47 protein-coding genes and 3 pseudogenes (1 of these 50 running past the window's edge) are annotated in these 57,671 nt (G+C 43.5%); 46 read left to right on the top strand and 4 right to left on the bottom strand.

Translation table 11 applies throughout. The features are described 5' to 3' along the window. The 9 genes and pseudogenes from GC098_RS17125 to GC098_RS17085 all read left to right on the top strand — a co-directional run. Positions 1–93, top strand: the 3' end of a protein-coding gene (locus GC098_RS17125; protein ID WP_171644333.1) for a carbohydrate ABC transporter permease. The gene continues 786 nt to the left of window position 1, outside the view; only the last 93 of its 879 coding nucleotides appear in the window; its start codon lies off the left edge, out of view; its stop codon occupies positions 91–93. A 38-nt stretch (positions 94–131) separates the two neighbouring features. Beyond that, positions 132–1,658, top strand: coding sequence for an extracellular solute-binding protein (locus GC098_RS17120; protein ID WP_171644332.1), 1,527 nt, complete (start codon positions 132–134; stop codon positions 1,656–1,658). Positions 1,659–1,663: 5 nt separating this feature from the next. Continuing rightward, positions 1,664–3,094, top strand: a complete 1,431-nt coding sequence (locus GC098_RS17115) for a sulfatase family protein (protein ID WP_171644331.1) — start codon at positions 1,664–1,666, stop codon at positions 3,092–3,094. Beyond that, positions 3,091–4,356, top strand: a complete 1,266-nt coding sequence (locus tag GC098_RS17110) for a TolB family protein (RefSeq protein ID WP_171644330.1) — start codon at positions 3,091–3,093, stop codon at positions 4,354–4,356. The genes GC098_RS17115 and GC098_RS17110 overlap by 4 nt, the downstream gene beginning before the upstream one ends. A 63-nt stretch (positions 4,357–4,419) precedes the next feature. Continuing rightward, entirely contained in the window at positions 4,420–5,865 is a 1,446-nt protein-coding gene (locus tag GC098_RS17105; RefSeq protein WP_171644329.1) for a sulfatase family protein, read from the top strand. A gap of 45 nt (positions 5,866–5,910) precedes the next feature. Beyond that, on the top strand, positions 5,911–6,120 hold the full coding sequence (locus GC098_RS17100) for a hypothetical protein (protein ID WP_171644328.1): 210 nt from the start codon (positions 5,911–5,913) through the stop codon (positions 6,118–6,120). Between the two features lie 20 nt (positions 6,121–6,140). Then, positions 6,141–7,292 (top strand): GNAT family N-acetyltransferase, encoded by a 1,152-nt coding sequence (locus GC098_RS17095; RefSeq protein WP_171644327.1) that lies wholly within the window; start codon positions 6,141–6,143, stop codon positions 7,290–7,292. Between the two features lie 439 nt (positions 7,293–7,731). Next, a pseudogene (locus tag GC098_RS17090) lies at positions 7,732–7,860 on the top strand (carbohydrate ABC transporter permease); the annotation flags it as partial. Positions 7,861–7,971: 111 nt separating this feature from the next. Further along, positions 7,972–10,053: a heparinase II/III family protein gene (locus GC098_RS17085; protein WP_171644326.1), complete on the top strand. Its 2,082-nt coding sequence runs from the start codon at positions 7,972–7,974 to the stop codon at positions 10,051–10,053. 421 nt (positions 10,054–10,474) lie between these two features. On the opposite strand, the gene GC098_RS40840 is transcribed toward GC098_RS17085, so the two are convergent. Then, complete coding sequence (locus GC098_RS40840) at positions 10,475–10,600, bottom strand: hypothetical protein (protein WP_281367083.1); 126 nt, start codon at positions 10,598–10,600, stop codon at positions 10,475–10,477. Between the two features lie 77 nt (positions 10,601–10,677). Between GC098_RS40840 and GC098_RS17080 the strand changes: the two genes are divergently transcribed. The 6 genes from GC098_RS17080 to GC098_RS17055 all read left to right on the top strand — a co-directional run bounded on the left by GC098_RS17080 (position 10,678) and on the right by GC098_RS17055 (position 18,388). Continuing rightward, entirely contained in the window at positions 10,678–12,462 is a 1,785-nt protein-coding gene (locus tag GC098_RS17080) for a sensor histidine kinase (RefSeq protein WP_171644325.1), read from the top strand. Next, a complete protein-coding gene (locus GC098_RS17075; protein WP_171644324.1) occupies positions 12,459–13,508 on the top strand; it encodes a response regulator transcription factor in 1,050 nt (349 codons plus the stop codon). The genes GC098_RS17080 and GC098_RS17075 overlap by 4 nt, the downstream gene beginning before the upstream one ends. 108 nt (positions 13,509–13,616) lie before the next feature. After that, a complete protein-coding gene (locus GC098_RS17070) occupies positions 13,617–14,570 on the top strand; it encodes an ABC transporter permease (protein ID WP_246358660.1) in 954 nt (317 codons plus the stop codon). Between the two features lie 14 nt (positions 14,571–14,584). Then, the gene (locus GC098_RS17065) at positions 14,585–15,436 is read left to right on the top strand and encodes a carbohydrate ABC transporter permease (protein ID WP_246358659.1); all 852 of its coding nucleotides are present in this window, start codon (positions 14,585–14,587) and stop codon (positions 15,434–15,436) included. 30 nt (positions 15,437–15,466) lie between these two features. After that, positions 15,467–17,023 carry an extracellular solute-binding protein gene (locus tag GC098_RS17060; RefSeq protein WP_171644323.1) on the top strand — a complete coding sequence of 519 codons (1,557 nt, stop codon included), beginning with the start codon at positions 15,467–15,469 and terminating at the stop codon, positions 17,021–17,023. A 39-nt stretch (positions 17,024–17,062) separates the two neighbouring features. Beyond that, positions 17,063–18,388, top strand: coding sequence for a Gfo/Idh/MocA family protein (locus GC098_RS17055; protein ID WP_171644322.1), 1,326 nt, complete (start codon positions 17,063–17,065; stop codon positions 18,386–18,388). A gap of 57 nt (positions 18,389–18,445) precedes the next feature. On the opposite strand, the gene GC098_RS41640 is transcribed toward GC098_RS17055, so the two are convergent. Continuing rightward, positions 18,446–18,619, bottom strand: a complete 174-nt coding sequence (locus tag GC098_RS41640; RefSeq protein ID WP_171644321.1) for a helix-turn-helix domain-containing protein — start codon at positions 18,617–18,619, stop codon at positions 18,446–18,448. Beyond that, positions 18,579–18,833 (bottom strand): hypothetical protein, encoded by a 255-nt coding sequence (locus GC098_RS17045; protein ID WP_171644292.1) that lies wholly within the window; start codon positions 18,831–18,833, stop codon positions 18,579–18,581. Before GC098_RS17045 ends, GC098_RS41640 begins: the two co-directional genes overlap by 41 nt. Before the next feature lie 48 nt (positions 18,834–18,881). On the opposite strand from GC098_RS17045, the pseudogene GC098_RS17040 reads away from it, so the two are divergent. From GC098_RS17040 to GC098_RS16965, 17 genes and pseudogenes are all read left to right on the top strand, one after another. Then, positions 18,882–19,151 (top strand): annotated as a pseudogene (locus tag GC098_RS17040) (glycosyl hydrolase family 95 catalytic domain-containing protein); the annotation flags it as partial. 22 nt (positions 19,152–19,173) lie between these two features. Then, a complete protein-coding gene (locus GC098_RS41635; RefSeq protein WP_376773895.1) occupies positions 19,174–19,269 on the top strand; it encodes a glycoside hydrolase family 95-like protein in 96 nt (31 codons plus the stop codon). Then, positions 19,245–19,442: a hypothetical protein gene (locus GC098_RS17035; protein WP_171644319.1), complete on the top strand. Its 198-nt coding sequence runs from the start codon at positions 19,245–19,247 to the stop codon at positions 19,440–19,442. Before GC098_RS41635 ends, GC098_RS17035 begins: the two co-directional genes overlap by 25 nt. A 715-nt stretch (positions 19,443–20,157) precedes the next feature. Then, entirely contained in the window at positions 20,158–25,425 is a 5,268-nt protein-coding gene (locus tag GC098_RS17030) for a cadherin-like beta sandwich domain-containing protein (RefSeq protein ID WP_171644318.1), read from the top strand. 88 nt (positions 25,426–25,513) lie between these two features. Continuing rightward, on the top strand, positions 25,514–26,182 hold the full coding sequence (locus tag GC098_RS17025) for a hypothetical protein (RefSeq protein ID WP_171644317.1): 669 nt from the start codon (positions 25,514–25,516) through the stop codon (positions 26,180–26,182). Then, on the top strand, positions 26,182–26,745 hold the full coding sequence (locus GC098_RS17020) for a HupE/UreJ family protein (protein WP_171644316.1): 564 nt from the start codon (positions 26,182–26,184) through the stop codon (positions 26,743–26,745). Before GC098_RS17025 ends, GC098_RS17020 begins: the two co-directional genes overlap by 1 nt. Positions 26,746–26,771: 26 nt before the next feature. After that, a complete protein-coding gene (locus GC098_RS17015) occupies positions 26,772–27,716 on the top strand; it encodes a permease (RefSeq protein WP_171644315.1) in 945 nt (314 codons plus the stop codon). An 18-nt stretch (positions 27,717–27,734) separates the two neighbouring features. Then, positions 27,735–28,640, top strand: a complete 906-nt coding sequence (locus tag GC098_RS17010; RefSeq protein WP_171644314.1) for a TIGR03943 family putative permease subunit — start codon at positions 27,735–27,737, stop codon at positions 28,638–28,640. A 194-nt stretch (positions 28,641–28,834) separates the two neighbouring features. Then, complete coding sequence (locus tag GC098_RS17005; protein ID WP_171644313.1) at positions 28,835–29,611, top strand: DeoR/GlpR family DNA-binding transcription regulator; 777 nt, start codon at positions 28,835–28,837, stop codon at positions 29,609–29,611. A 155-nt stretch (positions 29,612–29,766) separates the two neighbouring features. Continuing rightward, on the top strand, positions 29,767–30,579 hold the full coding sequence (phnX, locus tag GC098_RS17000) for a phosphonoacetaldehyde hydrolase (RefSeq protein WP_171644312.1): 813 nt from the start codon (positions 29,767–29,769) through the stop codon (positions 30,577–30,579). Further along, complete coding sequence (locus GC098_RS16995; RefSeq protein ID WP_171644311.1) at positions 30,576–31,715, top strand: phosphonoacetaldehyde reductase; 1,140 nt, start codon at positions 30,576–30,578, stop codon at positions 31,713–31,715. Before phnX ends, GC098_RS16995 begins: the two co-directional genes overlap by 4 nt. A 40-nt stretch (positions 31,716–31,755) precedes the next feature. Continuing rightward, positions 31,756–32,814, top strand: coding sequence for a phosphate/phosphite/phosphonate ABC transporter substrate-binding protein (locus tag GC098_RS16990; protein ID WP_171644310.1), 1,059 nt, complete (start codon positions 31,756–31,758; stop codon positions 32,812–32,814). A 38-nt stretch (positions 32,815–32,852) separates the two neighbouring features. Beyond that, on the top strand, positions 32,853–33,653 hold the full coding sequence (phnC, locus tag GC098_RS16985; RefSeq protein ID WP_171644309.1) for a phosphonate ABC transporter ATP-binding protein: 801 nt from the start codon (positions 32,853–32,855) through the stop codon (positions 33,651–33,653). Next, positions 33,640–34,428, top strand: coding sequence for a PhnE/PtxC family ABC transporter permease (locus GC098_RS16980; protein WP_171644308.1), 789 nt, complete (start codon positions 33,640–33,642; stop codon positions 34,426–34,428). The genes phnC and GC098_RS16980 overlap by 14 nt, the downstream gene beginning before the upstream one ends. A gap of 55 nt (positions 34,429–34,483) precedes the next feature. Further along, entirely contained in the window at positions 34,484–35,302 is an 819-nt protein-coding gene (locus GC098_RS16975; protein WP_171644358.1) for a PhnE/PtxC family ABC transporter permease, read from the top strand. 287 nt (positions 35,303–35,589) lie between these two features. Further along, positions 35,590–35,931: pseudogene (locus GC098_RS16970) on the top strand (sigma-70 family RNA polymerase sigma factor); the annotation flags it as partial. A gap of 55 nt (positions 35,932–35,986) precedes the next feature. After that, a complete protein-coding gene (locus GC098_RS16965) occupies positions 35,987–36,667 on the top strand; it encodes an ABC transporter ATP-binding protein (protein ID WP_171644307.1) in 681 nt (226 codons plus the stop codon). Between the two features lie 330 nt (positions 36,668–36,997). On the opposite strand, the gene GC098_RS16960 is transcribed toward GC098_RS16965, so the two are convergent. Continuing rightward, on the bottom strand, positions 36,998–39,352 hold the full coding sequence (locus GC098_RS16960; protein ID WP_171644306.1) for a helix-turn-helix domain-containing protein: 2,355 nt from the start codon (positions 39,350–39,352) through the stop codon (positions 36,998–37,000). A 436-nt stretch (positions 39,353–39,788) separates the two neighbouring features. Here GC098_RS16960 and GC098_RS16955 point away from each other — a divergent pair, with 436 nt between their 5' ends. The 14 genes from GC098_RS16955 to GC098_RS16890 form a co-directional block, all read left to right on the top strand. Continuing rightward, positions 39,789–40,169: a DUF3502 domain-containing protein gene (locus GC098_RS16955; protein ID WP_171644305.1), complete on the top strand. Its 381-nt coding sequence runs from the start codon at positions 39,789–39,791 to the stop codon at positions 40,167–40,169. A 1,006-nt stretch (positions 40,170–41,175) separates the two neighbouring features. Next, positions 41,176–41,340: a type 2 periplasmic-binding domain-containing protein gene (locus GC098_RS16950; protein ID WP_171644304.1), complete on the top strand. Its 165-nt coding sequence runs from the start codon at positions 41,176–41,178 to the stop codon at positions 41,338–41,340. A 520-nt stretch (positions 41,341–41,860) separates the two neighbouring features. Continuing rightward, on the top strand, positions 41,861–43,594 hold the full coding sequence (locus GC098_RS16945) for an alkaline phosphatase (RefSeq protein WP_171644303.1): 1,734 nt from the start codon (positions 41,861–41,863) through the stop codon (positions 43,592–43,594). Between the two features lie 84 nt (positions 43,595–43,678). Further along, the gene (locus tag GC098_RS16940) at positions 43,679–44,356 is read left to right on the top strand and encodes an ABC transporter ATP-binding protein (RefSeq protein WP_171644302.1); all 678 of its coding nucleotides are present in this window, start codon (positions 43,679–43,681) and stop codon (positions 44,354–44,356) included. Further along, positions 44,353–45,564, top strand: a complete 1,212-nt coding sequence (locus GC098_RS16935; protein ID WP_171644301.1) for an ABC transporter permease — start codon at positions 44,353–44,355, stop codon at positions 45,562–45,564. The genes GC098_RS16940 and GC098_RS16935 overlap by 4 nt, the downstream gene beginning before the upstream one ends. A gap of 10 nt (positions 45,565–45,574) precedes the next feature. After that, the gene (locus tag GC098_RS16930) at positions 45,575–46,357 is read left to right on the top strand and encodes a hypothetical protein (RefSeq protein WP_171644300.1); all 783 of its coding nucleotides are present in this window, start codon (positions 45,575–45,577) and stop codon (positions 46,355–46,357) included. A 259-nt stretch (positions 46,358–46,616) separates the two neighbouring features. Further along, positions 46,617–47,525, top strand: a complete 909-nt coding sequence (locus GC098_RS16925) for an ABC transporter permease (protein ID WP_171644299.1) — start codon at positions 46,617–46,619, stop codon at positions 47,523–47,525. 13 nt (positions 47,526–47,538) lie between these two features. Next, the gene (locus tag GC098_RS16920) at positions 47,539–48,408 is read left to right on the top strand and encodes a carbohydrate ABC transporter permease (RefSeq protein WP_171644298.1); all 870 of its coding nucleotides are present in this window, start codon (positions 47,539–47,541) and stop codon (positions 48,406–48,408) included. Between the two features lie 67 nt (positions 48,409–48,475). Beyond that, a complete protein-coding gene (locus GC098_RS16915) occupies positions 48,476–50,029 on the top strand; it encodes an extracellular solute-binding protein (protein ID WP_171644297.1) in 1,554 nt (517 codons plus the stop codon). A gap of 134 nt (positions 50,030–50,163) precedes the next feature. Next, complete coding sequence (locus tag GC098_RS41945; RefSeq protein WP_171644296.1) at positions 50,164–52,422, top strand: AraC family transcriptional regulator; 2,259 nt, start codon at positions 50,164–50,166, stop codon at positions 52,420–52,422. 268 nt (positions 52,423–52,690) lie between these two features. Continuing rightward, a complete protein-coding gene (locus GC098_RS16905) occupies positions 52,691–53,518 on the top strand; it encodes a response regulator transcription factor (protein ID WP_171644295.1) in 828 nt (275 codons plus the stop codon). Positions 53,519–53,925: 407 nt separating this feature from the next. After that, on the top strand, positions 53,926–54,945 hold the full coding sequence (locus GC098_RS16900) for an S-layer homology domain-containing protein (RefSeq protein WP_171644294.1): 1,020 nt from the start codon (positions 53,926–53,928) through the stop codon (positions 54,943–54,945). 356 nt (positions 54,946–55,301) lie between these two features. Further along, positions 55,302–55,547, top strand: a complete 246-nt coding sequence (locus GC098_RS39570; protein WP_246358657.1) for an ABC transporter permease subunit — start codon at positions 55,302–55,304, stop codon at positions 55,545–55,547. A 607-nt stretch (positions 55,548–56,154) separates the two neighbouring features. Next, the coding region (locus GC098_RS16890; RefSeq protein WP_171644293.1) for a metallophosphoesterase at positions 56,155–57,671 on the top strand (1,517 nt) is incomplete at its 3' end.

Raw genomic sequence — 57,671 nt, 5'->3', positions numbered from 1 at the left:
ATCGTTCTGGTCTTATTGCCAATCATCACGGTATATCCTTTTTTGCAAAAATTTTTCGTGAATGGCATCATGATGGGTTCTCTGAAAGGCTAGTTCTTCAAAACTTAGATCTCAAGAAAGGGTGTTTATGTATGATGTTAAGAAAAATGACCGCTTTAACCCTAATCCCCGTACTGGCTGTTTCCATTCTCGGGTGTTCGAATAATGCCGGAAACAGCTTGGATACGACCAGTACCAAGAGCCAAGATCCCGCTGCAGGGCACGGTACAATAAGTTTGGCGAAAAAGTATGATATTAAGTGGTTTCAATGGGGGCCCCGCGATATTCAACCCGATGATGCCATTATCAAATATTTGAACGACAAATTTAATGTAAATATTAAAGTAGAACGGATCTTAGCCAAAGAATACCAAAAAAATCTGGAATTGAAAATTGCGGCGGGGGATATGCCCGATGTGTTCCGTTATTCGCTTGGCACTGGAGCGCATATCTACAACCAGCTGCATGAAGACGGATTCTTAATGAATTTCGCCGAGTATGCCGAAAAGTATGATTTAAAAGGATTGCAGGCCTATATAAATCGACCCGGAACCGAGGAGTTCCGTGAGGAGAATGGGGTATTTCAGCTACCATCGCGCAAAGCGGGTGTCATTCCAAATGTAATGGTTGTTCGTCAAGACTGGTTGGATCAACTCGGATTGAAGAAACCAGCGACTATGGATGAATTCAAAGCCATGCTAAAAGCTTTTAAAGACAATAAAATGGGTGGGCCCAATACAGTTCCTGTCACGTTTGCACTCGGATACGGCGCATTCCTAGGTTTATCAACTGGTTTTACAGGAGCCAACAACTGGGGGAAAGTAGACGGCAAATGGTCCTATGAAGCAGTCATGCCGCAATATAAATCATTCCTGCAATTTGCCCGTGAGCTATATGGGGAAGGTTTAATTGACCGGGAAGTGTTTACATCCAATGAGGCTCAAGCTAAGTCCAAGTTTATCAGCGGAAATACCGGAGTAATCGTGGCTCCTACGGAAAGATATGTGGCAATCGAAAAGGATTTGGCTGAATCCAATAAAAATGCCAAACTGTCGCTGCTCATTCCGATGCCTAAAGGGCCAGCAGGAGATACGGGTAGAGTAGACTCGAGCAATACGGAGCCTATTGTTGTGATTAAGAAAGACAGGGATGAAGATTTTCTAGCAAGAGTCGCTGCTATCATTGACTATACCCATACGGAAGAAGGGATCAAGATACTCAACTACGGCATAGAAGGGGTCCATTATAAAATGGAAAACGGCAAGATGGTTAAAACGCCTCTCTATGAGCGAGATATCATTCCGTCATTGGGACACTTAACCGCTATGACCACAGATTACTCGTTAGCGGCACAGGACGTAGAAGGCGCATTGAAGGATAACGTTGAATATTCCTTAAAATCAGGTATTGCACCACCGTTTACAGCGTTGACTTACGGATCCTCGAAAGATTTGATACCGTCTATTGATAAAAAATACAACGAATGGATGATCAATTTTGTGACGGGCGCTAAGGATATTAACGCAAACTGGGATCAATATGTGAAAGAGATGAACGATGTTGGGGTAAGCAAACTTACTGCAACCGTCGAACAAAATACGAAGAAATGGGGCAAATAGATCTTATGACGAATCAAAATCAAAAGCCTAACGTGATTATCATTATGGCAGATCAGTTGAGATATGATGCGATAGGACAATTTACTCCCAACTTAAATGAATTGAAAAAAGAATCCGTTGTTTTCAACCGAGCCTACTGCGCTTCTCCGATATGCGTCCCCGCCCGGGGGGCGTTCTTCACTGGGAGATATCCCAATGAAACCGGGTGCTTGATCAACCCTTGGGCGGAGCAGGATCAGATGAACGGGATGGTGAAGGAAGGGACCCCTCATCTGTATCAGCTGATGGAACAGCATTGGGACAGCTGGCATACCGGGAAACAGCATTTATTTTATAACTGTAAGCCCGAACATCAATCAGATTCGCAAACCCATTGGAATACCGAAGCCAACTATAAGGACTACCTGGTAGAACACGGCAAACAAGCTCCAGGAGGTCCGAGGTTCACGGGACTAGTCCCTGAAATGGTAACGGGTCGACATACCACGGTCAAAAGTTACTCCATTCCTGTCATGGACCGCTATACAGAAGGCTTGGACTATTTTTTTGACGGATATATTACCAATCGTTCATTAGACGCTCTAACTTCTAGAAACAAGGAGAAGCCTTTGTTTTTAAGTACCATGTATCTGGCTCCTCACCCACCATATCACCTTCCAGAGCCTTGGTATTCCATGATCGGTGAGGAAGAATTCGAGCTGCCCGACAATGTCGGGGTCTGGTATCCAGATCAATCGCCCTTGCAAATGTATAATTTGACAGGTGTGCTCGGGACCCGCTATTCCCGCGAAGAATGGCGGTCCATCTGGGCGAAATATCTTGGTTTGGTCAACTTGCTGGATGATGGAGTCGGCCGCATAATCGAAGAGTTGAAAAGGCAGGACCTCTACGATAATTCGCTCATCATCTTCACCAGCGATCATGGGGAAATGTTGGGATCGCATCGTTTATGGCAAAAATTCTGTATGTATGAGGAGTCGGTGCGAACACCACTGTGGATGAAATTTCCGACTGGATTTGTTCCTTCGGTTAATGAAGTCAACGAGACGGTCAGCTCGATGGATGTATTACCGACATTATGCGAATTTCTCGGTTTGGATACGCCTGAGTCACTGTCAGGTAAGTCTTTAATGCCGTTGATTCTTGGAGGGAAGCAAGACAGAGAAGCTGTATATATTCAATATGACGGAAACGGCTCTTTAGGAAATTTTCAGAGGTGTATCATCAAAGGGAGATATAAGCTGATCGTGGATCTGTTCAAGGACGAGACTTTTCTGGAGCTGTACGACGTAGTAGCCGATCCGCAGGAAACGATAAATTTGGCAGTTTGCGGTTCTCATGATGATGAATTAAACCAACTTCTGGCTTTGTTGAAGAAGCATATGGAACTGACAGGAGATCATATTGCACTGAATGAAAGGAGTGGGTTCAATTGAAAATTTCTGAGCATTTTCCCCGATACAACGATTTTAGTCCGCTTGTCCCTGTAAGGTGTATAACTCCACGAACAGGGGGCTGTTTTCACCGATTTTTTGATACATCGCCGGTCAGCCCGTCCGGACGTTATGTCGCCTTGCTGCAGCTGCCGCAGGAACATCGTCTTCCTGAGCCAGGAGAAGTGGCCAACATTATACTCGTAGATCTGCATACAGCGGAAGAGCGGGTTGTCGCGCAAACATGCGGCTGGGAACCGCAGCTGGGCGCTAATATCAACTGGGGAGCAGATGATAATTCCATTTTTTACAACGATGTGAATACGGCAACGTGGGAAGCACTTTGCGTACGTTTAAATCCGCATACCGGCGAAAAGCGGTTAATGCCTGGAAGTATATACCGAATCTCTTCGGACGGCAGAACGATTATTTCCGCTTGTCCCAAAAGGATGCGGCGAACGCAGCTAGGATATGGCATTATCGTTCCTGATGAGCATATTCCGCGCAACTATGGATTTCGAGAAGACGATGGTCTCTATGCACTGGATACGGAAACCGGGGAGAGCAAGCTGCTAGTATCGATTAAGGATGTATTTGACCGTGCTGAGCCGTCTATCGATAAGGCTCTGTATGAACATGGCGAATGCTATGGATTTCATTGCAAATTTAACCCGCAAGGCGATCGGATCCTGTTTACCATGAGATGGTTTCATACGGAACAGGAACAGCCGTGGAATATGATTACTAAGGGATTGAAGTATTGGGTTGTCACTATGAAGGCGGACGGCAGCGATATCCGTGTTGCAGTAGGTCCAGAACAATGGGATAAAGGAGGCCACCATATTAACTGGTACCCCGACGGCCAACGGCTTTCGATGAATTTGTGTCTCGATGGCGACAAACAGCTGTATTTGGTTCAAGTCAATATGGACGGTACGAATATTGGCAAAATCATCGACTCGATTCCAGGGTCCGGGCACCCGACTGTCCATCCTAACGGAAGACATATCGTTACCGATTCCTACGAGCACGAGAAAGTAGCTTTCGGTGACGGTACAGTTCCGCTACGTCTTATCGATCTTCAGGAAAGAAGCGAAGCGACAATCGTACGAATCAATATTGGCAATCCTGGAACGAAAGTATCAGGCGTGCTTCGCGTTGATCCTCACCCTGCTTGGGCGCCGGACAACAAGCATCTGGTCTTTAATGGATATGTGGACGGTACACGCCTCGTATTCATCGCAGACTTGTCCGGTTTGGTGTAAGAAATCGTAGAGCTCAAACGAATGTAATCCATTATAAAAACTGCTTGGATGGAGGTTACGTAGATGAGAAATGAAAAACCGAATGTCATCCTTATTATGGCGGATCAATTGAGGCTGGATGCCATCGGTGCCCATACTCCAAACATCAATCGGTTAAAGGAAAACAGCATCGTATTCGAAAGAGCGTATTGCGCTTCTCCCATTTGTGTCCCTGCACGCGGAGCGTTCTTTACCGGCATGTACCCTAACGAAACAGGTTGTTTAATTAATCGGGGTGAGGACATGCACGCCCTTGTAAGGCCGGACATTGACCATCTATACGGGCTTATGGATCACACCTGGGACAGCTGGCATACAGGGAAACAACATCTTCGGATGAAGCCTAGTGTGGATGAATCCCCTGACAGCAAAACGAACTGGAGAAGACTCGAGGGCCGATACGAAGCCTTTTTGAAGGAGAATCATAAACGAATGCCTGGAGGACCGAATTATCGGGGGATCGTGCCGGAAATGACTCATGGAATGATAACGCGTCCAAAATCGTATTCAATACCTGCCGTTGGGCTATACGAAGAAGGTCAGGAGTTCTTCATTGACGAGTTTATAGCCAGAGACTCTGTGGAAGCGATTAGGGAGCGAGATCGCAGCAAACCGTTTCTGCTCAATGCGATGTTCCACGCTCCCCACCCTCCCCTTGAAATTCCCGCCCCTTGGTTTAATTTTGTCGAAACGGTTGATTTACCTGAGAATGTCGGGGAGTGGTGCCGGAGTCAGTCGCCGCTTCAGTTATATAATTTGACCGGCGCCATAGGAACTCGATACACGAGGGAAGATTGGAGACAAATATGGAAGGTCTATCTGGGATTGGTCTCGTTACTTGATCAATGCGTCGGCCGGATTATCGAGGAATTAAAGAGAGAAGATCTTTACGATAATAGTCTGATTATTTTTACGAGTGATCACGGTGAAATGCTCGGTTCTCACGGATTGTGGCAAAAAATGTGTATGTATGAAGAATCCGTTCATACACCGCTATTTATGAAATTTCCGGCTGATTTCAAACCTGCTGTAACTTCTTGCTGCTCGTTAGTCAGCAGTATCGATGTACTGCCGACGATATGCGATTATACACAGATCCAGCCGAAGTCTCCTATGTCCGGCCGATCACTCATGCCATTAATTGCTGGTAGTACAATAGGACGCGAGAGAATCTTTATTCAATACGATGGCAATGGAGGAAGAGGCAACTTTGGCCGTTGTATCGTCGAGGGCGATTACAAGCTGATCGTCGATATATTTAAGAATGAGACGTATATAGAGCTGTACAACGTAATCAAAGACCCTCAGGAGAGAGATAATCTTGCATTTCAAAAGTTGATTTATCGCGCGCGCATTGAACAGATGCTGCAGCATTTGCGTGAGCATATGCAAGCTACGAAAGATCTGCTGGAATTACCAAATCAAATCTACGACCGGTTTCTACAGGACTACACGGCGTTTATGTCTTAAACGAGTAAAAAGGCTTAATAAGCGCCTCCCAAGACAAAAGAAAACTTGGTTTTTCCTGCAACGCTTCTGTTCGGTCATGGTGATCAGGAAATGGTTATGCGCATTCTTGAGGAGGAGGTGGAAGTCGTAAGAGGTTCCGGTGATTATATCTATGCGGTTGGCGTACCTTCATGGTCATCTTCCTCCGGTTATCTGAATAGCTTCGATCTGGGAGCCGGACATCCGGGAGTCCAATCTATAGAAACGATTATTTGAGAAAATGAGGTGTATGTGACATGGAGGAAGTCCGTCTACTGCGTACAAACGAATTTAAGGCAGCCGTTCGCCTGTCCGATGCTGTCTTCCGCGATGCGGAGCAAGTTTCGATGGGCAGGGCGTATCCGAGTGTGTTTTCCCCTGGCTTAGGCCAGTCGTTTGGCTATTTTATTGGTGGCCGATTAGTGTCCTTTGCCGGTCTTGTTCCTTCACAGATCCACATCGGGCCAGCCACCTTAAGCGTATATTCTATTGGCTCCGTATGTACCGATCCCGATTACACGGGGCGGGGGTATGCCGGAGAAGTTTTGCGAGCAATCAAGGAGCATAGCCTGCAGGCAGGAGCTGCGCTTATTGTTGTCTCTGGGGCCGGTGGGATCTATGAGAGGGTTGGCTGTCGTCCTTTTGGCCAAGTGGCATCCTTTTGCATCGAAGCAACGAGCAAAGACTCCATACGGAAAATTGCTTCTGCGGAACTCTTGCATATCCGTGAGATGGCGCCGATCGATTGGTTCGAGATCGCCCGGCTTGCAGGAGAACGTTCGGTTCGTTACGGGCAGAGTTTGTGGGATTTGGCCGCTTTGATCCATGCAGAACCATTGGCGAGTAACCGCAAGCTTCATCATAAAGTATGGGTAGCCACGGGGCAGGGTCGACTCCACGGGTATGCCGTCGCTTGTGTACCATCGGCGTCCTATACGCAACCGCGAGGCCGTCCGACTGTTATCGAGTGGGGAGGAAGGCCCGACATCGTGGCGGCGATCATTGCAAATGGGTACGAAAGGGAACAGTTGGAGGAGATGGAAATCGCCATACCGTGGCATGAAAAGGAGCTTACTTTCATGTTCGAGAGTTCTGCCTGTGCGTGTAAGCGTTCCCGGATGAAAGGAACGGCGATGGTCGTTCATGCTGAAATATTAATCCGCCAGCTTGCTCCTTATTTGCAGCAGAAAAACGACGAGGCTTTCCGACAGCTTCAGGTAGCGACCTTGTCCGATGGAAGCAACCGGTTGTCCTGGAAGGGGCAGACTTTCACTTGCAGCGATCAGGAAATTTTGTCGCTACTATTCGATCATGAGCCGAAGCTTAGTATGTCGGACAAAATGAAGTCGGGGATTCTTAAGCTTTTCCCCGTTCCGTTTCCAAGCACCTCCGGATTGAATTACATATGATTTTCGGTGAGTAAATTAGAACAAGAATGTGGAAACCAGAGGAGGAGAACCGATGTCAAAGCAATTGAAAACTGCAATCATTGGCTGCGGAGTGACGCGAAACATAAACATTTTCGCTCACTCAGCTTGCACATGACGCGCTTGCCGCCCTGGAGGCCGGCAAGCGCGTCATGTGCGAGAACTATAGTCATTCAACTCAGGGAAAGAATTTTTATGGGATAAGGGAAGAAAAGACGATGAGGAAGTTCAAGAGCCGTGGTTACACTTTATTATCTTGTAAGCCATTGGAATAAAAGTATTAATGGCAGTGGGAAGAATGATGGCAAGAAATGTATTATTGATACCCAAACCCTTGACCGTAAAGTAAAATGGAATCAGTCCACCCTGGAAATACATGGTGAATATAAGTTCTATGTCGGCCTATGCTGAGGTTGGGCAACAGGAGTCAATCGGTGAAACCATTAAATATGCAACCATTATCATCGTTACCCTGCCTATTCTATGTGTGTATCCGTTTGTACAGAAGTACTTAGAGAAGGGTGTCATGATTGGGGCAGTGAAACAATAGCATAATGGTTCTTAGGGATTTCAATGCACAGGGAATCCTTCGTGTATTGAATTTTCTTTTAGCTGGAAAATGAGAAGGAAGAAATAATGCAGGAAGGAACGGTGAAATTAAATGACGCATGAAATCACACTGTTGGATAGAGAGACAGATATTACGGATAAGCATGTGTTTGAAGCCTTGAATCTTAACTATCCAGGGCTTCAAAAGGTCAAGAAGGCACTTGAGCAAGGTAATGAAAAGCTTGCAAAGCATGAGGTGGTAGAGTATTTTCATAACCGGAAAAACCGAACCTTTTTGTTTGATTACCGGGGAATGCCACTGCGACCCATAGATCCGGATGCTTCCCCCCTTTCGTATCAGTCTTCCAATGGCTTAGAAGGAAGTCTCAAGGAGCTTTGTTTAAAGGTGGCAGAGAAGATGATGAACAACATTTATCTGTTGCCGACCGGTAAGCGTGGAGAGCATTTTCTAGGGGCTCACTTTGAAAACATGCTGTTGCATAATGCGCTGACGGATAATGTTACACGCCATCGATACCCTCACGATATGTTCACACGCGGACAGTTTTTTGAGTCTCTTGCGGTCGCGTATCATGAGAATGGAGACCCCCGGATTGCAGGTAAGTTCAGAGAGATTCTGGAAAAGTTCTTTGAGACATACCAGCTGATTATTGAAAACAAAGCCGCTGATGCGGGACATTGGATGCTAACCGATGACCGGGACGCCATGAGTGTCGGCGGACTTACACTTGTTATGTTGACACTTTTCTACACGGAGCTTCCGTATACACTTCCGGATGATCTGGCCTTTAAAATCATCGGGCGCATCTGTTTTTTTGGGTCGCAATACCGTAGGTTTGATACGGACACCTATCGTCCGCATAACCATCATTTATGGGAAAGAGGGGTTTTGCCATACATATTGGCAGTTATGCTTCCGGAGTTTCCGGTGATTGAAGCAATGAAGCCGCATAGCAGGGAAGTAATATTAGCACACTTTAAGGATGACTTTAATCCCAGTGGGGGCTATGGAGAGCATTCAACCTCCTATTGGGCTGGTGCAACCATTGGGGATATGCTATTTCGTGCAGTGACGATTGCAAGGCTGAACAATGACCCACTCATGGACGAAGGGTCACTTGCTTGCCTTGAGAAAAGTATTTCTGTTCTGACTTCAATCGTACAGCCCACAGAGCGCTTCCCGAGCATTGGAGACAATCAGGGTACGAGCATTGAGCCATTTTTGCTCGCAGCTATGCAAATGACGGAAAATCAATTGCCTGCAGCAGTTTTGGCAGTCAGGAGGGGGGAGACGGTAAAGGAGGAACAGTTGCCATCGTTGGATTATTGCGATAACACCGTTGGCTTTGTAGCAAGTAGGAGCAGTTGGAAGAGAGATTCCAACTATTTTATCATGTCCATCAAGGAAAACTGTGGTGTTTGCGGACACAACCACATGGACATGCTCTCACTAATCATGATTCTTCGAGGCAAACAGTTTATCGGTGAACCCTATTCCGGTGCATTGTACCATAAAATTCGCATGAACAGTGACCTGCGCGGCTTTATGTATAACATGGAGTCGCATAATACAGTGCTGGTTCACGGATCCGCGGTTCAGCCCAACAGGATGTATGCAAACCAATGGGGGGTCTACCGTCCGGATGTCTGCGTCAGTCGATATGAAACAAACCCTAAGGGAATGCTTGTTCAGGGGTATCATGATGCATATACGTTCTGTCGTCATCAACGAACCGTTGTTTTTTCAAGAGCAAAGGGCTGGATCGTAAAGGATAAAATTGAACGTGGGATGCGTCAGCAGCAAAAGCACATTCAACGTTGGTTTCTGGAGCTGGGAGTGGCTTGTGAGGTTCTTGAAGACAGGGTTCTGCTATTAAAAAAGGAAAACGTTCAGCTTCTCTGTGTTTGGGAGTCAAGAGCAGAAGTTGAAGTGAAATTATGGAAAAAAAAAGATCTATATCCTGATATTATTTCTGATCCAGAGCAAATCAACTATGCAGTGGATATAAGTTTCCTTGCGAAAGACTCAGAGCAAACAGACCAGGAAAATGAGGCAGTTCTTCATGTGGCCATGCTGGATGTCACTGACAGGGCCATGCCTGATTTTCAGGATGTAAGAAAAATCTTCGTGCATCAGGAAGAAGAATTGATGAATCTGCTTGAGCACATTTGAAGGGTGTGACACGCGAACATTCCGGGGCCAGATCGGGTGAGGCGTTTGGCGGTGAACAGTTCCGGTGCGATATCCGGAAGGCCGAACTTGGGAACGATGCAGGGATTATTGGTGCGGCAATGCTCGGCCTGAACACATGAATGCTACTTGTTGACGTATCACTTGATTATTGAGAATGCCTCTGTTGGTGCTTCGAGAAAAAGGGATTGGTCAGGGGTTTGGAGGCGCAAGGCTGTTACACCACAGTAAAATTAATCTGAGTTGTTGAAAATCGTGATATGAGTCCCACTTTGACAGCGCTATTGTATAAAAAGACACCTATTTGATGCGAATTACCTACTGTTTCAAGAACTGTGAAAGGATATACAATGGGGGTAAATGACTGTGGGGCGAACTAATTGGAAAAGGGATTACAATATAATTACAATAGCCCAATTAAATCAGCAAGAAATACTCGGCGTGCGCCGTTAACATAGCCATTAAACACGATATGACGATGATCCAAGCTAGGAGAGAGAACAAACAAAATGACGACCCTTCTGCCCAAGCTATTGATGGCGGAAGGGTCATCGTCGTAATGTTGCCTCTTAATTCAGTCATGATGGTGGTGGGTGGTGAGTAACTATGAGGAAAAAATTGATTGCTTTATTTATTATGTTTCTGTTGCTGCCATCACTTTTACTTTCAAAGATCTGGTTTGATAAAACATCGGATACGATTGTGGATGTAGCCAGAGTATTTAACGAGCAGCTTGTCAGACAGTTAAATAATCAAATTAGTGATTATTTTCAAGATTTGGAGCGCTCTACGCTGCCGTTAATTGCTCACCCATTGATTAAAGAATTTATGCTTCTTCAACCAGACCAAGCCTATAAACAATTTATATTAACGCGAGATATTCAAAATGAGTTACTCCAACAAATCGTATTTGGACGTCCTGAAGTTTATTCGCTAACCATTTACTCTGCTAATGGTCTGCAAATTTCCAATCATGTTGCGCTGCCAAGTCAAGATGATTATGAAAGCTATCTAAGAAATACAAACTTAGGAAATTACAATGTAATGGGTATCCGATGGATAAATAATACGCCTATACTTACCATTACGAGGAAATTCAGTGATACGACATTGTACCAGACCACTGGTCTAATGGTTTTTAATATAAGACTTAATGAAATATGGAATAAAGTGAATAAAATTCAAACTGGCATGAAGGGAAAGTTGTGGATCATCGATTCAAACAATCTTGTTATTTATGACTCAGGTCATTATGACAAATTGGGCTCAAATATGCCGGATTGGTTTATCAATGGTGTTCATTCGTTGAAACCGGATGATACATTTTTGCATGAAGAAAAAGGGGTAACGAATATCGTCAATTACAATACTTCCGAATCTACTCGTTGGACGATCGTATCTGAATTCCCCATATATGAGTTTAGTAAAGGATTAGTTGTTCTAAGGGACCATTCTATTTGGATTTTGCTAATTATTACTTTTGTTGCCTGTATCATAATTGGCGGATATGCTTTTTATCTCACAAATTCACTAAGTATCTTAGAAAGGCTTATGCGCAAAGCACAGGATGGAGATCTGCTCATCTTAGCTCCGCTCCGCCGGGAAAAAGAAATAGGCAGTTTGTTCTTAGGGTTTAACAAAATGATTGGGGAACTCCGACGTCTTATCGTAGAGGTGCATGCAGGACAGTTGCGAGAAAAAGATTTATTACTGCGGCAAAAAGAGTCCATGTTACGAGCTCTTCAGTCTCAGATTAATCCGCACTTTTTATACAATACGCTAGAGATTATTAATTCCCATGCTATTCTCCAAGGCGTAATGCCTGTTAGTAGAATGGCTACCGCATTGGCCGATATGTTTCGGTACTGCATGAAAGATTCTATGCAAGTAGTAAACTTGACAGAGGAATTAAAACATATCCATACCTATCTCGAAATTCAAAAGGAAAGATTTCCTGAATTAACGTGTGAATTTCATTTTGACATGACCACTGCTTCATCGATTTCAATTTGCCGCCTTTCTATACAGCCCTTAATCGAAAATTGTTTTATTCATGCTTACGAGAATCAAATGCTTCCACCTGGTTTTATTGGGATTACAGGGGGAATTCAGAATGAAAAATATGTCATTAGAATTACGGACCAGGGGGGAGGGATGCCGGATGATGTGCTATTAAAATTTAGCTCTGCGTTTAAAGATCAATACAACGAGATATATGAAAATATGGATGAAGGATTAAATGGTCATATTGGCTTGATTAACGTTCACTCCAGGTTACGATTGACGTTTGGTCATCCATATGGTTTACACATCGCTAAATCTAATCATACCGGGACCATCATGGAAGTTGTTATACCTCTTGAACAGGAAAGAAAGGATAAATCGGCATGATACGTACAGTAATTATTGAGGACGAAGCCTTAATTCGGAAGAGTCTAGTTAAACTTGTTTCGGAATCTTCTCTTGGGTTTGACATTATAGGCGAGGGGTCTAATGGCGTTGAAGGTTTACATTTAGCTGAAAGTGCTTATCCCGACTTAATTATTACTGATATAAAAATGCCGCTGATGAATGGATTAGACTTAATTAAAAACGTTAAGTCCCTTGGAGTCCATTGTGAGTTTATCATATTGTCAGGTTACGGTGATTTTAGCTTTGCCCAAGAGGCGATACATTATGGGGTCAGCGATTATTTGCTTAAACCTATACGGCCGGAACAACTTACGCAAACTTTACATAAAGTCAAATTGGAAGTTGAGAAGTATCGGATTGATGTGAATGAGTATAGCGAGTGGTTGCTTTATTGTACGGAGGAAGCAAAGAATATAGCTCATTTGATATGGAATGTGAATGAAACCGAGGCTATGAACGCGATAGACTATTTTAATAAAAAATGGACAGATAGTCGCGGAGTGAATTCGCAATATAAAGTTCGGAGTATTGAACTTTTGAGCAGAATCTATTCATGTCTGTACAATGACTTAGGAGCAAAAAATCTCGATTACGATAATAAACAATCGATTGCTTTTGCGAAAAATAGGGAGGAAGTACAAGTTTTAAATAAACATGTTATAAGTACTTGGCTTCAAACTGTTCGTGAAACCCGAAACTATGGTGCGCATCTGAACATCAAACAAGTTATCGCATTTATTGAAAATAATTATAAGAATAATGAACTCTCCCTGCAGATGGTAGCCGACCATGTTAAATTATCCGTACCATACCTAAGTCAGGTATTTAAACAGAGCACAGGCATCTCCTTTTCTCAATATTTAATTCAAACACGCATGGAAAAGGCGAAGCAATTATTATCCGATCCGGATTGTAAGACCTACGAGATCCCAGAACACATTGGATACACAGATTACCCTCATTTTACTAAAAGCTTTAAAAAGTTCTTTGGTACTTCACCTCGAGAGTTTCGCACAAAAAAATAAAGCGCATACATTGCCTTATGAAAACACAACTAGCGTAAGGAATACCATGTACGAACCCCCTGATTTCTTCTAGTATTAAGTTATCAAATATGACATCAGGAGGTTCCCATGAATACAAACGCCCACCCAACTCATTTGATTAGCAGCGAAGTAAGAAAAAAAAGGACTAAGCTTTATTATTCGAGATACTGGCAATTATACTGCATGATACTGCCTGGGATCATGTTTTTTTTTCTCTTTAAGTATGTCCCTATTCTGGGAAGTGTTATTGCATTTCAGGATTATAATGTTTACAAAGGAATCTTGGGGAGCCCGTTTGTCGGATTAAAACACTTCGAGACTCTGTTTACGTATCCAGAATTTTTGAAAATTCTCCAAAACACGGTATTCATTAGTATTTATCAACTTGTGTTTGGTTTTCCTGCTCCGATTATTTTAGCTTTGCTTCTGAATGAAGTTAGGAAAATGTGGTTTAAACGCTCTGTACAAACCATTGTTTATCTCCCGCATTTTTTGTCTTGGGTTATTGTAGGTGGCTTAGTCATCAATGTGTTATCGCCAAATTACGGAATTATCAATGAAATATTAGAATTTTTGGGTATGGAGCGAATTTTCTTTATGCAGCAACCTGAATTTTTTCGATCAATTGTAGTTGCTTCAGGTATTTGGAAGGAAGTGGGTTGGAATGCAATTATTTATCTTGCCGCCCTAGCTAGTATCAATACGGAGATGTATGAAGCTGCCGACGTTGATGGGGCTGGAAGATTTCGAAAGATGATCAGTATTACATTACCATCCATATTACCGACCATTATGATTTTGTTCCTGTTGAGAATTGGACATCTGTTAGATTTAGGATTTGAACAAATTTATATGCTGCTCAATCCACTCATTGCAGAAAAAGGACAAATTATAGATACGTATATTTATACCGTTGGTTTACTAGGAGGACAATACAGCTATACAACGGCAATCGGAATTTTTAAATCTGTAGTTGGCTTGATGCTTATCTTCAGCTTTAACCAAATAAGTAAAAAGTTGACCGGAGAAACATTATATTAAACAGAGGTGATGAAATGAGGAAGAGGCCGGCCACATTCCCAATTATTAATGCCATCATACTGACAGGCATCAGCTTGTTCATGCTAGTTCCTTATCTGAACATATTAGCAGGTTCATTCAGCGGCGGGCAGGCAATTCTGCAAGGTAAGGTCTCCATATTTCCAGTGAACTTTACACTCGATCATTATTTGGCTGTGTTAAAAAATAAGGCGATTTGGAAGGCTTTTGGTGTCACCATATGGGTAACGGCAGCCGGCACGTTTTTAAGCCTACTTTTTACTTCGCTTATGGGATATGGATTGTCAAAATCCCATTTAAAAGGTCGAAGATTAATGATGATTATGGTTATTATTACAATGATTTTCCCAGCTCCATTGATTCCGACCTACCTTGTTGTTAAGTCATTCGGTTTATTGGATACATTAAGTGCTCTCATCATTCCCGGCCTTATTAGCGCGTTTAATCTGGTCATCATGATAACCTTTTTTAAAGGTATTCCGGAAGGGCTTACAGATGCGGCAACCATTGATGGATGCGATGAATTTAATACTTTCGGAAGAATCATTATGCCGCTTTCTCTACCTTCTTTAACGACGATTGGTCTTTTCTATGCCGTTGGGTATTGGAATGGATATATGAATGCGATTATGTATTTGAGAGATCCCGGTCTTTTCACTTTACAAGTTAAATTACGTCAACTTCTTGTAGAAAACGATGCAGGCAGTATGGGCGCAGGCATGCTGATTTCCATTGAAGGAATAAGGATGGCAACAATTATTGTTGCTACTGTGCCAATTTTGTTCATTTATCCTTTGATACAGAAACATTTTATCCAAGGTGCAATGATAGGTTCTGTCAAAGGTTAAAAATAAAGTGACCAAGGGAGCGGGATTTGAATGAGAGCAAGCAAAAAAGTAGTTGGAACACTTTTGGTTACTACAATGATTTCCGCTTGTAGTAATCATTCAGATGAAGGCAAAAGTTCGCCGGATGGACATCGAGTTCCCTCAATAAACATAACTATGAACTCAAGATCATTTCCATATGTTGAAGCATCTCCTAATATTAATGAAGATATCTATGTTAAAAAGTTAGAGGAACTATCCCAAACAAATATCAACATCGAACTCATTCCCGCAACAGATTTTGATCAAAAACTTAATTTACTGCTTGCTGCTAATGAAAAGCTGCCGGATCTCCTTGAAATTTCAGCCATTAATACGAAGGTGTCCACACCCGCTATAAATAACGGAGCTTTTACGGAGCTGAATGATCTAATAGATAAATTCGGTCCTAATCTTAAAAGCAATATCCCTAAAGAAGTATGGGATTCTCCTACAATAAGTAAGGACGGAAAAATATATGCGATACCAACAATGTCGGGCACGACACGTAATCAGGTTGTCTATATGCGGAAAGACTGGCTTGATAAACTTGGATTACAGGTACCCAAAACGATAGATGAATACATAAATGTATTGACCGCATTTCGCGATATGGACCCGAATGGCAACGGTAAAAAAGATGAAATTCCATTCTCAGGACGCAAGAATTTAAGAGTTGCTGAAGCCTTTTTTGGAGCCTATGATGTCAATCCTGGCGAAGGAATATCTGCGGGCACTTGGAAGTACAAGGATAACAAGCTGGTTCCTAAATACATTTTGCCTGAAATGAAAGAGGCATTGAAAATTTATCAATATCTGTACAAAGAAAAGCTCCTTGACAATGAAGTGTTTGTTCAAGAAGGCAAGGATTGGGATGCGAAAATTAAGGGTGCTGCTCGCGTAGGCATGTGGATACATGATCCGGGCTATCCCGACAAGTGGTTGTCCGAAGTAAAGAAAGGGGAACCTACTGCTGAAATCATTAACATCCCTGCACCAATTGGTCCAGACGGAAAAGGCGGAGCAGACATCATTTCACCGATCAGGTCGGCTTATGCCGTCCCTGCCAGCAGTAAGAAAGCTGAGGATGTTATTAAATTTTTAAATTGGTTTTACTCGAAAGAAGCGGATACATTCTTGACTTATGGCATTGAGGGCAATGACTATACCTTAAATAACGGTAAGATCGAGTATCAATATCAGACAACTGCGGATGGAATTAACAAGGAAGTTATGCACTTGATGTTCCTGCAAATTACCGGTAAACCTTATCTTACGAACGAAGATTTTATGAAAGGGCGCCTGCACGGAGATCTAATCATGAATGCTTCGAAAGTTGCAAACAGCGAAGGTCGCGTGAATGATGGACTTGATATGCCTGTTCCTGCCATTATGCTGTCTCAACCTGAACTCGCCAAAAACGGATTGTTTATGGAAACTGCAGCCAAAATCATCGTTGGACAGGAAAGTATCGATTACTTTGATAAATTCGTTGCAGACTGGAAAGCTCGTGGTGGTAATAAAGCCATTGATGAAGCAACCCAATGGTATCAAAAAAATAAGAAATAAACGATTTCATCATATTTATTCATCTAGGGGGAAATGAGAATGAGCAACCAATTATCAGCGGATATTGCATATAAGCATAAGAAGGATCATGAGAGTCCTGTTACTGCCATTATCGTGGGAGCCGGTCATCGCAGCCTAATTTACGCTTCTTTTGCAGAGTTTCATCCTGAACGACTGAAAATTGTCGGGGTTGTAGAGCCGGATAGCGAGCGTAGAAATTTAACCAAGTCCCGTTTCGGATTATCAGAGGAGTATTGCTTTGCTGATATTGAGGAACTTGTCGGTAAGCCCAAGATCGCGGATGCCGTGATTAACGGTACCATGGATCATATGCATGTATCTTCTACGATTCCGTTGCTAAGAGCTGGTTATGACATCATGCTGGAGAAACCGATCGGCGTCAGCGCGGATGAAGTTATGGATTTGTATGAAGAAGCTGAGCGCCATGGCAGAAAAGTCATGATTTGTCACGTGCTGCGCTATGCACCTTTTTACGAATCGATTCGTCAAACCATAGCAGATGGCGTAATCGGTGATATTGTCAGTTTGACGACAATAGAGAACGTTACTTATCACCACATGGCTATGGCATATGTCAGAGGAAAATGGGGGCGTGTGGATAAAGGTGGTTCCTCCATGCTCATGGCCAAAAGCTGCCACGACTTGGACGTATTAGCCTGGATGAAGGGAGATATCCAGCCGGTGAAAGTAAGCAGCTTCGGAAGCCTGCTGCAATTTCGGCCTGAGAAAGCGCCTTCAGGGTCCGGCACGCGGTGTCTGGTCGATTGTTCAATTGAGGAATCTTGCGCTTATTCTGCGCGGAAACATTACATTGAGCAGCGTTTGTGGAAGGCTTATGTAACCTACAATACCCATTTAGGCGTTACGATGAGCGATGAGGAATTGGCGGAGTCGCTGCGAAAGGACAGCCCATACGGTCGTTGCGTCTGGCGCTGCGATAACGATGTGGTTGATCATCAAACGGTAATCATAGAGTTCTCAGATGGCAGTACGGGAACGCATGTTATGACTGGGGGTACTTCCAAGCCAGGCCGTTCCATTCATATTGTTGGGACTAAAGGCGAAATTCAGGGAGAAATGGAAGCAGGTGCTTATGTCATCCGACATCCCGATGCCCGCAAAGGCCATATCTATTCCGAGCAACAGATTAAAGTTGGGGTGTCAGAGGATATGCATGGCGGAGGAGACTTGCTTCTTGTCGCCGACTTCGTAAAAGTATTGAAGGGTGCAGTGCCATCGATCTCCTCCACATCTCTGGAGAAGTCACTTCACGGGCACTTGATCGGATTCGCAGCCGATCAGTCCCGACTGGAACAAAGAACCGTTGAGATCAAGCGAGTGTAGAGGCACAAAAAGGGGCAAATCGGATGGAATCATTCGTCACCCCTTTTTTTTATGCTGTCACAAATAAGTAGTTGTGTAGTTCGCCGTTGGCAGATTTTCTTTAACTTTCTGATTGCGAAACTTGTGTGGTGTCAGCCCCGTCCACTGTCGGAAGTGCTGGAAAAAGTGGCTCGCCGATGAAAACTGGAGTTTATCGGCGATTTGCTCGATGGATAACTCGGATTCGGTCAACCTCGGATAAGTAAGAGCGATTTACGTTTAATTTTCCTGCTAGCTCATTGAATGTAATCGGTTCATGTATGGACGCTTCAAGCAGCGAAGCCATCTCATGGGCTAGCGCAAACTGCGTGGAAGTGCCAATTCCCACATACGTTTGCTGGGTTTGTTGGAGAAAGAAGCGGCATAGGTTGGTAATAAACTCGAGTAACTGAGCCTGGATAGACAATTCTGCAAGGGAGCGGTCGAGAGAAGAGACTGTCTCTGACGGATCGTTGTGCGGCCTATCTTGCAGGGACCGAAAGGCTTGGATCAGTTGTTCCACGGCAGTGGATATGGAGCTATTGCCATTGCAGTCAGTCAAGGTTCAACGATCGACATGACGGTAATTCGCGAGCTGTTTGAAAATATTCTGGAAGCAGGGAGTATTTTGGAGGCAGATTCACCTGCGGATGTTGATTTGTTGAATCGTATCCAGATTGCCCTGCCGAAGTTACTCCCCTATCAAATTGGAAGCAGCGGGGAAATAAAGGAATGGAATAATGACTACAGTATCGTAGATACCGGCATTGCCTTCGTCCTGGACTACTGGAAGTTTCTCGGGGATAAAGGCGCGTGGTGGATTTGAAGTTGGCGTATCTTGGACGCAATCTACGGGGTGCTAGATCAAGGTAATATTAATTTGTTCGCTCCCAGCGTAACCAAACAAGTGGTGGCGTATGCCAAGACAGGGTTGTCGAATGCTTCACATACGATTAAAATCGTGAATAAAGGAACGAAGAATCCTTCTTCCAGTGGGACCTTTGCGTCTGTAGACGCGTTTGAATATGCGAATTGATGGCTATTCCGTGGCTGATGGTGATCCTAGAAAGGATTTAAGTTTCTAGTTTGCGAAGGGTGCCTCGACATACGGAAAGTGCCGTATCGCTGCAAAGGGCATTTTTACACTACCTGCTCCTATGGCGAAACGGAAGTGGTCATGAGTACAAAATTACCGATGTAAGTCAAACCCAAAAAGAACCGTCAGGAGTAACTTCCCTGACGGTTTTTCTTCACTCAAGCATTGGTGACATTTGTAGAGAGATAATGTTGGAAGTTTAAAAAACGCAAAAATGCTTCTTTTAGCTTTTTTATGCTGTTTTTATAATACGATTTAGCGGCCAATGCTGGCAAAATATTCTAAGGAATATGTAGAATTCTCGTTAATTGTTGGTCGGGTGAATGGAATGTACGATGCCGATTAGAAATGTTCTGGCGGCAGACACACCTCTCGTTTATTGTTGTATTTAGCTGTATATCAAGGAATATCGAGCATTATTTCCGTTATACAATATCTGGAATGTTGTGATTATAGAGTATTATTCTCAAAAATATAGAGGGGAACTTGTGATCTGTTATTACGTGTGAACGTACTAATTTATGTATCAATTCCGAAAATTAATGAATCATAAAAAATAAATATATTGTAAAATAACGCAAAATACATTGCTTGAATATGCTGTTTATTTATATACTTGAACAGTGAATCATAACTAAGAGGAGGACTTCATTTGTTGAGTACCAAGAAATTCTTATCCGCATTTATGGCATGCGTCATCACTTGTTCGGTTGTTTACTCAGCCGCAGCAGGCGTTATCCCAATTGCATTTGCATCCACCGCTGTTGAGAATCCAGTTCCCTCAATGCCAGCAGGCCGCTACGAGGAATCCGTCAGTGTAGCGCTTACCTCCGCTACCCCAGATGCGGAAATCTATTATACGCTGGATGGCACATTACCTGACGAAACTAGTCCGAAGTATAACGGAACGCCGATCGTTCTCACAGAATCGGCGAACATTTCGGTGATTGCTACGAAGGACGGTGTCTGGAGTCAAGCATGGTCATACGGTTATATCATTAAAACAACCGAACAACCTCTGCTGAAATTTGCTGCGATGTCGGATATCCACATTGGTCCTGGCACACCTGAGTGGGAAACCTTAATAAGAAAGATTTGGACCAGCAACTTTGATGTCCTTTCTTCTATTTTACCGAATCCGGACACCATTGTTGTTGCGGGTGACATCATCAATGATAATGGCGATGGCAAAGGACCTGATCATACGTTTGCTTATAATATTCTCAATGAGCAATTAGTACGCAAAAACTGGACGAATATGCCTATTCAGATTGCTATGGGTAATCATGATGCAAGTGTAGCTGATGTCAGAACTCGTTACCCAGCCGAATGGTTTACGACACAGTCGAACGGTTATTACGAGAAGGTAATCAAAGGCTATTCCTTTTTCTTTTTGAACGCGAACAACTACAACAGCGACACGACACAAAGGAACTGGCTGAAGGGAAGGCTTGCGGCACTGACTGCCGATCCGGCAAATCTGAATAAGCCGATTTTCATCACTTTGCATCATCCCATCTCCGGCACCGTAATGGACGGTATAGCAGGAAGCAATCCGAACCTAAATACAGATTTGCAGAATTTTCCGCAAGTGGTTGTATTATCCGGCCACTCCCATTTGAACATTAACGATGAACGGTCGATTTATCAGAAAGATTTTACAGCGATCAATGTCGGTTCAATGTCGTATGCGGAGACGGATTCAGGCTATTCTTTGGTCACGAAAGAAGATGGGCTGAAAGAGGATCACTTAGTCCCCGTGTCTGAATCTCAAATCATTGAGGTGTACCAGGATCGTATAGAGATTGAGCGAATAGATTATAATGGCGATCCGGGGAATATTCGACCTAATTGGATATGGAAAGGAGCTGAAGCCCCTCCTTACCGCAGCGCTGGCGCATTGGCGGGCAAGAAATGGGTTGTGAAATTGACAGGAAATACGAATGCAGAAATTAAAAGCAATTTTACCTACACGACAAGCAAGAGTAACAAAACAGCTCCTCAATTCCCGGCGAATCCCGATTTGAAGGTTGTGCCAGGAGCAGATAATGTGCCGGTCCTCTCGTTCAGGCAAGCCATGGATGATCAAAATATGCATCATTACTTAATCAAATTGTTTAACGAGAGAACGGCTCAAGAAGAAAAAACGTACAGTGTTTTGTCTGATTATTACTTTTCTCCGATACCGAATAAAATGAATATACCAATGCCCGGACTGGATCCAACAAAGTCTTACGTTATAAATGTATCGGCCGTGGATTCTTACGGCAACGTAAGCACGCCCGTGAAGACCATCTTCCGAACTCAAGTCACCCCACCGGAATTGACTCCCATCGATCCTAGTACGATGTGGAACCAACTCGTCTCTGATATGAAATTCAACGGCAATTTGAATGATGATGCAGCCGGTGCAACGGGCCTGGCTACCCTTGCCGGAAATGTCACATATGTAGCTGGTAAGTCCGGTCAAGCCGCTAGCATTGCTGCTGGTAACGCCAACTATATCGATCTCGGAGACAGGTCCGACTTGAAGTTCGGTAACGGTGACTTTACAGTATCATTCTGGCACGCAGGTAATTTGACCGGCGATCAGACGGTAATCTCCAACAAAGACTGGGGGTCGCCTAATAATGCAGGTTGGTATATCGGTCCCTCGACTACAAACAACATGACGCTTAACATGGGAGACGGTACCAATCGTGTTGATTATTCGGCTCAAAGTGTAGGCACCGATTTGCATCAATTTACCATAACGGTAGACAGAACGAACAATACAGCCAAAACTTATGTGGATGGCGTTGAGAAGGCTACCCAGGATATCACCCTGGTTGGCGCATCCAGCATGGATACTCCCTATCACGTCATCATCGGTGCAGACGGCAATAAAAGCAAAGGCGGAGCAACCGTTACGTTGGACGATTTAAAGATATGGAAACGTGCGCTGTCCGCCACGGAAGCCAAAGCGCTTTCCGACTCTTATCTGTCGACGAAATTGTACACTTACGAGCAACTGAATGCGAAGCTTCAGGAAGCTGAGAAGTTTACTGCGTATGTTGCGGGAACGAAGGGATTGTCACTTCCCCAGCAAGCGCAAAATGAGCTGCAGGCTCTAATCACAGCCACAAAAGCCATTAGCTCAGGCGAGAGCGCTAATGTGATCGATCAAGGCTATCTCGATTTGATGTGGGCTTTGCAAACTGCCCAGAATGCCATCGTGTACACGTTTATTCCAAAAACGGAATTCTCAATCGATTCTTTCAGTTCTTACGCATCCAATGAGAGCGCAGAGGCTAAATACATCTTAGACGGACAAGAATCAACAGTCTGGATTTCCAAATGGGTGACTCCTGCTGCTACATTCCCGCACTGGATCATTATCGATATGAAGGACACGTATAAGATCAGCGGCATACAGAGAAAGAGTCGACCTACTCAAAGTTTGGAGGCCCCAAATACGTTCGAATTCTACGCCTCTGATAACGTGGCAGACCTAAGCGATCCTGCTTTCTTGGGCAATGCGGCCAACAAGGCCTCCGGCGCGTTTGGAAAAACGTGGACAGGACGTGTATTCTCGGACTTTGTTGCTTTGAACAATTCTGTGCAGGGCCGCTACGTGAAATTCGTAATTACGGGATCCTATAATACGAATCCTACCCTAACATTTGCCAGTATGAGCGAAATCGATTTTACTGGCGATAAGGTTCCAAGCGCGAGACTGAAGGAGTTGAAAATTAACGATGTCTTGGTAGACAGATTCGAACCGAATAAATTGGACTATTCGCTGAACGTCCCCTATAACGTGACTGATGCGAGTGTTACCTATACGGTTTACGATCCTCAGACTACAGTAGTAGTCAACGGCGGCTCCAACCTTCAGGTTGGTAATAACGTAGTGACGGTGACGGTAACAGCTCCGAACGCAAGAGCCAGTTCATATGTCATCAATGTGAACCGTCTCGACATACCACCTGCTTACTTGAGTGATCTGCGCGTTAACTCGGAAACGCTTAGCGGCTTCACATGGGATAAGCTTGACTATTCGTTGTCGGTACCTTATGAAACCACGGTTACCAATATTACTTATACATCGGTAAATCTTGCTACTAGCGTAGTGGTTGTTGGCGGCAATGATTTAAGCGTCGGTGTAAATACGATCACTGTGACGAGTACGGCTGAAGACGGGACAAAGTGTATTTATAATATTCTCATAACGAGGCATCCGCTTGCTGCCTCGACCGACAGTTCCTTGCTTGATCTTCGCGTGAACGGAACGACGTTGGAAGGATTCGCTTCAGACAAGCTCTCCTATTCATTGTCGGTAACGCATGAAACCACGGTTATCCATGTCGTTTATACAGCAACCGATCCTGAAGCAACTGTAATGATTGCTGGAGGAGAGTATTTGGTTGTCGGCGTCAATGCGGTTACTGTTACAGTTACGGCTGAAGACGGGACAAAGCGTGTTTATAGCATGATGATAACCAGACAACCTGCTGCGTTATCATCCAACACTAACCTGTTCGATTTGCGTGTCAACACGATCGCAATCAATGGATTCGCACCGAACAAGCTGAGCTATATGGTGGAAGTACCTTATGGGACTACGGTAGCAACGGTGACCTACTCCGCCGAGCATGTTACATCCAAAGTAGTTGTTACAGGCGGCAGCAGCCTGAGCGTCGGATCAAATCGCATCTCTGTCCTTGTCACTGCACAGGACGGTACTACCAAAGAATACGTGATTATCGTTTATCGATTATCAGATTCGTCGGAACCATCTCTACCGTCTGAAGTAACACCGGTAAAGCCGGAACTGCCGAAAGACGTTGCTACCATCAAGGATGAAGACTTACAAAAGAACTCTGCATCTGTACCCGTCACTTTGGCGGAAGGGCAAAATCACATTGTTGTTCCGATGGCGCAGGCATATCAGCTTCAAGGACGCTCAATAATTGTCCAGGCACACGATGTCAAATTGATCGTTCCTGGCGATCTGTTGATATCCGCAAGTAATTTATTGCCTTCTCCTGACAACTCTGCCGCAATTACGGTTAAAATCGAACCGATCTCAGGCGGTCAAGCGGACCAGACATTAAGAGAAGCGAGCCGCAAGGATAACGGTCTTTATACGCTAGGTGGACAGGTGCTCGATCTCTCGATCATTGTGACCGACACAGCCGGTAAGCAATATGAAATGAATAATGGCTTGAATAAGCCTGTAACGATTACATTCCCAATTCCAGCAGGATTGAATCCGAAGCTGGTTGGCATATATGAACTTCACGAAGACGGAAGCCTCGTGTATATTGGCGGAACACACGTTAACGACAATACCGCAATCGAAGTCGAAATTGACCGACTCAGTCAATATGCTGTGATTTCATTGGAGAAAAATTACAATGATGTTACTAGCCTTCATTGGGCATATGAGACCATTCAAGAGCTGTCCGCCCAACATATCGTAAACGGAATCACGAACTCGAGCTATGAGCCAACAAAAGCTGTTTCACGCGCTGAATTTGCCTCGCTGCTCGTACGGACGCTTGGTCTCAAGTCTGCCGAAGCGCCTCCGTTCGGCGACGTGGCTGGGAATGCATGGTATGCTGGCGAAGTGTCTGCAGCTTATAAATCGGGCATTATCACAGGTAATTCCAAACAAAAGTTCGATCCGAATCTCAGTATTACCAGAGAAGAAATGGCTATTATGCTCGTTCGCGCGTATGAGCTTCGGACTGGAGTGAAGCTAGAACAAGCTTCCCCAGAAATCTCTGATGCTTCCGAGATCAGCGATTGGGCGTTATCTTACGTGAATCGTGCAATCAATGCGAAGCTGTTGACGGGTCGCCAAGAAGGGCTGTTCGTACCGGCTGAGTACATGACACGAGCGGAAGCGGCTCAAGCAGTTTACAACTTATTGAAATAAAAATGAAAGAAGATCGCCAACCACCTATATGAACAGGCCTGGTTGGCGATTTTCTTAAGCAAATAAAGCACAATTGGAGTACAACGTTATGAGCCAACGAATATTAGGCAGAATATTATTATTCACGTTATTGTCAGCTTGGATACTTCTTCAGCCGGAAACGGCAAAGGCACACAGTGTATCTTTCGGTTATTCACATATCACACTAAGGGAAGACGGTATAGGGTACGAACTGCTGCTGCTTCCGGATGAAATGAGTCCGATCCTTAATCTGGATCTAGATCAAGACACAACAGTTTCAATTGAAGAAGCAGAACAAAAGAGATCCGATTTGCAAGAGTTCGTGGCGCGATGGTTGTCCATCAAAGCTGATGGCGCTGATTTGCAGCCGAAGCTTGGATCTATAGAGATGATCGAACAAGGTGCAGGAATTCCAATGATTAGGTTGATCCTTGACTATAATTTTGGGAAGAAAGTCAATGAACTGGTCATGAAGTATGACATCCTATTCACTGAAAGTCCAACACATCACAACTTTGCAACGATTACAACCGTTGATGGTTCGATGAAAGAGCATAAATTTGACAAAAATAATAAGATCTTAAAACTCTATATGAACTCCAACAGTCCGAAAGCGGCAGTTGATCGGATCATCAAGATCCCTGCGTGGATACCTCTCCTATTGCTGTTAATTGTGGGAGCAATGATAACCTTTTGGTATTTTCTAAGATTGAGAATAAATAGGAGGAACCTATGATGGAAGTATCGATTCCGGAGTGGCTATTTACGGTATGGGATTATATTTGGTATGGCATGGAGCACCTATTCACAGGTTATGATCATCTATTATTCCTCTTAGGTCTGGTTATTATCCGCCTTAAGTGGCGTGAATATTTGAATATCATCACGTCCTTCACGGTCGGACACAGCATAACACTAGCTTTGGCAGCTCTAGAAATCGTTAAGATAAACGGAGCAATCATTGAACCCTTAATTGCATTAAGCATCGTGTTTGTAGCAGTAGAAAATATGTTGCGAAAGCAGCATAAGTGGCGCTGGTTGATTACAGCATTTTTTGGACTAATTCATGGCTTCGGATTCGCAGGTGTGCTTGAGGGGCGCTTTTCAGGAAATATTGCATTGCCCTTGCTTTCCTTCAATATTGGAATCGAACTGGGACAGCTGACTATATTTCTTGTTCTTTTACCAATCATTCATAAGATAGGGCAAACCCGTTGGAACGTCCAGACGGTTTATGGCATTTCAAGCTTGATCGGCTTATTCGGAATTTATTGGTTCCTCGAACGCGTTCAGTTGTAAAGACTTCATTATTCAGGAGGTGGCCGATGGGTTTTCTAAGCGATTTTCGCACCATGGTGATCGGCATTTTACTGGAATCGTTTCCCTTTATTCTACTTGGTGTCGTGATTTCTGCTTTACTGCAAACGCTGATTAGTGATCAGCAACTACAGAGATGGATACCGAAAAAAACGATTCTCGGCATCCTTTTCGGATGTTTGCTGGGTATCATCTTCCCGCTTTGCGAATGCGGGATCATTCCTGTTGTGCATCGGCTGATCCGCAAAGGCATGCCGCCTTATATCGGCCTCGTGTTTATGATGGCTGGGCCGGTCATCAATCCGATCGTGTTTACGTCCACGTTCGTAGCCTTTCGGGCTCAGCCAGAAATGGCTATCTCCCGTATGGTGCTGGCGTTTACGACATCGGCGCTCATTGGGCTGTGGGCTTCTCGGGGAGTGCGTGATTCTGCACTCCGTAATCCATTGAGTAAGACTAATGACCATACGGCTGCAGCTAAAAAAAGTTTCAAGCACCCAATTTCGGGCAATCCGGGTAAAAAGACTAAAGTAGTATGGAAAAATAAACTTCACGAAACGCTGGAGCATGCAGCAATTGAAATGTTTGATGTAGGCAAATTTTTAGTATTGGGCGCTACAGTTACAGCTTTGCTGCAAACGGTTGTAAGCAGACAGTGGCTTCTTTCGGTAAGCCATGGGGATTGGACTCCCCATTTGTTTATGATGGGGCTTTCCTATGTCCTTTCCATTTGTTCCACTGCAGACGCTTTTGTCGGCGCTACGTTCATCCCTGATTTCAGCCTAGGTTCAGTGCTTGGTTTTCTCGTATTTGGCGCCATGCTGGATATTAAAAGCACTTTAATGCTGCTAAAAGTGTTCCGGTTCAAAACCGTAGCTACGGTTTTAGTCATTTCTGTCGTTGTCGTTCTATGTGGGGCAGTCGCTTTCGATCAGCTATATGCGTACTTATAAGAATGGAGGCAGCGAAACATGACAAAAGGGTCCGCATTTGCGCATCGAACGATTCGAGCTGCGGTCTTGCTCGCATTTGTTATTTTTATTGTACAGACTTGCCGATCGGATGCGCTGATCTATTACGTGGCTCCAAGAATGGAGCTCTGGGTCAAAAGTCTTGCCGTCGGTATGTACGTGCTTGCCATGCACCAGCTTTATTTGGCGGTTCGGGATGTCCGGTCGAAGAAGAAACATGCTGCCATTAATTGTACATGTTCATCACACAGCCAAGATCATTGGAATCCAAGCGTTATGATGATGTACGGTGCTTTAATCATTCCGCTGATTCTTGCCTATTCGTTCCCCAATGCGGTATTAGGCAGTCAAATGGCGCTCAAAAAAGGGTTGAATTTATCTCCCTCAGGCATACTGGTTAATTCCCATTCCGGTGATGCAGGTGCAAACATTATTCCAAATAATAAGTTACAATTAGATACAGGACCAGCTTTTCCGTTTAATGAATACACAAAGCCCTATGCCAAGTGGGCCATGGATATGTACAACCAGCCTCTCATTATGATTAACGAAGATATTTATATTGAATCTCTGATGTCGCTGGACTTGTATCAAGAACAATTTATCGGTAAACAGGTGCAGATTAGTGGTTTTGTTTATCGACTTGACAACATGAATAAAAACCAATTTGCCATTGGAAGATTCGCGATGCGGTGCTGTGTCGCAGACTCGGTGCCACTTGCTATCATGGTAGAAACAGATACCCCGGAGCGATGGAGTAACGATATGTACGTGGTCGCTCTCGGCACTATTGCAAAACGTAATATTGATGGTAAAGATGTGGTCTCAATCGTTGCAAAAACGATAGAAACGCAAAAAGCGCCGCCAAATCCATATGTTTATGGTAATTCATATTTCGGAAATTGATTAAACAAAAAAGATCGCCATTCCCGGCCTGCTCATCAGGTGGATGGCGATCTTTTTGACGTTTTGCTTCATTTAAGCTGCTGACATGCCGATGAACGATGCACAAGAAAAGTTGACATTTACTGTACAAAGTATTTTTGCTAGGATAAATAAATACAATGCACGTTAACGCATTAACACGGAGGAGAAATGCAATGCTTGCACCAGAAAGGCATCGATTAATATTATTGGAACTGGAATCAAAGGGGCAAGTCACCGTTGTGGAATTGAAGTCGATGTTGCAAGTTTCCCTTGATACGGTTCGCAGGGATCTTGAGCGGTTAGAGCAAGAGGATAAGCTTCAGCGCGTACATGGAGGAGCCGTTTCCAAAAGAGATGAGTTAGCTACGAATCAAGTGTTCATTAAACGTAAAATTACGCAAAACGAAAGGAAGCAGGAATTAGCCGCGTATGCTGTCGAACTGGTGAGGGAGTATCAAGCTGTTTCTCTCAATGCCGGCACGACGAATATCGAGGTTGCCAAGCGGCTCGCCGCTCGCTTCGAAAAACTCACGGTCTTAACAAATTCCCTTCGCATCGCGGATATTTTGTCCCAGAAAAAGGGCTTCACGGTTATTATTCCGGGAGGCTATCTGAATCATGAGGAGTTCTCCTTGTATGGGCGCTCGATTGAGGAAGAAATAATGAATTTCAATATCGACCTTGCATTCATCAGTATCAATGCGATTTCCCTTGAGAAAGGGTTGACTGATTTCCGCCAGGGTGAGGCTGAGGTCATCAATGCGATGCTAAAGAGCGCCAAGCGGAAGATCGTGGTTGCGGATTCGAGCAAATTCGAAACCGTATCTTATCTTAATATTTGCGGATTGGATCAGATTGATTCAATTGTAACGGATTCTTTTATGGATAGGGACATGCTGGACGCCTATAAAAAACATAATATCTCTATCATAAACGCAAGCTTATCGTAGCTTGCGTTTTTATTATGTTTTCCCAGTGTTAAAAACAGCAAATAACAGCATATATATGTTAAATACACGTAAAATATCGCAAAATGTATTGCATTTTTGCGTCATTTCAATCTATAATTGGAACTATCAAAGGCAACAAGAAATGAGGAATCAAGATGACGTATAAGGAACGCATTAAGGCAGTTATTTTCGATTGGGCCGGCACAGTGATTGATTACGGTTGCTTCGCGCCTATGCATGCATTTATTCAAACTTTTGAAGAAGCAGGGGTACCGATCACGATTCGGGAAGCAAGAATTCCAATGGGTCTTCTGAAATGGGATCATATTCACACAATTTTGCAGATGGAAAGAGTAAAGAGTGAGTGGTTTGCAACATTCGGTAAGGAACCTGTCAAGGAAGATGTTGATCGTCTCTATGTTCGATTCGAAGCCGTTTTGATGGAATCGTTGCAAATGTATACGGATCCGATTCCGGGAGCTTTAGAAACGGTGAAACAGCTTCGCGAAGCGGGGATTGCCATTGGTTCTACGACTGGTTACACATCAGGCATGATGGCAGTCATCGTACCGGAAGCGAAGCGAAAAGGTTATTCACCCGACTTCATGATAGCTTCTGATCAAGTAAAGGCAGGACGGCCTTATCCATATATGATATTTCAGAACTTAGTCGAGCTTGGCATATATCCTCCAAAATCAGTCATTAAGGTTGGAGATACGGTTTCCGACATGCATGAAGGCAGGAATGCCGGGGTTTGGACGGTCGCTGTCATACTAGGAAGCAGTGAGCTTGGCTTAACACAGGCTGAAGCACAGAGCATGCATGAGGATGAACTCGCTGAACGAATGAATCAAACGAGATTAACGTTTGAGCAGGCAGGGGCAGACTATATTATCGGATCAATCGCTCAGCTTCCGGCTGTTATTGAGGAACTTGAGCGCAGCGGCTTGGAGAGGGTAATGAGATGAACCAATTTTATAATCCGGTAGCTGTATCCTTCGGAGCGGCCTCGGCGGAAGCATTCGCCGACTTGTTTAACAAACGCTATCCAGACATCAAGAGAGTATTGCTTCTTACGAGGGGGGCGGGCGTTGAGAAGAGCGATTGTTTACAGTCTGTCATGAACATACTTTCCTTGAAAGAAACTACCTTGATTGAAGTAACCTTGAATAATCCCAATGTTGCAGATATTTTGAAGCTGAAAAGGGAGATTGGGCCCTTGGACTATGAACTTATTGTGGCAATTGGCGGAGGCAGTGTCATGGATGCAGCCAAAGTTTTGTCGGCCTTGCAGAACAAGACTTATCAAACAGTAGCCGAAGTTCGAGAAGCGATTACAAGTGAGCGTTACCGGGAGGAGCCCTATTTTACTCCATGGATTGGGATACCGACGACATCGGGAACAGGTTCTGAGGTCACCTGCTGGGCGACGGTTTGGGACGAAGAATACGGCAGCAAATATTCAGTTACCGATGAACGGCTGTATGCTAGCGCAACTTTAATTCTTCCGGAGTTGACCGTTACGATGCCGCTGCGTTTAAGCGTTGCTACTGCACTGGATGCCTTGTGCCATGCAACCGAAGCGTATTGGTCCGTTCATACCAATGCAATTACCAGAGTTTACTCGCTCCAAGCGATCGAACGAATTCAGCGAACACTTCCATTATTAATTGAGCAACCGGAGAACTTGGTTTGGAGAGAACAGTTGTCCTTGGCAAGTTTGCTGGCTGGATTGGCTTTTAGCAACACGAGAACAACAGCTTGCCACTCTATATCTTATCCGCTTACGATGCTTTATGGCATTGATCATGGTATTGCCGCCAGCCTAACATTAGCTTCAATTATGAGGCATAACCTTGATGCATTAATAGAACCGGAAAAGTTAATGCAAGCATTTGGAGCAGCGAACGTGGATGAAGTGGATAATTTCATTCGAAGTATTTATGACATATATGGGGTGTCAAGCCGTCTTAGCCAATATGGCGCTACAGTCGAAGGAATCCGTAATATTGTTTCTCTTTCGTACACGAAGGGAAGAATGGATAATAATCCCGTTGAAATATTGCCTGAAGAACTCGAACGTATACTCGTTTCATTATTATAGGAGCTGTATGTTAAATCAATTAATAGGGAGGCTTTTTAAAATGAAAAAAATATTAACGCTCATGATTTCTTTATCTCTAGTAGCAGTAACAGCAGGTTGCGGTACGAAAGCTGGGGAAGCACAGAACGGATCAGCAGCTGTTAAGACGAAAGATACTCTCACCATTGCGTGGTATCCCAATGAATCCGGTGCAGAAATGAAAAGCACTCGGGACGAAATTGGAAAAGTTGTTGCAGCCGCGACTGGAAAAAAGGTGGAACACAAAACAACGACAGACTATACGATTGCGATTGAAGCCATTGCCAGCGGCAGTGCGGACATTGTCTACACGGGAGCGCAAGGCTATGTCGAAGCTAATAAAAAGAACCCGAAGGTTCAACCGCTGGTTATTCCGAGCGGAGAGTCAGGGACACTGGAGGATGCGGTTTACTATAGCTGGTTAAACGTGCGTAAAGGTGAGGAGCAAGCCTATAAAAGCGGCGACGGATTTTCGATTGAAAATATTGCCGGCAAAAAGTTTTCGTTCGTATCCAATTCCTCCACATCCGGATTTAAAATTCCTTCTGCCGGCATCGTTAATTATTTTAGCAAAAAAGACAAGAATAAGAATTTGACCACCGATGATTTAATTCTAGGGGGTAAGGATAATTTCTTTAGCGAAGTGCTTTTCGGAGGAACCCACCAAGGTTCGGCCATGAATCTGTTGACCGGTAAAGCTGATGTAGCAGCCTTCTGTGATACTTGCGTTGCGAACTATGTCGAGCTGAGCTCAGGAAAGGCCAACACAGCAGGAGCGGTATATAAAGTGAAGCAGGGTGCAAGTGAACCGTTCAACACGATGATTGGCAAAGAATTTACGCTTATTTCCGTTACGCCAGTACTGAATCAGCCATTTGCCATTAACACAGGTACGATAAGCGCAGAGGACAAGAAGAAACTAGTGGATACATTTACATCCGATGCGGTAACGAATAACCCTCTGATCTTCCTGCCTAAAGACTCGAAGGAGACAGGCATGTTCAAACAAAAGAGCGGTAAAGAAAAATTTCTGATCGTGGATGACGGGTTCTTCAATCCGGTCAGAATGCTGTCCAACTAATGGTAGGAAGCAATGCAAAACCGATTAAGGGAGCAACTATGACAACGTTATTGGAATTCAAGAAGGTATCAAAGCAGTATGGTACGGATACAAGAGCGTTAACAGATGTTAATTTCACTGTAAGAAAAGGGGAGTTTGTGTCAATTATCGGCCCGTCAGGGGCCGGTAAGTCGACGCTGCTTCGCTGTATTAACCGTATGATTGATGCAAATAGTGGAGAAATTATATTTGATGGCAGTAATATTCTTGAGTTTAAGAAGAGTGGGCTAAAACGACTGCGAAGTCAGATGGGAATGGTATTCCAACATTATAATTTAGTGAACAGACTATCTGTTTTCGAAAATGTCCTGCACGGGCGTCTTGGTTATAAGTCTACACTGGAGGGAGTTCTTGGGATTTACTCTAAAGAAGAGAAACGTCAAGCCTATGCTATTTTGAAAACGCTCGGACTGGAAGAGCAGGTCTATAAGCGGTGCGATCAACTGAGCGGTGGACAAAAGCAGAGGGTTGGGATTGCCAGGGCACTTGTGCAGAATCCCCAAATGCTGCTCTGCGATGAGCCGATTGCATCCCTAGATCCAAACGCCTCCAAGGTAATCATGGACCATCTGCGTAATATTTCTACCACTATGGGTATCACGGTTATTGTTAACTTGCATCAAGTGGATACAGCGCTGAAGTATTCAGACCGGATACTTGGCGTGAACAAGGGATCTATCGTTTACGACGGCCCTCCAACAGGGATCGATCGCGAGCAGTTGGCAAGTATTTACGGCACGGAGTTTCAGGAGCATCAGGAGGAGCAAGAGCATCTGGAGGGCCGCTATGCAACAACCTAATTTCTTTGCCAAAAAGCGAATGAATACGCTGTTGTTTTGCGCCTTATTACTAGTAATGACGCTAATCGCTGTTATGATTACGAACTATAACGTTATCAAAGGCTTTACTTCTATACCAAAAGCTGCCGAATGGGCCTTCAGCAACTTTTATCCGAACGAAAAGGCGTTGAAACGGCTTCCCGTTATTATCAGCAGCCTATCCGAGACAGTACTTGTATCTATTGCAGCAACCACAGTAGCAGCCTTGTTTGCATTGATGTTCGCTATCGCAGGCTCCAATACGACGGGGACAGGAGGAGTGTTCAGCTTTGTAAGCCGATCGATCGCGACGATATTTCGCAATATTGATGTCGCTGCATGGTCTATGATTTTGCTGATTTCTTTTGGCCAAAATGTGCTGACAGGATATTTCGCGCTTTTCTTTGGCTCCTTTGGCTTTTTGACTCGTGCCTTCACGGAGTCGATCGATGAAGTAAGCAGCAGCTCTGTAGAGGCATTAAAATCCACGGGAGCTAGTTATTTTTCCATCATATTTCAATCCGTGATTCCATCCTGCATTCCCCAACTGATCAGTTGGATCTTGTTCATGATGGAAACAAACATCCGTCAGGCCACTTTAATCGGTATTTTGACCGGCACCGGTATTGGTTTTCTTTTCAGCTTGTATTACAAAAGTCTTAATTACAGCGCTGCTTCTTTAATCGTCCTCGTCCTTGTCCTTGCTATTTTTTCCATAGAAACGGTTTCTAACTATCTAAGGAAGGTGATTTTGTAAAATGAGACTTCAAGCGAACTTGATAGATGCCTCTGACAAAGACACTGGCAGTGACATGCGCATGGATGATGAACTAAAAATGAAAAAGCCATTCAACAAACAAGCGATGGCGATCCGGCTCACCTTGGCTGCGTTGGCCGTATTGACGCTGTTTGCCTTTGCGACCTTTAACTATAAGGACATTCAGTTTTTAGATGCCATCTTATCGACAGCCCATACGGTTAAAACCATGTTCTTTCAGCCGCTCTTAAGACACCTTTCTTTTATAGAGGCAGTTAAACATTTGATTATTACTCTGGGACTTGCATTTCTAACGACATTGTTCGGCGCCATCATCGCCTTGGTCCTAGGCTTATTGGCCGCCAACAATCTATCCAATCCTAAACTGTCCATTGCAATTAAAGGCGCTGTTGCTTTTATAAGAGCGGTTCCAACTGTGCTATGGGTGTTGATTTTTGCGGTTGCAGCGGGACTGGGCAGTGTAGCAGCGGTCATCGGAATGACGTTCCATTCGGTTAGTTATCTCGTGAAAACGTACTCGGAATCATTCGAGGAGTTAGATGAAGGGGTTATTGAAGCATTAAAGGCAAGCGGCGCCAATTGGGTTCAAATCGTGTTTCAAGCCGTTCTGCCTTCGTCTATTACTTATTTAATCTCATGGACATTTATGCGATTTGAGATCAACTTTGCCGTAGCGTTGGCTATGGGGGCCGCAGCTGGTGCTGGAGGAATCGGGTATGATATGTTTATGGCCAGCAGCTATTATTATGATGTGAGGGAAATTGGAGCTATAACGTATCTCATTCTAACGTTTGCTATCCTGCTTGAGCTAATGGCTGGAAGGATAAAGAAGAAGTTAAGGCTTCAGGCGTGAATATGAACATATAAGTCTAAATAGGCTTACAACTAAATGCTTCCTGAAAAGGAGCGACATTCTGTGGGGGGCATGGTGGCCTAAGCTAAGTCAAACTAACGGATGGGCTCTAAGGCACCAAAGTTGATCGACCTTCCTCACAGCCGTATTAGGAGTATTAGCACATTTTATCCTCTGTGGTGCAGCGCTGGTGTTGTACTGCATGAATGGGTAACGGAGAACAATAGTTCAATTTCGAAAGAGCTGCCATCCGGCAGCTCTTTGTAGCACTTGCAGCATTTGGAGGGCTGAAGAAAACGCGGAAAGACGTGTCCTTGCATGATCCCATCGGAACGGACAAAGAGGGGAATGAAATCACCTTGATCGACATCCTCGGGACGGAAGCGGATGATGTTGTAGATAAGGTGCAGCTCAAGATAGAGAAGAGCAAAATCTATCGTAATCTGGAGATCTTGGATGATCGAGAGAAGGAAGTTGTGGTTGGGCGATTTGGGCTTGAGCTTGGCGGGGAAGAGCGGACTCAGCGGGAGATTGCGAAGGAGCTCGGGATATCGCGCTCATATGTGTCGCGGATTGAGAAGCGGGCGCTCATGAAGCTTTATCATGAATTTTATAAGGCGAAGCGGTAAGGATAATGGATCTCATACTTCATTTATTTGGCATCAGATAATGGAGGCGAAGGGAATGACCCTAATCCAAATCGAGCATGTGAGCAAGTATTATGTTATGGGTGGGGAAACGATTCGTGCCTTAGATGATATTTCCCTGGAAATCAATCACGGCGAGTTCGTAGCGATTATGGGCCCGTCGGGGTCGGGAAAGTCGACGCTGATGAATATCATTGGGTGTTTGGATGTTGCAGATCAAGGAGCTTTTTTGCTGGATGGGAAGGCAATTAATCAGCTCAAGGATGCTCAATTGGCTGAGATTCGGAATCGGAAGATCGGTTTTGTTTTCCAGAGCTTCAATCTGCTTTCGAGATTAAATGCTTTCGAGAACGTCGAACTCCCGTTGATATATCGCGAAATGAGCAAGAAAGAGCGAGAGCCACTTGTCATGGAGGCTTTGGAAGCAGTGGACTTAGTGGATCGCAGATGGCATCTGCTCTCTGAGTTATCCGGTGGGCAGCAACAGCGGGTTGCGATTGCAAGAACGTTAGCGGGAGATCCGGCAATTATTTTGGCGGATGAGCCGACGGGAGCACTGGATTCGAAGACGGGCGCGGAGATTTTGGAGATTTTCAAGAGGTTGAATGAGCAGGGAAGGACGATTGTTTTGATTACGCATGACCTGGCTATTGCGCAGCAGGCGAAGCGTGTTGTGCATTTTCGGGATGGGCGGTTGAATGAGGATCAATTACCTTAACTAAATGATATGCAAAGCTTACTCTCTTGCATGTTAATTTTTCAAATTGTCCTATTATATTATGGATGGGTTTCTTGGAGGCTCACGAAGTCCTGTTGTATCAATTTCATCCTTAGATACACATTGGCGGTTCAGGATGAGCAAACTGACGACGGCTTTGTTACGGAGCTTGTACAACGGGTTAACACTTGCTTCGGATAGGTTTCAAACTCATTGAAATCAGAAAAGAATTCAATAACTAGCAGACTTTAAAAAAGGTATACTTCCTCATGTTTCGATGAGAGTATACCTTTTTGTTGTTTAGGATATTGTCTTCTGGAGTAGGCCAGCTCACGTTTTGTTTTTATCAATCTTATATTGAGACAACGATACGCCGAAACGCTTTTTGAAAATGGTATAAAAATAGTTTGTCTCTTCCAAACCGCATTGATCTAAAATTTGCTTGGTTGAAAGATTGCTGTTGTCCAGCAGTTGTTTGACATGATTCATTCGTACGTCAGTAATATACTCTGAAACGGATTTACCTGTAGCATCTTTGAATAGTTTTCCCAAATAAACGTTTGACATTTGAAATTCGTCGGAGATAATACGTAGATTTAAGTTATTATCACGGTATTGTTCCTCGATCACCTTTATGATTCTTGAAATAATCGAACTGTGTTTATTATGTTTATTTTGTTCCATGACGCGAATGATTTCGGAAAATAGGGATGAAAAGGTTTCATGAATTTCTTCAATGGTTTCAAACTGCTCAATATTTCTGGAAACAGTCTGAAATAGTTCTGATTTTCGAAATTCATGACTCTCCAAAATAATGTTAAAGGTTGTTCTCAACATGAAGCTGAGCTGCATAATGGACGAAAGCAAGTTTTCATAAGTCGTTCCGGAAAGTTGGCTAATAAAGTCGGAATACGCTTCCTTGGCTTTGTCCAAATGGCCTAATTTCAAGGAGTCAAGCAGCAATTTGGCCTTACTCTCGGGAAAGGAAATTAGTGTATCCATGATCGAACTTCGAAAAGTTGGAAGCAGGAAGCTGCCGTGACCTGCAATGATCCGATACGAAGATAGTGCCAATGTATCGGAATAAGATTCATTGAGTTGCAAGTAGGAATAGACAGGGCTGCTTAGAGTTGCGGAAAACGAGAGTTTCAGGTACTGATTTACAGCTTTTTGTGCTAATTCGATAAGCCCCTTTAAGGCACATTCTGTATTTTCAACATTCTCTGAGGGACTGATTTCCAACAGCAACAGAAGCTGATCGTTTTCCAGGTAAATGGTCTCTAGTTTATATTCCTCTGACACGATTTCATTAACGATGTTAGCAATGCCGAACTTTAAGAGCCAACGGTCTTTTTCATTAAATAGGTCGAGGAAATCGCGATAGTTGTCCAGACGAAGAAGTAACAACCTGAGTGGGCCATTTAGATTCAAATGTATGCCAAGCTCTTTTTGAGAGACCCGCAACGCTTCTTGATCAACGTACCGGATACCAAACAGTATATCTTGCAGCCATTTGTTTTTTAAGGGAGCGAGCTGTTCTCTTTGTTTGTTTTCCCATTCGTTATTTTTCGAAATCATTTCTTTGAAAACGTTTTGCAGAAAATAAATGTCATTTGTCGGATGATCCTTTTGATGAGCGTTTGTGAGATGCTCTCTAACGGTCTCTACAAGTCTGCCGACAGGAACATAAAGCGATCTTGACATGATGAACGAGAAAAATAAACCGAGACCCAGGATCGTTAGGCATATCCAAAGTGTAGAGGTTTTGAACGAATCAACTACGCCAACAAATGTTGCATATGAAGTTAAACTAATAAATTTCCATTTTGGTTTATCGGAAGAAACAAAGGTAACTTGATAATCTTGACCATTCAGGTTCGTCTTAAAGCTTCCCGATTCTTGGTCAGCTGCAAGTAAAGTTTGGATATACGATTCTTGTTTCGCGCTGTGCAGAAACATGCTTTCTGATGTATGGTTCACAATCGTTCCTTTGGAATCGATCACGATAATTTCGTTGCCGGAACCTGCCATCTTGGCATTCAATGAAGCGATCAGATCCCGAAGCACACTTGCTTTGATATTGATGATAGTCGCAATGCGCGAAGATGGATTCTTTTCCAGACTGTCGAGCATGATATAGGTGTATACATTAGCAAGTTCCGAAACTGTTGCGGCTTGGGGGTTTGGAATTTTTCTGGCAATAGGCATTTCGGGAAATGAGTCTTTGTTCACTGTTTGCAACAATGATACAATGTCTTGATCGTAGAAATCTTCTTTTGTATAAAAATTGCCCGTCTCTGTGGATACGATACGGTTCAATGCGAGATTGATCGTATATACGGAGTGCACATAATCGTGCGGAAGTGAAAGGCTATCAAGGTTGCGCAATGCTGCTCCGAGCGTAACCATATCGTTATCCGTATTATGCAGCAAAACGGATGTATAAGGGCTCATGATAACGGTATTTATAAATTTGCTAACCAAAGTATCCATGTACTTCATGCTGTAGCTGGTTTGAGACAGGATTGAAGTATTCATTCGGTTGATATTATCCAAAGAAGCCGAAAAGAAATTTCGATAGAGAAGCGATGATAGTCCTATAATCAATAAAGTAACCGTTATCGTAAGAGTTAACAACATTTTTGCAAATAAGGTCTTGCGAGGAGATTTATGAGGGATTTTCATGCTAGAGTTAACCTCCTTAAAGATAGTTTATTGTACTTCTCACTTCTCCAAGACCTTGGTTTTATCCTTCATAGAGTTTTCAAGAACTATACAATTTGTAGAAAAATGCATTTTTTGGTGGACTGAATAATTTAAATTACTGAAAAATAGTTATTATAATTTCCATTGCAGGATTAAACTTGATGAGAAAAGGGAGTTCAAGCGGTCTGAATTGATTTTGGCAATCCTGTTTGTTGCAGCATCATTAATTTCAGGATGTGACTCCAAGGAACCAGCAAAGATACTGGAATAACTGATCAAGTTCGGGCAACGGACCATCCAAGTCAGAAAGATCTGCCGCAAGTAGAATTGGTTTATTACTTCCCTTCCCCCACAGCAAAAGGATTTGTTACAGATTAATTAAACCCAAAATAAATGCCACAGTTAAGTTTTGATCATGATTGACCTTGGGAATTATGATCAGAAGATGAACTTGATGATTGCTTCGGATGGCAAGTTGTACGGTGTGATCAACTACCAGATTATGGCTACCAGCTATGGATTCGATGTACAGAAGGAACTCGCTGATAAATATCACTTTGATTGGAAGAATGCAAAAACATATTATTTGATCTTATGGAAAACGGAGAACGTTGCATCTGATGCGGCTGAAAAGTGGGATCAATTGAATAAAACTTCCGATTTATCTCCAATCCTTGGTTTTACTTTTAATACGGAAGCTGTCAAATCGGAAATCGCGCAGTGCCAAGCCGTGATCGATCAATATTTATCAGCACTGACGACAGGAACGGCTGATCCTGACAAAATTCAATATTGAACTAAAAGTCTTCAAACCCACTCGGGTTTTGGAGACTTTTTCATTTTCTGGAGGTGTGGGCAAAATTATTGATGAGAAACAAAAACAACTGGATTCGTGGAAAGTGGCAAATAAATAGATGCAATGTCTGAATGTCGTTAGCTGGTATCTCAAAAGGAGTGCTTCCTGCCGGACGTTCTATTTCGTATCATCAACCGCAGATTTTAGAGAAAAATAAAAAAAAGTAGACGCACGTTCTCCAAATTTTGAAGAATTCATGTATTTTTGTTGTTCAGGATATACGTTCACATTGCTTATGATAGCGATACGATGGAAACTAAGGGGGCAACTAAATGATTACTCAGAGGCGAAATTATCGTAAGTATAGATGGGGCTACCACCTACGTTGTGTCGACGTACTAGGCGGGCTTTAATCAAGGAAGAAGCGGCAATTAATTGGTTAAGGGACAGTCCCTTATTTTTATTTTGCAGAAAATGAAGGCAACCTGTGCGATCGACAGTAGAGGAAAATGAGATGAAATAGGAATTGGAAAAGATGCGCAGACGAGTTGAAAATCGATGATGATTGAGAGTGTGTTCATATTCTTAGATATTTTTATCGTTTTTTCGGATAGTTGCACTGACGACATTTCATTAAGATGATTATACAACACAAACATTAGATTTAGAGGCGTAGGAATGAAAAGATTTTTTACAGCTGCAGTAACAGCAAGCTGTAACTAGTGATCACTGCTTGCTCAAGCTCGCCGATTGCTGAAACTGGCGCTGCTTCAAGTTCCCCTACCAAAGAAGGAGGCAAAGGGAGCATCCAATTCCCTGTCGTTTATACATCGAAGACTTCGGAGAGCTTCTAAGAAGGATTGAAGCCGAAAAGGAAAAACCATTGGGTATCGGTTATAACTCCCAAACAACAGTTTTTTGAACCGTATAATCCAGAAAATGAGAGCGCTATTATAAACTCGGATGAAATACTGAGGGATCAATTACTTGAAACAAAGTTATTCCTATGGCGCTTTTAGTGAACAAGAAGCTGATTGGCGATATTAAAATTGAAGGCTATGAGGCTCTTCTCAATCCGAAGCTAAAAGGCAAGATCGCATTTACTGATCCATCCAAATCGTCAACAGGATTAACTATTATCGCAAACATATTACAGACAGTTGGTGCGTGAGATGAGAATGATGGTATCTCCGGCTATTGTGCAAATCATTAAAGGTGCCAAAAATATGGAAAATGCCAAAAAGCATGCATAGCAGCTAGGAGATCTGTATTACCAAGTGGAAAACTGAAAAAACCATCATCTGAAAAAAGATCTAGGTTGCCACGGTAAGACTCATGTGAATTCCTTCCATGTATTTAACATTTAATGAGAATTTTTATATAAAATATCATTAATCTTAAGAGGTAATTATTCCAAACTATGTTACATTCTAATTGAATGCCGCTTTTTGAAGTGTTTTCCTTCACCAATTAACCTATTTTCTTATTGCTCACAGGATAACATTATAAAGTATCCCCATTTTGCTTTTTAAAGATATTGTAAATGGCGAAAAAGTTCATTTTTTTGTGATAATTGTACATATTTTTAGGATATTCAATATGTAACTAAAAATATAGTATTAAGCCATTAGCATTACTAAAACTGCATGATGCTAGATAAGGTGAAATACTATTTTTGGAGGGAATACAACTTGAAAAAAAGTCTAAAACAGATTATGGGGTCAGGTTTAAGCATTTCTTTATTGGCGGTAAGCGTAGCGGGAGCGGCATCAGCTGCTGATACGACAACTGCAACAACTGCAACAACTGCGACAACGGCGCAATCCAAGAACTTGATTGTTCTTATCGGCGACGGCATGGGGCCGGCAGAAGTAACAGCAGCAAGGTATTACTCCAAAAAGTTTTTAAATAAAGACCGTCTAGAACTGGATGGTTATTATGTGGGAAAAGCAACTACATTCTCGCAATCAGGCCCGTACACAACGGAGTCCGGAGCGGTAACAGACTCATCAGCAGCAGCAACAGCCTTCTCAACTGGAAATAAAACGTACAATAACGCGGTCAGCGTATCAAACGGTGAGGTTGCAAAGCCGTATGGTTCAGTGGTTGAAGCGGCTATTAAACAAGGTAAAGCAACGGGTCTCGTAACAACAGATGTTATTGCTGGGGCAACACCATCTGTGTGGGCTTCCCACGTTCGTCAACGCGGTAATCAAAATGCCATTGTTTCCCAATACCTGAATAGCGGTGTAAACGTTTTCTTTGGCGGTGGTAAAACTAACTTCATTACGAAGGATGAGAAAGGTAAGCGTACGGACAAAAACATCATTCCTGATTTTGAAGCGAAAGGCTATAAAACAGCTTATGATAAAGCTGGATTAGATGCAATTCCGGCAACTGCAGGCAATGCTCTTGGACTTTTTGCTCTTGATGCAATTCCTTATGTGCTTGATCGTGATGATAAAACGCCTACCTTACCACAATTGACCCAAAAAGCACTCGATATCTTATCGCAAAATAAAAATGGCTTCGTCCTGATGGTGGAAGCCGGTCGTATCGACCATGCTGGACATGGGAATGACCTTCCTACAAACATTCAGGAGACGCTGGAATTGGATGCTACGTTAAAAACAATAGTTGATTTCGCGAAAAAAGACGGCAATACATCCGTTGTTGCAACAGCTGACCATGAAACAGGCGGTTTGTCGCTCGGTAGAGACAACGTGTATGAATTGAATGTGGATCTTTTTAACAAAGCGAAGCACTCTACTGATTATTTGGACGCGAGTTTGAAAGCAGCACAAACGGCGGATGATGTTCGTGAAATTGTTGCGGATAACGTGGGGTTCACGGATTTGTCCGATGATGAAGTTGCCCTTATTCTTAAAGGCGACGGTACATCTAGCGGTCGTGGCGGCGGCTACAACGCAGTCGTTTCCAAACGTCTGGGTGTTGGCTGGACAGGACATGGTCATACAGGCGTTGACGTAGGTGTATGGGCTTACGGTCCGATCGCTTCCCTTGTAAAAGGCGATATCGATAACACGGATATTGCTAAAAGTGGCGCTAAAGTGATCGGCGCTGATCTGACTGCAGTGACGAACGAACTGCAAGATAAATATTTGTACCCGCTTTTCAAAGTAACTCGTGATAGCAAAACGTTGTTAGCAGCAAGATCCCTTGCTGAAGCATTAGACATTAAAGTAACTTGGGACGAAACAACGAAAACGGTTGTCCTTGCTAAAGATAGCCAGCAATTATCGGTTAACGTTGAAACTGGCGCCATGAAGGAAAATGGTGCAGCAAGCGCATTGGTAGGTAATGTGGACAATGGTAAGTTGTATCTGACCCTAGAAGCATTCAATAAGTTGACAGGTAAAAGCTTCACATGGGATTCGGCTAGCGAGCGTATTCTGATAAACTAGCAGATTAGGTAAAAGAATGGACAGGGGATAACGCTACCCTTGTCCTCTTTTCCTATTTTAGACCAATGGACTTGGAGGACAGTTATGATTGAGATAAAGGGGATTTCTAAGTCTTTCACAATTCATGGAAAAAGCTTGCCTATTTTGAGCGTTTCTAAGTGGCAGGTCCAGCAAGGGGATAGATTGGCTCTACTAGGGCCGAGTGGAAGTGGGAAAAGCACACTGCTGCATTTGCTCAGTGGTGTGATGCAGCCTGATCAAGGTGAAATTTGGGTAAATGGTTTGCCGCTCCATACGTATTCGGAAAGCAAACGGGATCGTTATAGAGCGGAGCATGTAGGCTACATTTTTCAAGATTTCCACTTGATTTCATCTTTGACCGCCAAACAAAACGTGGAACTTATTGTTCCACAAGACTGGACGAAGAAGATGACCAAAGATCAGGTAGATTATTGGTTTGAAAGAGTCGGACTGAAGGATCGTCAGCATCATCTGCCTTCTGAACTTTCTCGCGGTCAGCAGCAAAGGGCTGCGATTATACGTGCGATCATAGCGAAGCCGCAGCTTATATTAGCTGATGAGCCTACAGGCAGCCTGGATTGGGAAACTGCGGGGGATATCATGTCCCTGCTGCTGGACATATGTGAAGCGGAGAAGATGACATTGTTAACCGTCACGCATGATTTGCATTTAGCTGATATGTATCCTGCACGAGTTCATATTCAAGATATCAATGAATTACCGAGGAGAGAAGCGGTATGAAGTTAATCATCCTATTGTGGCATAATGTTATTCACCGCAAAATGCTTTCTCTTCTCACGATTTTCTCCGTTGCTGTGACGGTAGCTCTTGTTGTCTTCCTACTGCTCTGTAGTAATGGGGTCGAACAAGGAGCAGAGAAGGGATATGGTCCCTTTGAAGTGACGATTGGCGCAAAGGGAAGTGCCTCTCAGCTGGCTCTGAACACGTACTATCATATCGGTGCTCCGACAGGTAATGTTCCATATTCGCTTCTGGAAGAAGTGAGCAAAGATGAGTTCGTTGATCGTGCTTACGCAATGACGACAGGAGATAACTATAACGGTTTTCCGATTGTCGGGATGGAACCCGAATATTTCGCCACTCGCTATGGGGCTGATAAGCAAATGGCTCAGGGGAAATTATACGATAAGCTTGGCGATACCATTGTCGGCGCACATGTAGCTAATTCGCTAGGGCTTCATGTTGGGGATAAGTTTCAAGGCGCACATGGACTGGTTCAAGGAGAGGTGGATGACGATGGAGATGCAGCGGACGAACATGATCAGCATCATAGTTTCACCTACACCGTTGTGGGTATTTTGCCTCCTCTGATGACTTCAGACGATCGAGCTGTCTTCACAACACTTGATTATGCATGGGCGGTTCATGAGAGTCAGCAAGGGGATAAGAAGGAAGTTACAACGATTTTGGTCAAACCAAAGTCACTGTTGGGTGCGCAGTCGATTAAAACGAAGTTCGGACAAATAAGCAATGTGCAGGCGATCTATACAAGTAAAGCAGTTGCTGATGTCGTGAATGTCGTAGATAAAGGAACACAAGCGTTGAGTGTTGTAACTGTGATCTGTATTTTGCTTGCTGCAGGCTCCATTGTGCTCTCTCTGATTGCCGCTGTAAATGAGCGCAAAAAAGATGTTGGTTTACTTCGACTCATTGGAAAATCAAAGAGATTCATTTGGGTTTCACTGATCGGGGAGGGGATTCTCTTGACCTTCATCGGATTGATATTCGGTATTTTTGTAGGTCATGCCGGAGGATATTTAAGTCGCGAAGCTGTATTTGAGTACTCTGGCTTACAAATTCAAACATGGCATTTCATGCCGGGAGAGGGGCTGCTCGTCGTGGGAACCTTATTGATCGGTGTTCTTGCGTCCGTAGGACCCGCACTTCAAGCTTATCGCGTGGACCCATTGCAATTATTTAAGTCTTGAGGTGGTCAGTATGAAAATAAGGCAATTTATCATAGGACTCAGCTTATTTGCTTTAGTCTTAACGGGCTGTGGTCAAAAGAAAACGGAGCCAGCAGGTCAGACATTCGGCAATACGTCCCAAGCAACGATCTCAACTGCCAGCCCATCTAACATTTCGAATCCCAAGGAAACTCCAACCGTCATTATTTCAGAGACACCTGAAGCAGTAGTTCCATCCGTGACGCCGAAGCCGGACAAGGAAGCAGCAGCCTCCACTGCTGTTAAAGATAATAAGCCAATTTCACTTCCTTCTCCCAAAATGCCGGAGCATCCTGCTTCTGTTGAGGAGGGGGGAGCTGCTAAGGCTGCGAATACGGCAGCAACACCTAAGGTTGAGCCGAAGCAGTTAGAAGAGCAGGCCAGTGCCAAGAAGAAGCCTGAAATTTTATCGAATGAAATCAACTGGACACAGTTTTTTGATGATGATAAGCAGGATAAACCCTCTGAGAAGTTTTGGGACATGAGCGGCAAAACGGTGCAAATAAAAGGCTTTATGGGTGAGGTGCTTTCCTTTGATAAGCACTGGTTTCTATTAATTCCCAAGCCTGGCGCAGAATGTCCATTTGATAATGGCGATGAAACGTATTGGAATAAAATCATGATCGTCTTTGTTCCAGACAATGTGAAGCTGCGCTATACCCCTGGTCCGCTGCTCATCACAGGCAAGTTAGATGTAGGAGTCAAACTCGATGAATCGGGCTACAAAACAATGTTCCGACTCTACGATGCTTCATTTGAGAAAATAAAGGAATAATTTCGGTATAAAAAGCAACTGATCAAAAGGCACAAGCCTGAATGATTAGATGCTTTTATTATATAAAGGGTTTATTGGTCGCTCATTTTTTGTGGAAGGGCATGCCTGAGAGGCTAAGTTTTGAGTTCAGATTCTGCATATCGGTATGGAATCCGCAGGAATATGTAGCTCTTGCACTCGAGGGTAAAAACGGCACTAGCCAGATATCTCGTTGTTGTCTTATTCTGGATTCACAGCACATAGAGAGGAGCTCGGAGAAATGTCTTTCGCAAAAGAAATCATAAAAAACAAACAGTTGTACACCCTCGCTCTACCCGGCATCGTGTTTTTACTACTTTTCTCTTTTATTCCGATGTTCGGACATTTGATTGCGTTCGAGAAATTTCAACCTACCAAAGGAATTTTCGGAAGTCCTTGGGTCGGGTTCGAGAATTTTAAATTTTTTTTTGGAGGCCATGATTGGATAAAGATAACACTGAACACAGTGTTCTTGAATAGTTTGTTCATCTTTTTCGGCATAGGGTTCGCCGTATTGCTGGCCGTAATCTTAAATGAGATTCAAAATGTACTGATTAAACGGCTAAGTCAATCCTTCATTTTTCTTCCTTACTTTATATCTTGGCTTGTCGTCAGTTTAATGGCCTTATCGTTTATGGGGTCGGACGGAATAATGAACGGGATGCTTCAGAAGTGGGGATTTCCTTCTGTAAGTTGGTATCAGAATCCGGGAATTTGGCCATGGATTTTGACGCTTGTTTACGTTTGGAAGTTTTCTGGATACTATTCGATTATTTTTCTCGCTGCGATCGTCGGAATTTCTTCCGAACAATTTGAAACCGCTAAGATCGATGGCGCGACCCGTTTTCAACAGATCGTTCATATAACGCTTCCTTCTATCCGTCCGGTTGTCATCGTTATGGTGCTTCTGGGAATTGGTCGAATTTTCTTCGGAGACTTCGGCATGATATACGGCATGGTCGGCGATAATTCTCTTTTGTACCCGACGACCGACGTTATCGACACGTATTCATTTCGCGCTTTGCGGCAACTCGGGAATTTCAGTATGTCGGCTGCAGTTGTTCTTTACCAATCGGCAATGGGGCTCATAACGATCCTTATATTCAATCGGATCGCCAAGAGTGTCGAACCGGAATCCCGTCTATTTTAGGAGGCTCGCGTAAATGAAAATTTCGGAAAAAGTGTTTCAATATTTCTTATATGCCATAATAGTCGTGTTTACGATCTTGTGTGTGCTCCCTTTTTGGCTCGTTCTCGTTAACTCTTTTGCTTCGGAAGGGGAATTTCTTAAATTCGGTTATCGGCTATGGCCCGCTCATTTCAGCTTTAGCGGTTACGAATTTTTGCTCAAGGGATCTCAAATTTATAATAGCTACCGAAACACGTTAACCGTCACGATCGTCGGTACCGTGCTCGCCGTGGCGATTACGGCAATGTTCGCGTACGTCATAGCGAACCCAAAAGTGAAGTATCGGTATTTTCTTTCGCTTATGGCTTACGTCGCCATGGTATTGGGATCCGGTCTCGTAGGCTTTTACATCATGATCGCCAATTGGCTTGATTTGAAAGATTCTATATGGGCCATGATCGTCCCCTATTTATTAAATCCTTTTTACGCCTTTATATTGGTCTCTTTTTACAGATCGCTGCCTTACGAAATTAATGAAGCGGCTACGATCGACGGGGCGGGAGATATCCATATCTTCTTCCGAATCATCTGGCCGATCTCTAAGCCGGCTATTGCGACGATTTCTTTGTTCTATGCTTTGCAATATTGGAATGATTGGTTTCTCGCTTTGCTTTTTATTGATAACGATGCACTTCATCCTCTTCAATTGATGATTCGTCAGCTCATTTCCAATATTAATGTCGCTTCCTATGTTGGAGGAGGAGCAAGTTATCAAGTCAGCGTGCCTGCGGGAGTCATCCAACTCGCGACGGTGTGCTTGACGATTGGGCCAATCATTTTAGTCTACCCGTTCATTCAAAGATATTTTGTAAAAGGCATAACGATAGGCGCAGTGAAAGGTTAAACCCGAGTCAGCTTTCCCCGAATTAGTCGGACAAGCATAGAAGTATATCATATAGGGAGGCAAGAAAATGAAAAAAAGCAAATCGATATTCCTAGTCACATTAATGGCAACAATGCTTTTGAGCGCATGCAGCGGAAAAAACAACGAAACAGAAAGCGCGTCCCCTAGCGGCGGCGCTAGTCCGGCCGCAAAAACGAATCAAAAGCTGCAACAAGTTACACTGAAAATCATGATTCCAGGCGACCGTCCTGCCCGAATGGATGCCATCATTGCGGAAGCCGAAAAAAGAATGGCGGATACCCTAAACGTGAAATTGAACATCACGTTCGTGCCATGGGCGGATTTGGCTCAAAAAACGCAGCTCACGTTGGCATCGGGCGAAAGCATTGATCTTATTTTTGATGCGCCGTGGTTGCACCTTTCCCAACAGATCGCCGCAGGCAGCTATGAGCCTTTGGAAGGCTTGCTTGATAAGTACGGCCCGAACATCGTAAAGGCGCGTCCGCAGCAGATGTGGGATGCCAATAAGTTTAGTGGGAAAATATACGGCATCCCTCTAGGAGCCTCCCATTTTCAGGGGCGAGGGTACTATGTCCGCAAAGATATTCGAGAGAAACTCGGGATCGCGCCGATTAAAACGTACGACGATTTGATCAAATTCGCTTATGCCGTAAAAGAGAAAGTCCCTGGTATTACGCCATTACTGCCGGCCGGTCAGGATGGGCTCAAAGACATGTCGGAAGCGGTGTTCCGCCGGTTTTTCGATACCAAAACCCATTTGTCGCCAAGCCCTGTCCTCACGCAAAGTCTTGTGCTCTATACCAAAAACAACGACGGCAAAGTGCACAACCTGTTTGACGAAATTGATCCGACAATTTGGTCTTGGATCAAAAACGCTCGTAAACTTTATCAGGATGGCATTATCGGTAAAGACGTGCTCGCAGTCAAAGATTTGAGCCAACCGGCCAAAGAAGGGAAAGTTGCCATTTTCGATCAAAACAACTTTGGGATCGCGCCGGATATTCAAAGTGCAGTCAAACAGAACGATCCGAATGCCGAATTCGAATCGGTTACCTTCTTCGATGCGACTCCGAAAGCGAACATCTCGAACTTTCAACAATGGAATTTTATTTCGGTTCCGGTAGTGAGCAAAAACAAGGAACGGGCGATTCAGTTCCTGGACTGGGCGAACCAAAAAGACAATTACGACTTGTTGACTTATGGAATAAAAGGCGAGGATTGGGAGCCGGTCGGTGACGATCAATACAAATCGATGTCGAAAGGATATGCTTGGTTCCCTTTTGCTTGGATTATGAACCCATTATTCGACCGACTGGATGCTAACCAAGATCCCGAAACGCAAAATTACAATAAGTATACAAAAGTAGCCGATAACTTCACGACCGATATTTTGACCGGTTTCACTTTTGACAATACACCAGTTGCCAATGAAATCGCTCAATATAATACGATTGAGTCTAAGTACTATACGGCCATTATGAACGGGGTAGTAGATCCAGATTCCAACTGGTTACAATTCAAGACAGCGGCATCGGGTTTAGCTAAAAAAATTCAAACTGAAGAACAAAAACAAATCGATGCTTTCCTTTCTAAAAAGTAATTTCGTGGCATTCCGAAAGAGCGGTGTTATTCCGCTCTTTTTGGCCTTTAAGCGGTTTATGTTGAAAATCGACTTTACAGAGGAAGAGAATTGCATTAAGATTTGGACATTAATATCAAGCGATGGAGGAACCTATGCGCAACATAATCGGCAAATCCTACCTCCGTATCTTTTTCTATTTGGCAGTCTTTTTTACCGTAATTATTATTCCATTTTCCTATTTTTTGACGAATCAATATTCCAAGCAAGCGTTGACGGAAATCAATGATTTCATTTCGGAGAAGACGGATAGTCTGAGCCAAAGCTTCGACTACATGTTGGATAACTTGCAGTCTTACGGGTTGACTATGAGTCAGGATCCCTATATTTCTTCTTGGCTAAAAGAAGATTTGGAAACGGAAGACCCGTTAATCGCAAAGGAAGCGTTGAGATCGCTAATGAATTTCATGTCCTTGCAACCGTTTATTTCCGCTACTTATTTGGTCAATACGAAGACCGGCAATGTGCTCGATTCGGTTGAAGGAATTCATTCTCTGGCCGAGTTCAAAGATCGCGAGCTTTTTAATAACGCAATAACACATCGGCCTGCATTCCTGGCATTTCAAAGGTTCGAATACGACGGACGTTCATTGCTAGCCTTAATCATTCCTTCTGCCCAGTTGAAGGAAAACCGCGGATATCTTGTAATGGTGCTGGATCGATCGCTACTGCAAAAATACTTGTTGCAGAACAGGAACAACGGTAACACGGAGTTCTCAATTTTGGACGAGCAACATAGTATCGTGGTGGGAGACGTGCCGTCGGAGTTCGATCACGCCGCTATGAACAGGATTGCCGAAGAATCTGAGGAACAGTTCACGGTAAAAATTAAAGGAAATGTTTACCTGATTCATCACAAAAAAATCCAAACAGAGAACTGGCAGCTGTACTCCATTGTGAAGTTGAAAGACGTTAGCGGCAGGGTAGATCGGTTCCAGAGCAAAATCCTCTTATCTTGCCTGATTCTTTTGATCCTTCTTTTTATCGGCGCATTTTGGAATTCCAAACGCAGCATGGGGCGTTTCAGTGTGTTAGCCAAACAGCTGCAAAATTTGTTCGGAGCGCGTCTTCAATATGCCAACCGAACGCCATTCGAAGAGTTTACGATCATAAAAAGCGGTCTTGACTACATGATGAACAACTTGGAGGAAATGAATAGTTCAAGAAGAAATTATCAAGGTCTTATAAAAGCCGAGTATTTGAGGCATTGGATCCTTCATGGCTCCATCTCCGATGCAATGCGGACAGAATTGGCATATATGACAGATCTCGCTAACAATACAGACTTGAATTTGGCTGTTTTCCGAATAACAGGCTATTCCTTATTTTGTGAAAAATATGATTATGGATCTCGGAAGCTTTTGAAGTATTCGATTGGGAACATCGCGCAAGAAATTTTCATGAATGGCGGATATTTGTGCGAACCCGTCGATCTGGGAAGCGATCATCTGGTATTGCTTTTTGGTTGCGATACTGCCAAAGATTCAATGCTCGGCTTGTTGCATGAAGCAGCAAAGCAAATCGGTAACTGGCTAGGCATTCAAGTTGTCATGGCGATCGGCGAGCAAGGAGCAATCCGCGAGGATCTGAGGACCGTGTATGACAGAATTTACGATTTGACGTTTATGAGTTTCCTGTCAGGAGAATCGAAAATTTACATGCAGGAGGACTACGACCAGCTCGTCAAAGGCCATATCGTAACGTTGGACGAATCCCTGATCCAAGAGGTGATCGGTTTGGTTAAATCGGGCGATAGAGATCGAACGCATAAGGTGGTTGAGCGACTGTTCGGACAGCTTCAAACACTTCCCTATACGGAATGCAAAGTGTACTTAAATATTATGCTGTTCCGAATCGTAAAAGCGTTCAGTAAAGTCATGGACGAAAATGATATTAAAGAAGGAAATCAATTTCTTGAGAAATTCGATTCTTTGACGGAAATCAAGCAGTGGATGCTGAAGGAAATGGACCAGATCATAGACCTTGCACAGGCTCAAACGACCGGCGGCCGGAAAAACGAGCTTGCTCCCGAAATCGCCGATTATGTTGACTTGCACTTGCATGACTCGATGTTAACTGTAGAAGAGATAGCCGAGCATTTAGGATATTCAGGCGGTTATATTCGCCAAATCTTCAAAGATACGTATCAAATCACCTTGTCGGATTTCATCTTGCAAAAAAGGGTGGATCGGGTAAAAGAATTGCTGGTTACGTCGGACATGCCTATTATCGACATCGCGGAACGATCGGGCTTTCAATCGAGAACGACTTTTTTTACCGCGTTCAAACGGGTTACCAAAATGACGCCGAGCCAGTATCGGGAACAAACGACCTCTACCAATGACAAGAAATAACGAATGGCCAAGCCTAACAAGGCTTGGCTGTTTTTATTGAGTACCGTTTTTGTAGCTTTAAATCAATATTCAATAATCGGACTATTAATATGATGGGAGATTCGCAAGAATGATGTTATCGGAATGTTTGAATACCACACGTTACCGAAGAGATCCATTTGGCTGATATTGCTAATGAACTATTTGTAACGCCAAACCATCTGAGCAGATTATTCCGTCAGGAGATTGAAAAGGATCACTTTGTCGATTGACAGGGGAGGTAGCGAGCATGCTTAGGGTGATCATTATTGAAGACGAGGAGATTATAAGAAAAGGGCTTGTTCATACCATTGATTGGCTGTCAATGCATTGTACGGTTGTAGGTGATACGGATGACGGACAGAAAGGACTCCAATTGATCCAGCAGCATCGGCCCGATTTAGTGATTACAGATATTAGGATGCCTATTATGAATGGGATAGAAATGTTGGAGCAGGCTTTGAGAATATATACGTTCCATAGCATCATCCTGACCAGTTATAAGGAATTTGAATATGCAAAGCAGGCTATTTCATTGAAGGTGCTTGAATATTTGTTAAAGCCTGTGGATGAAATAAAACTTGCGGAAATTATTGAGAATATTAATAACATTAGGCAAGGCAAGGTTTACGACGACATCAACAATATAACGAAAACGATAGGCGATACACAACAAATCGATGTGGATGGCTTTCTTCTTGGCGAACATAAACAGAATTATTATGTCAGTGAGACAATAAAGAAAATCAAAAGTGGATACCATAAAAAGCTGACCATTGAAGCTATTGCCGATGGATTGGGAGTAAGTCCAAGTTACTTGAGCCGTAAGTTGAAAGAGGTTACCTCCCAAACTTTTTTGGACATTCTTAACAAATACAGGATTCAAAAAGCTGTAGAACTGCTCGCCACAGGTAAATGCCGGATATATGAAATAGCAAGTATGACGGGCTTCAATGAATATAAGTATTTTTGTAATGTGTTCAAAAAATATAAAGGAACAAATCCGACCAATTTTATGAAGCCTGGTAAATGGGTAGTCGCTAGGAATCCGCGAGAAGAAAAGAATGAAAGTAATTAATTATTGAATCCATTGAAATCAGTGTTTTCATGTATTGCGTATTTGAAGATATCCGATACACGTCGTTCTCTTTCATATCATCAACCGCAGATTTTAGAGAAAAGTTTAAAAAAAGTAGACGCATTTTCTTTAAACTTTAAAGAATTCATGTATTTCTGTTGTTCAGGATGTACGTTCACTTTGCTTATGATAGCGATACGATGGAATCAAAGAGGGCAACTAGATGATTACTCAGAGGCGAAATTATCGTAAGTATAGAAATCTACCGGGCATCACGTATCATTTCAATCCTATCCTATTAAAAGGGGGTGATGGACTCCTGACACTTAACTAATCATCCTAGTGATTTGTTCAAAGATATAGGAGGATTTCTATGATGGCAATAATCTCAGGAAAGGAAAAATCAAATGAAAAGAAAACTTCTTCTTTCGGCTAGCCTGACCCTGATGCTGCTCAGCTTTCTGATTCCATTTGCAGCTTTTGCGGCAGAGGGTGCCTCGTTTACTTTAACGATATCAAACGAAAAACTTGAAGCCGGCCAAGAGGTCATAGTTAGCGTAAGAGGGCATGATCTTAAGGACTTATACGCTTATGAAGTCAACTTGGGTTATGATCCCGAACAATTACGTTTCAAGAAGGCCAAGAGCGACATTTCTGGTATGTCCATAACGCCAATCGTGAAGAACGGCAAGATTCAATTTGCGAACACCATGATCGGAGATAAAGCCGGGGTGGATGGAGATGCGCTCATATGTACACTTGCATTTGATGCAATTGGCAATGGCAAAACGAAAGTAGAACTGAACGAGGTGAAGCTGGTAAGCAGTCGATTGGCTTCAGTTACACAAAAGGCGGACGATCGAATCACAACCGAGATCCAGGGCGGCAAGCTTGAAACATTTACGGATATTGCCGGTCATTGGGCGAAAGAAGCGATTGAGCAAGCGGTAAAAATAGGTTTCGTGAATGGATTTGAAGACCATACGTTCCGCCCGCAAGGACTCGTTACCCGTGCGGAATTTACGGCAATGCTGACTCGAGCGCTTCAACTCCCTGGCCTTGAGGGTGCATTGACGGACTTCGCAGATGACGATGGCATTCCGCAATGGGCAAGACCGGGCATATCGACAGCCGTGGCGGCAGGCATTGTGAACGGGTATGATGACAATACCTTTCGCGCTGATAACCGCATTAACCGTGCCGAGATGACGACTTTGGTTTCGCGGGCATTGAAATTAGATGTGGATTCAACTGTTGTATCCACATTCTCCGATGCCTCTCAAATTCCTGACTGGGCTGCGACCTACGTTGCTGCGGCGTACAAGGTGGGTTTTATTCAAGGAAGAGACGGCAATCAATTCGCTCCGCTTGAGCAATCCACGAGAGCTGAAGCTGTTACATTAATTCTCTCGGCCATTAAAAAATAGATCGCTGATTTTCCAATGTATAACTGGCATTAGAAGTGGGATTGTCCTATATCCATGAAGTATGGTTAAGGGACAGGACAGTCCCTTATTTTTATTTTACAGAAAATGAAATAACCTGGGTGTGTTTGAGCTAGCCAACAATCAGAAATGGCTCGACAAGTTTAAAGATGTCTACACAAGCACTTAAGAGTATGCAGGGCCCCATTAGCCTATCTGGCAGGCTTACCGCTGGAGAGCTACCGAACGGTATTTAGAGGACTGTGGCATTCTGTTACCAACACTTATTTGTACGGTCTGATAGCAATATCAGTTATTGTCTGGGCATAACTCTTCTTCTGGCTTTTAACAAAAAGCCGATGCTGATGAGCGGAACGATTACGATCTTGGTCATTGCCTATATTGTAAGAAAGCTTCCTTACACACTTCGATCCAGTGCGGCCATCCTGTACCAGATCAGTCCAAGCTTGGAGGAGGCATCCATCAGTTTGGGTTGCTCCCCGATGAAAACTTTCTTTAAAGTTACGGCCGTGATGATGCTGCCGGGTGTGTTTGCCGGTGCGATCATGAGTTGGATCACCCCACTACCATTATCTCTTTATTGATTTTCTTCAAATTGACAGGCAACAGGTCCGTCAGTATGTAACGCCATTAGCGAAATTGAGGATTTATCAGCACTGAAAAGGGAGAGCATATCTCCCCCCTTTCGTTGCTGATATGGTCAGATATCAAACCTATAAATTCGATGCATGCCGGATTTGCTGTAAACGTCAGGAACCTACCACATAGCCGATCGTTTGGACTTGCTTTTTAAATATATTGTAAATATCGAAAAAGTTCAGTTATTTATGATGGTTGTATATGTTTTTAGGATATTCAATATTTAACTGAAAATTTATTATTGAATCATTAGCGTTGCTAAAAGTGCTGCATGCCCGCTAAAAGAATATTTCACATGCAATCATCGGTAAACGTTTACAAATCGTTTACAAAACTCTTCTCGGGTAAAGCGTTATTCTAGTAATGCTTGTTCATTGGAGGAGACAAGCATCCGATCCGCTACAAGAGTATTTTTACTTCGAGAATATTGAGTTATTGGAGGGGGGGGATAAGAAGTTCAAGCGTTATGAATAAAAAGGACATCAAGACTGCGAGGATCATGGATTCACTGGTATCTGAGGTATTATTTAAATAATCAACGGAGGTACAAAAATGTCTTTCATGAAAAGGTTCCAAAAATCATTTCTATCACTACTCCTGATAGTCACAGCTTTGGTAGGCAGTACTGGCCTTATCACTGTTCTTTTTCAGTCAGAAAGCTCTGCAGCAGGGGCGGAAAACCCAACGGATGCTCCGATATTCAGCTTCATGTCAATGTCGGATACGCATAGTAGTGTGGATAATACGAAAAATGCTGTAAGGGATGCTGTTACTAATAATATCAGTTCAATGGTTTTAGTCGGGGATATTACCAATAACGGGGATAGCGGTGAATATGACTCCGTACTCAATGCGATCAATTCGGTAAATAATCATCCGCAGATGTATTATACAATTGGAAATCATGAATATGATTGGGATGATGGTTATAATTTTACTATAATGCAGAACAGATTTAAACAAAAGGTAGGAATACCAGAAAGTACGGTGTATTACAGCCGGAAAGTACAAGGCTATGACTTTATATTTTTAGGGTATGATCGTAAAATTTCTAATAACGCGTATATGTCCGACGCTCAGTTAGACTGGTTGGAAAGCACGCTTGCTGCAAATGCTGTTTCGGGCAAGCCGATTTTCTTGTTCAATCATCAGCCTATATTCCAGACCGTATCCAGGACATTTTCGGCTGTAGGTAGTGCTCAAAATACCGTACAGGAACAGAAGTTCAAGAATATTCTGGAAAAATATCCACAGGCTATTTTTACAACAGGACATCTTCACGACGATATTAAGCTACAAGGCAACTTGTACGCTGGGAAATTCTCGGCAGTAAGAGACGGTGCCGTTGTAGAAAATCAAGCTATGATTTTTGATGTATATCAAGACAAGGTGCATTTAAAGGGAAGGGATGTAAGTACACAAAAAACCATTTGGGAAGGTACGATAAGCCTGAAACCGAATACAACCGGCACGTATGAAGCCGAGGATAGTGTTTTCACTTATGCTACCCAAAGCGAAGGTGTCAATGCTTCTGGCGGCAAGGTTGTGAATATGAACGATGGAAGAGCATATATCGAGGCGCTCAAGGTTGACGGAGGAGCTGCTGGCGGCAATAAAATATTGAAAATAAGGTATGCTACCGATGCTGCCAATGTTACCGAGGGAATATATGTAAATGGAGCCAAAGTACAGACGCTCAACTTCCCGACTACCGGAAGCATGAGCTCGTATAACGATCTGGCGGTAGCAATTGAGCTGAAGCCGGGTACAAATAACAAGATCGTCATCCAAAGCGATGGCAGTGCAACGGGCGTGAATATCGATAAAATCCAGATTATGGATAGTGCCACTTATAGCACGATGTGGGGATTTAACAGCAATGGCAACGACAGTATCGCGAACGGAATCAATGCAGTCTTGAAGGGAAGTGCAGCCTATGATACGACTGATAAAATGGAAGGTTCAGCTTCGCTCAGCCTGAACGGCGCTGACGGCAATTATGCGAGCGCAGGCCTTGCATCAACTAAAACAGACGATGTAACGCTAACAGCTTGGGTGAAGTGGAATGG

The sequence above is a fragment of the Paenibacillus phytorum genome (genome assembly GCF_013141715.1).
Lineage (GTDB): Bacteria > Bacillota > Bacilli > Paenibacillales > NBRC-103111 > Paenibacillus_E > Paenibacillus_E phytorum.
Note: the sequence above shows the minus strand (reverse complement) of the source record. Positions and strands in the feature narration are given on the sequence as shown.

Bases quoted from the DNA above. Each gene is read 5' to 3' on its own strand.
- GC098_RS16930 (WP_171644300.1), top strand. From the start codon at position 45,575: ATGAAAATAAGGCAATTTATCATAGGACTCAGCTTATTTGCTTTAGTC.
- GC098_RS17120 (WP_171644332.1), top strand. From the start codon at position 132: ATGATGTTAAGAAAAATGACCGCTTTAACCCTAATCCCCGTACTGGCT.
- GC098_RS16990 (WP_171644310.1), top strand. From the start codon at position 31,756: ATGAAAAAAATATTAACGCTCATGATTTCTTTATCTCTAGTAGCAGTA.
- GC098_RS16925 (WP_171644299.1), top strand. From the start codon at position 46,617: ATGTCTTTCGCAAAAGAAATCATAAAAAACAAACAGTTGTACACCCTC.
- GC098_RS16965 (WP_171644307.1), top strand. From the start codon at position 35,987: ATGACCCTAATCCAAATCGAGCATGTGAGCAAGTATTATGTTATGGGT.
- GC098_RS17095 (WP_171644327.1), top strand. From the start codon at position 6,141: ATGGAGGAAGTCCGTCTACTGCGTACAAACGAATTTAAGGCAGCCGTT.
- GC098_RS17005 (WP_171644313.1), top strand. From the start codon at position 28,835: ATGCTTGCACCAGAAAGGCATCGATTAATATTATTGGAACTGGAATCA.
- GC098_RS17055 (WP_171644322.1), top strand. From the start codon at position 17,063: ATGAGCAACCAATTATCAGCGGATATTGCATATAAGCATAAGAAGGAT.
- GC098_RS16975 (WP_171644358.1), top strand. From the start codon at position 34,484: ATGCGCATGGATGATGAACTAAAAATGAAAAAGCCATTCAACAAACAA.
- GC098_RS17085 (WP_171644326.1), top strand. From the start codon at position 7,972: ATGACGCATGAAATCACACTGTTGGATAGAGAGACAGATATTACGGAT.
- GC098_RS17020 (WP_171644316.1), top strand. From the start codon at position 26,182: ATGGAAGTATCGATTCCGGAGTGGCTATTTACGGTATGGGATTATATT.
- phnC (WP_171644309.1), top strand. From the start codon at position 32,853: ATGACAACGTTATTGGAATTCAAGAAGGTATCAAAGCAGTATGGTACG.
- GC098_RS17080 (WP_171644325.1), top strand. From the start codon at position 10,678: ATGAGGAAAAAATTGATTGCTTTATTTATTATGTTTCTGTTGCTGCCA.
- GC098_RS17065 (WP_246358659.1), top strand. From the start codon at position 14,585: ATGAGGAAGAGGCCGGCCACATTCCCAATTATTAATGCCATCATACTG.
- GC098_RS16960 (WP_171644306.1), bottom strand. From the start codon at position 39,352: ATGAAAATCCCTCATAAATCTCCTCGCAAGACCTTATTTGCAAAAATG.
- GC098_RS17015 (WP_171644315.1), top strand. From the start codon at position 26,772: ATGGGTTTTCTAAGCGATTTTCGCACCATGGTGATCGGCATTTTACTG.
- GC098_RS17010 (WP_171644314.1), top strand. From the start codon at position 27,735: ATGACAAAAGGGTCCGCATTTGCGCATCGAACGATTCGAGCTGCGGTC.
- GC098_RS16935 (WP_171644301.1), top strand. From the start codon at position 44,353: ATGAAGTTAATCATCCTATTGTGGCATAATGTTATTCACCGCAAAATG.
- GC098_RS16940 (WP_171644302.1), top strand. From the start codon at position 43,679: ATGATTGAGATAAAGGGGATTTCTAAGTCTTTCACAATTCATGGAAAA.
- GC098_RS39570 (WP_246358657.1), top strand. From the start codon at position 55,302: ATGCTGATGAGCGGAACGATTACGATCTTGGTCATTGCCTATATTGTA.
- GC098_RS17060 (WP_171644323.1), top strand. From the start codon at position 15,467: ATGAGAGCAAGCAAAAAAGTAGTTGGAACACTTTTGGTTACTACAATG.
- GC098_RS17025 (WP_171644317.1), top strand. From the start codon at position 25,514: ATGAGCCAACGAATATTAGGCAGAATATTATTATTCACGTTATTGTCA.
- GC098_RS17075 (WP_171644324.1), top strand. From the start codon at position 12,459: ATGATACGTACAGTAATTATTGAGGACGAAGCCTTAATTCGGAAGAGT.
- GC098_RS17115 (WP_171644331.1), top strand. From the start codon at position 1,664: ATGACGAATCAAAATCAAAAGCCTAACGTGATTATCATTATGGCAGAT.
- GC098_RS16950 (WP_171644304.1), top strand. From the start codon at position 41,176: ATGGCGCTTTTAGTGAACAAGAAGCTGATTGGCGATATTAAAATTGAA.
- GC098_RS16900 (WP_171644294.1), top strand. From the start codon at position 53,926: ATGAAAAGAAAACTTCTTCTTTCGGCTAGCCTGACCCTGATGCTGCTC.
- GC098_RS17105 (WP_171644329.1), top strand. From the start codon at position 4,420: ATGAGAAATGAAAAACCGAATGTCATCCTTATTATGGCGGATCAATTG.
- phnX (WP_171644312.1), top strand. From the start codon at position 29,767: ATGACGTATAAGGAACGCATTAAGGCAGTTATTTTCGATTGGGCCGGC.
- GC098_RS16915 (WP_171644297.1), top strand. From the start codon at position 48,476: ATGAAAAAAAGCAAATCGATATTCCTAGTCACATTAATGGCAACAATG.
- GC098_RS16980 (WP_171644308.1), top strand. From the start codon at position 33,640: ATGCAACAACCTAATTTCTTTGCCAAAAAGCGAATGAATACGCTGTTG.
- GC098_RS16955 (WP_171644305.1), top strand. From the start codon at position 39,789: ATGATTGACCTTGGGAATTATGATCAGAAGATGAACTTGATGATTGCT.
- GC098_RS16920 (WP_171644298.1), top strand. From the start codon at position 47,539: ATGAAAATTTCGGAAAAAGTGTTTCAATATTTCTTATATGCCATAATA.
- GC098_RS16905 (WP_171644295.1), top strand. From the start codon at position 52,691: ATGCTTAGGGTGATCATTATTGAAGACGAGGAGATTATAAGAAAAGGG.
- GC098_RS16995 (WP_171644311.1), top strand. From the start codon at position 30,576: ATGAACCAATTTTATAATCCGGTAGCTGTATCCTTCGGAGCGGCCTCG.
- GC098_RS41945 (WP_171644296.1), top strand. From the start codon at position 50,164: ATGCGCAACATAATCGGCAAATCCTACCTCCGTATCTTTTTCTATTTG.
- GC098_RS17070 (WP_246358660.1), top strand. From the start codon at position 13,617: ATGAATACAAACGCCCACCCAACTCATTTGATTAGCAGCGAAGTAAGA.